Below are 57,671 nucleotides of genomic sequence, written 5' to 3' on the forward strand. Positions count from 1 at the left end.
TTTCCTCCAGCAGTCGTCCCTGCGTTTCGACCGCACCGCACCAGAGCTGGACAATCAAACCTTGTCCAACCTCATGAGCCATGATTGGCCGGGTAACGTGCGCGAACTGCGCAACGTGGCCGAGCGCTTTGCCCTGGGCCTGCCCGCGTTTAAAAAGCCCGGCAGCAATGCCTCGCAAGGGTTGGGCTTTTCAGAGGCCGTCGAAGCCTTCGAACGGACCTTGCTCAGCGATGCCTTGCAACGCAGCGGTGGCAACTTGACGCAAGCCAGCCAGGAACTGGGCATGGCCAAAACCACGTTATTCGACAAAGTTAAAAAATACGGGCTCGCACACTGATGGATTTGATTCTAAAAGCGGCGTTGGGGGCAGCGGTCGTCATCATCCTGGCGATCCTGGCCAAAACCAAAAACTACTACATTGCAGGGCTGGTGCCGCTGTTCCCGACCTTCGCCTTGATCGCCCACTACATCGTCGGTAAAGGGCGCTCGGTAGACGACCTGAAGACCACCATTGTGTTCGGCATGTGGTCGATCATCCCCTACTTCGTTTACCTGGCCGCGTTGTACGTGCTGGTCGACCGATTGCGTCTTGAAGCTTCGCTGGCGCTGGCAGCAGTGGCCTGGCTGATGGCTGCCACTGTGCTGGTGAGCGTTTGGGTACGGTTGCACTGACACCCTCTCTCGCGATTTTTAAAAGATCAAAAGATCGCGAGACAAGCTCGCTCCTACAGATGGCAGATTTGTAAAGCAGGCACGCACCTTGCATTTACCCTGAAAAGCCCGCCCGGCCTGGTTCGGCGGCGATTGAATGGGGTAAATATCACATTGAACATTCTCGATCTCGATCACAGCCTGACCGCTCAAGCGCCTATTGCGCAGCGATTGGCCGATGGCCGCGCAACCCGCCTCGATTTATTGGCCTTGGGCCCGAAATTACGTCTCTGGTCAACCGAGCGCAATTACCAGCGTTTCGTCAAACAGCTGCAGCAACGCCCAAAACCCCGTGCCAACACGCCGGAAATCTTCTTTGTCGGCTCCGGTGACTATCACCATCTCACCCCGGCCCTGCTGGCTGATCTGAGCGAGCCGGTGACGCTGATCCACTTCGATAACCACCCCGACTGGGTTCGCTTTGCGCCCCGCCGTCATTGCGGGTCGTGGGTCAATCGCGCACTGAAACTGCCGAATATCAAACGCATCGTCACCCTCGGCCCGTGCAGCGATGACCTGGAGAATCCGCAGTTCAAGGGCGGAAACCTCGGGGCCGTACAACGGGGCGACTTGCAGCTCTTCCCCTGGCAACACGCGCCCACCAAAGTCTGGGGGCGGATCGGTGATGCCGCAGGCCATGAACAACGGGAAAACCTCCTGCACTGGCGCAACCTGGCCGATCAGGACTGGCCAACTTTTATCGAACAACTGATTGAGGGCCTGCCGACAGACGCCATTTGGATCACCATCGACAAAGACGTGCTGGCCAGTGAAGACGCGGCCACCAATTGGGACCAGGGCGGCATGCGTTTGAGCCACTTGTTGCACGCCATCCGCGCCCTGGCCGCGAGCAAGCGTGTGCTGGGCATTGATGTGTGCGGCGAGTTTGCCAAAGCCCCGCACAGCAACGTGCTCAAACGCTGGGAGGCCAAGTCCGATCAACCGCCGCCAGAGCGCTGGAGTGACACTGACCTCTTGCGCAACTCAACCACTAACGACGCGCTGATTGCGCTGTTTGAGGAGTTGTTCCCGTGACGCTGATTGTGATTTTGCTGGTGGCGTTTTCAATCGTCCTCGATGTCATCGGCCAATTGTGTTTCAAGGTCGGCCTCGACCGTTTGCCTGAACTCGAAGGCGGTTTTCGCCTCAATGCGTTCTGGGGCCAGGTGTTTAACGCGCCCCTCCTGTGGGCCGGGATCGGCGCCTATGTCATCGAGTTTTTTGTCTGGCTCGAAGCGCTGTCACGAGCACCGCTGAGCCTGTTGTTCCCCGCCGCTGCGCTGGCGTATTGCGGCGTGGTGTTCGCCGGCAAAGTGTTTTTGGGTGAACACGTCAGCCGTCGGCGCTGGATGGGAACCCTGGTGATCACCCTTGGCGTGATGCTGGTCTGCATCGCCGGAGCGTAAGGAGCTAATGCGTGGAAAAGACTGAACCGATGAACACAACAACCGACGGCTGGCTGCATGGCCGCTTGGGCACCGTGGTGCTGTGGGCGCTGCTGATCATTCTCGAAAGCGGCGGGCAAATCGCTACCAAAGTCGGCGGCGACCAACTAGGCCAGATGGATTTCACCCTGCAATGGTTGCAGGCGGTCATGACCAACCCGGGGGTTTGGGTGGCGATAGCCTGCTATATCGGGGCCTTTTTTGTGTGGATGCTGATTCTGCGGCGCAGCAGCCTGTCGCTGGCCTTCCCGCTGAGTTCGCTGGTGTTTGTGGGGGTTTTACTGGGGTCGTGGCTGGGGCTGGGAGAACACATCAGCCTGCTGCACTGGGCGGGCGTGGCGGTGATTATTGTCGGCATTGCCTTACTTGCCGATGGTGAACCAGAACACTGACTGTAGTCGCTGCCGAGGCACGAAGGCTGCGATGGGCTGCGACAGGTTGCGAAGCGACCTCCAGACGGCGGTCCTGCGGCCCGCATCGCAGCCTTCGTGCCTAGTCAGCGACTACAGGTGTTTAAAACTTGTAGCTCACCGCTGTTTGTACCGTGCCCTGGTTCACATCGCCTATTTCTTTGACGATGCTGCTGTCGGCCGCCGAGCCGACCAGGCGTATCCAGCTCGCGCTGGCCACCAGCGACCAATGCTGCGCCAGCGGGAACTCAAAGTTCTGGGTCAGGGTGACATTCTGAAAACCGCCACTGGCGTTGTACCGCGCAATGCCCGACGCCTGGGCCTCACTGGCGTTGACCCCAAAGAAGGTCGACATTTGCCGGCCATCGGCAAAATGCGCTGACAATTGGCTGCTGCCAATAATCCCGAAGCCCAACGGATAACCCAACTCGCCACCCACCTGGCCCAATACGCCGCCCTGCCCGCCAGCGGCGCCTACCGCCTGGCCCACTTGCACATATAGACGCCAAAAGTCAGCCGGGCTGTATTGCACAAAGCCGCCCAGTTGCGCCATGTCGGACACATCGCGCAAGCCGCGCAGCGAACCGTTGGCATTACGCCCCGGCAAATAGTTGATGAATGGCCCCGCCGTCCAGCCATTGGCGTTGAGCGCGTTCCAGGTCAGGCCGTCGTCGGTATCCAGGCTGAAATCACCCCAATCCACGTCGAAATACGGCAACGGCACTGTCTGGTAGCGGCTGCCGCTCGGGTCGTAGGGCTGATAGCCCACCCCTACGCCTGCTTCACCACTCGGGCCATCGGCCGCGTGCGCACCGGCGCTTAGCAGAGTGAACAGCACAAAAGCAGACAAAGGCGTTTTCATAAAACGGGTTCCATAGAAATTCATGCGCGCATCAATCGCTTTTTTGGCCAATCGACGCAAGCACTGATGTTGTTTGTAGCGAGCTACAAAAATTGTAGCTCCACAACGTCAATTTGCTCGCACCCGCCTCCAAGGCCCGCGCCAGCTGGGCTTTGGCAAGTTGGCACAGTCGATGCAATTGCCTGTTCATGCGCAAACAGCGCCTCTCCTCAACAGGACAATGCAGATGATGCAATGGCATATCGTGTGTGATTTCGACGGGACCATTACCCGCACCGACGTCATCGACAACATTCTTCAACGCTTCGCTGACCCTAGCTGGGAGACGATCGAAGAACAATGGGTGCAAGGTGAAATCGGTTCGCGTGAATGCCTGAGCCGCCAGCTGTCGCTGGTCAAAGCCTCGCCAGCCGAATTGCTGGCTTACTTCGATACGGTGGAGATTGACCCGGACTTCCCGGACTTCGTCGATCACGTCATCGGCCTCGGCGCCACCCTGGAAGTGGTCAGCGACGGCATCGAGCAAGGCATCGCGCGCATCCTGGCACGCAATTACGTGACCCTGCTGCCGATCCTCGCCAATCGCTTGCGTCAGGTTGACCAGAACAGCTGGCGCATTGACTTCCCTTACTCCAGCGACGCCTGCCGCGCCGCCTCGGGCAACTGCAAATGCAAGTCCACGCCCAGCGGCAAGCGCGTGCTGGTGATTGGCGATGGCCGTTCCGACATGTGCGTGGCCTCGTCCGCCGACTTCGTGTTTGCCAAAGACAGCCTGGCCGAGCACTGCGAGCGCAACGGCATCCCGTACGCACGCTTCGACTCTTTCTCTGAACTCCCGGCCTTGCTCGCCAAATTGCCAAGCAACGCCGCTAACGCCCCTCATTATTCTCGTGACCAGCAGGAACTCTTCAATCATGTCTGATATTCGAATCGCTACCGCTGAAGACCAGATTCTTCTGGAAAAAGAAGCCAAGTACTGCTCGTATGGCGATACCGTTCACTACATCGAGCCACCACGTATTTTCAGCCGCTGCGAAGGCTCCTACGTTTGGGACACCGAAGACCAGGCTTACCTCGACCTGCAAATGTGGTACTCGGCGGTTAACTTCGGTTACGCCAACCCACGCCTGAACAACGCGCTGAAACAACAGATCGACACCCTGCCGCAGATCGCCAGCCAATACCTGCACAAAGGCAAGATCGAGCTGTCGGAACGCATCGCAGTCGACGCCAAAAACAAGTTCGGCCTCGACGGTCGCGTGCACTTCAACGTCGGCGGTTCGCAGTCCATCGAAGACTCCCTCAAAGTGGTGCGTAACGCCAGCAACGGCAAAAGCCTGATGTTCGCCTTCGAAGGCGGCTACCACGGCCGTACCCTGGGCGCGTCCTCGATCACCTCGAGCTACCGCTACCGTCGCCGCTACGGCCACTTCGGTGAGCGTGCCAACTTCATCCCGTTCCCGTACCACTTCCGCGGCCCTAAAGGCATGACCAAAGAAGAATACGGCAGCCACTGCGTACAGCAATTCGCCCGTCTGTTCGAAACTGAATACAACGGCGTGTGGGACCCGAAAGTCGGTCAAAGCGAATACGCAGCGTTCTACGTCGAGCCGATCCAGGGCACCGGCGGCTACGTGATTCCGCCGATGAACTTCTACCGCGAACTCAAGCAAGTGCTGGATCAGCACGGCATTTTGATGGTGGTCGACGAAATCCAGATGGGCTTCTGGCGTACCGGCAAGCTGTGGTCGATCGAACACTTTGACGTCAAACCAGACGTGATCGTCTTCGGCAAGGCGCTGACCAACGGCCTCAACCCGCTGGGCGGCATCTGGGCCCGTGAAGAGCTGATCAACCCGAAGGTATTCCCGCCAGGTTCGACTCACTCTACCTTCGCGTCCAACCCGCTGGGCACCGCCGTAGGCCTGGAAATGTTCAAAATGACCAGCGAAGTCGATTACGGCGCGATGGTCATGGCCAAGGGCAAATACTTCCTGGAAGGCCTGCAAGAGCTGCAAAAACGCTACCCGATCATCGGCGATGTCGACGGTCTGGGCCTGGCCCTGCGCTGCGAAATCTGCGGTCCGGACGGCTTCACGCCAGACAAGGCAACCCTGGACTACATGGTTGAAGAAGGCATGAAGGGCGACATCGAAATCGACGGCAAGCGTCTGGGTCTGATTCTGGACGTGGGCGGCTACTACAAAAACGTCATCACCCTGGCACCGTCGCTGGAAATCAGCTACGAAGAAATCGACCTGGGCCTGGCCCTGCTCGACCGCCTGCTGCACCGGGCGATGAAACGGTGAACGCGTCAGAGATCGATCTGGGCGAAGGCGACGCCGGTTTCGTTCTCGGCACAGGTGAGGTCGGGATCCTGTTGATCCACGGCCTCACCGGCACCCCGACGGAACTTCGTCGGGTGGCCCAGGGCCTGGCCAAAGACGGTACGTGCACGGTGTACGTTCCGACCCTGGCCGGGCACTGCGGTGACAACAGCGACCTGCAAGCCACCGGCTGGCAAGACTGGTACGAAGGCGTGCGCAAAACCTTCGCCGGCATTCGCCAACGTCACCAGCAGGTGTTCGTCGGCGGCTTGTCGATGGGCGCCGTAATGTCGATGTACGTGGCCTCCGAGCACCCCGGCCAGGTCGCCGGTTTGCTGATGTATTCCACCACCTTGCGTTACGACGGCTGGAGCATCAACAAGCTGGCATTCCTGACCCCGCTGCTGATGGCGATTCCGGGCGGTGTGCACCTGTGCAGCTTTGAAGAAAAGCCGCCTTACGGCATCAAGAACGAGCGCTTGCGGGCGATTGTCGAGCGCCAGATGAAAGCCGGCGAAAGCAGCAATGCCGGGTTGTTGACGATGGAAGGCGTGACCGTACGCGAACTGCACCGGATGAACGCTGTGGTGAAAAAACGCATGCCGTCGATCACCACGCCTGCACTGGTGCTGCACTCCATCGAAGACGACATCACCAGCCGCTGGAACGCCGATTACGTGGAGCGCCACTTGGGCGGCCAGGTGACCAAAGTGTTGCTCGACAACTGCTACCACATGATCACCGTCGACCTGCAATACCGCCGCGTGATCGAGTTGAGTGCCGCCTTCGTAAAAAAGAACAGCAACGTGACAACGCAACCGATTGAGTATTTGCAACAAGCCTGACCCCAAGGACGCCTCATGATTACTGCCCACGCCTTTTCATCACTCCAGGCCATCGAGCGCGAGGCCTGGAATGACTGTTTTCCAGGTGCTCTGGAGGATTGGGACTACATCATGGCGGTCGAAAAAGCCGGCATCGAGGGCTTCGAATGGCGTTACCTGACGCTGTTCGAAGGCTCGACCTTGATTGCAGCGGCCACCGCATTCACCACCAGCTATCGGCTTGACACCACGGTTCAAGGCATCGGTAAACGCTTTACCGAGCAATTGAATCGCGTGATGCCCGGGTTGATGCACTTACACCTGTACGCCATCGGTTCGCCGGTGACAGAACAATGCAGCGCGGGCACGGCCAGCCACATTGCCGCCTCAGAACGCCCCGCCCTGCTCGCCCGACTCCTTAAGCTGGCCCACAGCGACGCCGCCCAACTGGGCATCGGCCTGATTGCCGTCAAAGACGTGCCCAGCCACGATAATGACTGGGCGCACAGCTGCAAGGCCGCGGGTTTTCAATCCATGCCCAGCCTCCCCAGCGCCATGCTCCCGGTGCCCTATGGCTCGGTCGACAGCTACCTCGGCTCTCTGGGTAAATCGACGCGCAAAGACATGCGCCGCAAGCTGCGGGCGCCAGAACCACGAGTGGAATGGCGCAACAATATCGACGACGTATTGCCCGAGGTCATGCGCCTGTACGAAGCCACCCTCGAACGCAGTGATTTGCAATTTGAACGCTTACCGCCTGCCTATTTCACCGGTATTCTCGAGCAACTGGGTGACCGGGCGCTGTGCGTGCTGTATTGGGTCGACGAACATCTGGTCGCCTTCAACCTGGTGCTGATTGACGAGCATCGGTTGATCGACAAGTTTTTTGGTCATGACCTCACGCTTAGCCGCGAGTACAACTTGTATTTCAGGAGTTGGGTGGTGAATGTCGACTACTGTATTCGCAACAACATTGCCTTATACGAATGTGGTCAGGCAGGCTATGCCAGCAAGATTCGCCTGGGTTGCACATTTCAGAACAACACGCTGTTCTTTCGCCATCGCAACCGCTTGATCAATGGCGTGCTCAAACTGGTCAAACTGTTCATCCGCCCTGACCGCCACGACCCTGCTCTGGCTGCCGCGATAAGCGAGACATAATGCCCATCACGCCTGAATCTTCGCGCAAACCCCAGCCATTCAAAGTGTCGCGCTGGACGGTGCAGCGCAAATTGGTACTGGCTTTTTGGCTGGTCAGCGTTGTGCCGACCATGATCGCCGCAGAATTGGCCGCCACCACCCTGTCGCAGATTTTCGACAGTAACGTGCGGGTCTGGCTGCAGGAATCGACCAAAATCGTCAAAGACGAAATCAGCGAGATCCTTCAGGACAACGCCCGCGTCGCCAAGTTGTTCCAGCAATACACCCACCCGCCGTCTTCCAACAAAGCCATTCGCCACGACAAACTCACCGCCGACATTGCCGACGCGATGGGCATTGATGTGGTGGCACTGATTCGCACCAGCGACCATAAAGTGGTGTTCAGCACCGCCAGCGACAACATCGTCGACCAGATCAGCCTGGCCCCCAACGCCGTCTTGCAGACCATCAATGTCGGCGGCGTGCCGACCGGCACCGTGGTGTCGACGTTTCCTACCGCTCAAGACGGCGAGGACTTCCAACTGCTGGTGGCGACCTTCATGGACAGCAGCTTCCTGACCAGCGTGGCCGATGTGCATTCCCTCGACCTGCGCCTGTACCTGTCCAATGCCAATGGCTTTGCCGAGATTTTCTCCAGCCAGCACTTTGATGAACACAAGCCCACGCTCTCCCACAGCATCGAGAAAACCCTGCGCGAGACCAAGCTGCCCAGCGAGCAATTCACCAGCCGCTACAGCGGTCTGTACTGGCCCATCCTTAACGACAACGGCGAGTTGCAAGGGGTGATCTACAGCGGCCTGCTGCGCCATTCCAGCCTCGTCGGGCTGGTCAATCAGACCAACCTGTTTGCGCTGATTTTTCTGCTCGGTTCTTTGCTGTCACTGACCGTCGGCTGGCTGGTGTCAGAGCGCCTGACACGGCCACTGCGCGCCTTGTCCGAAGGCGTACGCGCAGTGACGGCGGGGGATTACAACCAGCGCGTCGCAGTGTCAGGGCACGATGAACTGGCCGAGTTGAGCAGCACCTTCAACCACATGACTGCGCGCCTGGGCGAGTTACAACACCTCGAAGGCCAACTGCGTCGGCGTGACCGTCTGCATGCCCTGGGCGAAGTGGCCATGGGCCTGGCACACGAAATCCGCAATCCGCTGGGCATCATTAAAACCGCCACCCAGTTGCTGCACCGCCGGGCCGACCTGGGCGAGACGGACAAACGCCACCTGGAATACGTGGTCAGTGAAGTCACGCGCATCAACGAACTGATCACCGAGTTCCTCGACTTCGCCAAACCCAGCGCCCCTGTGCGCTCGCAGCAACTGGCGCGGCCATTGGTCGAAGACATCCTGGGCTTTTGCGAACCCGAGCTGAAGAGCCACAGCATCGAGGCCCAGATCGACGATCAGGCCCCCGGTGCGACCCTGTATGCCGACGCCCGGCAGTTGAAGCAGGCGTGTCTGAATTTGATCATCAATGCCATCGACGCCATGCCTGACGGTGGCTACCTGACCTTGCGCATTGCGCAGGACGACAACGGCGATACCGTCTTGAGCATTATCGATACGGGCCAAGGTATTGAAGCCGACATGATCGAACGCATTTTCACCCCATTTGTTACCACCAAAGCTTCGGGCACCGGCTTGGGCTTGCCCAAAGTGTTTTCGATCCTGGAAAACCATGACGGGCGTGTTGAATGCCTCAGCGAAAAAGACGCTGGCACCACCTTCAACTTGTATATTCCGGCCCACGGAGGGGATGAGTCATGAGCCATAACGTACTGGTAGTCGACGATGAGCCAAAACTCTGTGACCTGCTCAGCTCGGCGCTGACCCAGAACGATGTTCACGTGTTCACCGCTGGCAACGGCCTGCAAGCCCTGGCCATTCTTGAGCAGGAAGACATTGACCTGGTGATCAGCGACTGGCGCATGCCCGGCATGGACGGCCCGCAGTTACTGGCCGAGGTCAAAGTGCGTTACCCGCAATTGCCGGTGATCGTGATGACCGCCTACAGCACGGTGAAAAACGCCGTACAGTCGATGCGTAACGGTGCCTACGACTACATCGCCAAACCCTTCGACATCGACGAGCTCGACATCACCGTCAGCAAAGCCCTGCAGTTTCGCGACATCGTGCGCGACAACGCGCGCATGCGCGCCGAACTCGACGAACACCAGCACATTGATAGCCTGGTGGGTGAAAGCCCGAGTTTTCGTCGTGTCCTGCAGGCCATCGACTCGGTACGCGACAGCAGCGCCACCATCTTGCTGACCGGCGAAAGCGGCACCGGCAAAGAAATGGTCGCCCGCGCCATCCACCGGCATGGCAGCCGGGCAGACAAACCCTTTGTCGCGGTCAACTGTGCGGCCATTCCTGAAGGGCTACTGGAAAGCGAAATGTTTGGCCATCGCAAAGGCGCTTTTACGGGCGCGGTGGCCGATCGCGTCGGGCGCTTTATGCAGGCCGACAAAGGCACGTTGTTTCTCGACGAAGTAGGCGACATGCCGTTGGCCTTGCAAGCCAAGATTTTGCGCGCGTTGCAAGAACGGGTGATTGAACCCGTAGGCGACCCGCGGGAACGTAAAGTGGACGTGCGGGTGATTGCCGCGACCAACAAAAACCTGCTGGAAGCCGTGGCCAACAAAGAGTTTCGCGAAGACTTGTACTACCGCCTGAACGTCTTCCCGATCCCGCTGCCCGCCTTGCGCGAGCGCGTTGAAGACATCGGCCCGCTGGCGCGGCACTTTGCCCACAACCTGGGTGCTACCGCAGGCAAACGGATCAGCGGTTTTAGCCCGAGCGCCTTGCAAGCAATGACGCAATACAACTGGCCGGGGAACATTCGCGAACTGCAAAACTGCGTGGAACGCGCCACCATCGTGGCCCAGAGCAGCACCATCGAAGACAGCGATTTACCGCCTTACCTGTTCAGTGCCCAGCCGCTTCAGAGCAGCAGTTTGCTGACCCCTGAAGTCTGCGTCCCACCTGATCTGGAAGCCGCCCTGGCCGAGGTTGAAAAGGCCTACATCCTGGCCGCCTTGCAACAGGCCCAAGGCGTTCAGGCGGCGGCCGCACAATTGATCGGGATTTCAGAGCGCAGCTTTTGGTATCGCCTGAAAAAACTCGATATACATGTCGACAAGATTGCCAGGTGATACTCACCTGGCCTCTCGGGGCACGTTTAGCGAATGGTGTAATTGATATGCAAAATAATGTCATTCAAGCTCATTAACATGGCCTGCTGGTTGGGGGTATTGGCCTGCTCAGCAGCGTTCGGAAACATCAGAGAAAACGCCGCGTCTTTCACCGGTATGCCTTCAAACGGCAAATACTTCCCATCGTTGAAATCCAACTGGAACAGGCCGTTGTCATTCAGACCATGGGAAATCGCCATCGCCGTGCAACCGTCCGCTATCGGTTCATTGCCCGAGTAACTCAATAAAGCTTGCACGTCTTGATACGGCCCCAGAAGTGCGGGTAGCGAGACACTCAACGCCTTGAGCAAACGCCTCGCCCCCAGCCTGTCCGGATAATCGTTCGCGATATTCATGTCTTTGAGATCAAAGGTGAGGATCAGCCCCTCTTCTTTCAACGTCACAGTTACCTTGGACGGTTCTTCATGACGGCGTGCGAGCGTAGAGGCCTTTTGCGTCAATGCTGTTTGAATGTCTGTAAGCAGACTCGGGGACAGCGACAGCAACGAGACCGTTTTGCGCACCTCCAATGCCCGACGATCCCACTGCAGGTATGTGTTCTCCATCTGTTGCAAACTCAGAAGAAGACTCTCCCCGGCCAGCAACCCCTGATACAGATCGTTCCAGTTACCTGGGCGCAGATAGTTGCGTAAATCACTCGTTTCCCAGCGCAGGCTGGCTTGCGCCTGAGTACACAGTGCAGATACCGAGTCGTAAAGCTGGTAGTAAAGCGTGGCCAACCGCGCAGCCTGCCAATTAAACAGAGCTTGACCGGTGAAGCGGGTGGTCATTACTTCCAGTACCGCAGCACTGTAGGCCTGTTCCAGTTCAGTCTGCTGTTGCTGTTTAAGGGTCATGTTTTTTTGTTGGTTCAAGGCCGCGATCTGGTCCGTGAGTTGTTCCACTTCACGCCGCGCCTGATCACGCTGCAAATCCCAGTCTTGACGCCTGCGGCGGTATTGCTCGGATATATCTATTTTCCCGGCGATGCCTTCCATTATGTTGGCCGTAATTCTAAGCGCGTCGCTGGAAGCATCAACGACGCTGCCTAACTTGCCCCATCCCGCCCCGCCCATAGCAAAACCAATACCCCCCCCCGCCATGGCCATTGTTGGGAGCGTATTCAATCCTCCACCCACTAGCCGCAATACTCCTGCAGCGCTGTCGATATAGCCTGCGTCGCTGCGCAAGTCCATGGACTGCTGCTCTCGCGAGGAGATATTTTCCTGGTACAGCGCCTCGTAATGCTGCTGACGGGCCAAATGGCTGGCCTGGCTTTTCTTCATCCCCTCCAGGGTCTGGTCGAGCGAGGCCAGATTGGCACGATGTACTTCACGCAAAATGGCCAGAAGCCCGCCCTGCTGAGTTTGCTGCATAACACTTAACGCATCGGCGTCGCGGCGCTCGAGGACACTTTGCAGGTTGGCACCGAACTGGATGACCTGTTGTACGCCAGCACGAGCACGCTCCACTATCACTGGAAAGCGTTGCGGCCACAGCAGTGGTGTAACTTGCGCCTCCTGGCCTCCTGCACCGTCACCCGCCAGCCGTGCCATTTGCAGCGCGCGCGGATCAGTGGGTAACTCGAATAGTTTCAGTGACAGCGGATGCCCGTCGATGGACAGGTTATGGCGCAGGTTGTAAAGCCGCCCTTCAAAACGATCCCAGTAAGCCAGCACGGCTGCATCAACCGGGGCCCGAAACGGCCCGTTGACCACTGTAATCTGCGGCACGGATGCAGGGGCCAGATGCGGTAATTGCTGCTCGACCATTTGTTCCAACTGCAGTAATCGAAGATTGTCAGCACTGCTGGCCTCGTTCAGTGTCGGTGCGTCCCACGCCAGAGCTAACGGCAGCGTCGGGCGCGGGCCGAGCATTTGCAGGGCTTGCACGTACCACATGCGGGCCTCACTGAGGCTGTCGCGGGTTTGCTGGCGATACAAGTGGTCGCCGCGTGCGGACAGCAGTTCCAATGTGCGCAGGTAAACGGCCAACTTGTAGTGCATAGGGTCAGCGGCAGCAATGACATCAGGGTCATCGGTGTCAGCTGGGGACGAAGGGTTCCAGGCGGTGTCTTCCTGCAACGGGCGCACATTCCAGTAGCGCGGCTGCGTACCATTCATCTGCAAGTTGCCATCGGCATCGCGATAACCTGCCGGATCGAAGATGCGCTTAAACCAACGCTCGGCCTCATCGAAACGCTGTTCAGACAACAGTCGGTTGGCAATCAGCAGTGGGGCATGAAAGAACACTTCCCATGTGTAGAGCCCTACGCCCCCAATAAAAGTGAGTGGGCGGGTAATCGTGTTGCCAGCGTAATCCTCTGGATCGATCAAAAGCTGCTGCAAGTCCCATGACAACAGCGCGTCCACGCCATCGAGCATTTTTTGTTCCATTAACGGACCGGCGAGTGTTGTTAAGGTGAACTCCTTATGTTGACCGGGCATGGTGTACAACATTTGAGTACGGCCTGTGTTCAGGCGGGAAGTTGAGATCCACAGGTTCTCATTGGGGACGATGTTTTTAAACGTTGCCGGGGCACTATCATTCACTCGTGACAACTCAACATCGTACGCGTTGGTATTGAGAATCAGCTTTACGCGAAACAACCTGTCTATCGCAAAATCATCAAACACAACATTAGTGAGAACCGTAACCGTTGCGTTATGACTGTTACCATCAAAAAACACAGAATTGAAAACGCTACTACCAGAATAAAAAATCTCAACAGCAAATTTAACGTTATACGGATAATACACCACCAAGTTAATGTCAATTGACAACTTACCATCTGAAGACTTGGAAAATAGTAAATCAGAAACCTTAAACCCGACCCCTGAATTATTATGAAAATAATCACGATAAAAATCACTCTCCACTTTATATTCGGCTGCCTCCGTGGCGGCCGTATAACTAATTGGCTGCCGCACCGGGAAGATATGGCTATAGGGTTCTTGTATAAGCTCATGTATAAACCCCAAGTTATCCATTACACCTAACGACTCAACCGGTTGTAACGTTTTATTGTAGCGAGCAACATCAAGCCCCTTGGGAACATCAAAAAAAACACCCAACGACGGCGCCACACCTGGCCTGACATCACGCAATTCAACCGCAAAAACGCCGAGGGCGTTATTGGTGAGTGGGTAGTTACGCAACTTCCATTGCCCGCTGGGAAGCAAGGTCGCGACTTGCAGCTCCCGAATATTTATTAGTTGAGTTTCAAGAGCGTCGCCTGTATCGGTAAGTTCGCTCCTGCTCGCATATTCATGCACACACAGCACATGCAGGCGACTATCAAAATATACAATCGACGGTACAGTGTCCGGCAATGGTTGTAATGGCGCATCAATCTTCAGCCATTCTGTCCATGCTCCGGCATTGCGCACTCTAGAGTCTTCACCGTAATCGGTTGCATCCACACGTCGCCAGTAATACTCCCCGGTCGTACCGGGAATGCTGCCGCAAAAATACGCGGCCCCCTGCTTTCCAGCCGGTTCGACCTGATACCCACTGTCATAACGAATATCCAGCACATTGCGCAGGCCGCTCACGTATTGCGTAAACGCCTGTTCAACGCGTTCTTCGGTAACACGGCCCTGATTGATCGCTGACTCCAGCTCCACAAACAACTGGGTTTTGTTGTAGCGCAATTCAGGGTCAATATAGCTGGCGGGGTAATGTAATAACCGCTGTAATCCGGCCCAGTTGGCGTAGCGTTTGTTACAGGCGTTCCAACGGCTGAAATAGCCGTTGTGGCGTGAAGCCTCTTGCATGGCCTGCGCGTCAGTATCAGGCTCCAACTGTTCCTGGCAACGGTGTAAATACAACTGGACACTGGCCACCGCTTCGGCAATACGACTGGTCTTGATAAGACCGGACACTTGCGTATCCAGCAGCAGGTACTCATAAAGATCATCTGCGCTGACAATTTTTTCAGCCAACTCACCAAGACCACGATCAGGAATCACACGCTGGATGTAATACGCCACCAAAGCATCGCGCCGGGATTCGTTCAGGCCAGCTAACAAAGTCTCGTTCATGCTGTTTCTCCCGTGCTAACCATGCGCTGCTGCGATGATCAAGTCGGCAATGTGTTCAAGGGTTGGCTGTAATGTGCCTGAGCCAGTCAATGTCTCAATCAGGGAAAGATTGGTGGGGGATACATTGAGTTTTGTGCTCAATTGCATACGACGCAGCAAGGGCAATAACGCTGTAAAACTGCACGGAATGTGTTCGCCCATCAGCGCCCTGGTTTGTGCCAGTTGCCAACCGTGCAGGTCGCTGAGCAATTGCGCGGCGCCGTCGACCGTTAAATCCGGGTCACCCTCGGCCGCGCGCTTCAGGAATTCACGCGCTTCGGCCACCGGACGAATCAATTGCAGTTGCCAGCGACGATAGCGCGACAACAGCAGCAGAAAACTCAGCGTTAATGTGGGCATCGTGTCTTGGCCTGTCAGCACCGAAGGCCTGACCGGCTCAACGCTGGGCATCAGCAGCGCCAAGTCCTGCTCGCCCAACTGAGCCCAATAGCAGACTTGGGCGAACTGCCTCGCCAAACAGGCGTACTGAACTATTTTGTCAGTACTGAATTTACTGTCTTGGCAAAATGCCTGGATATCAGCCCAAAAATTTAATAGGTCATATTCCAACAAATTTGGGTTCATCATCCCGGCGACGGCGTCGACCCACATCAGCAGGGTCGCTGTGACATTGGGCTTCAAGCCAAACTCTGCTGCGAAATGGCGCGCCAGTTGAGCCTTTATTGACGCGTCCTCTGTAAACCGTCGCTCAGGCGTGACCACTTCACGACCAGTCAGCGTGCTGTAAATATTATCGATAAAGGATTTCAGTTCATGAGTGAGCTGCACCGGATAGCGATTACTTGTCATCGCGACCAATGACGCGGGCTCCAATTGCTCGGCACTCATCCAGTCGACCAGATAACCCGTGCGGATCAAGACACCGAGAGCAACGGCGCCAGGCCTTGGTTGAGCCAGCGCTTTAGCAATAGCATTGGGGCTGCCCATTAAGTCCCAAAGATACAAAGCCTCGAGCACACTCAGACCAAATAATCGTGGAATCGCAACCAGCCGATACAGCGCTGAGATGTGCTCTAACTGCAGCACTGGTAATACCGCCCCGGTAATACCTGGCAAGTAACCCGCCAGCAAAACAAGCGCACCGTCATCAATCTGCAGGCCTTGGCACAGCGCTGCGCGCACCTTCATAGAGGTGGCGTCTGGCGTTTCAGACGTACCACTGAAGGAAATATTGATTTTCCCGATCAAGTCAGCCTGACCAAACAGGGAACGATAAAACGATAACGTGCCCGTGGCATGGAAGGTGTTGATCACACCCAGGCAGGCGGCAAAACCATTCACCGTCATGCCATACCGCTTGCGCAGTGGCATATAGACTGCGAGTGCCTGCAGCGTCTGCGTCAATGGGTGAGCCGTTATATCTTCGTTGGCCTGACTGATCAGCCAGTCCAGTTCTGCGAACGACAATACCTTCAGATGTCGCTGCAGCCGAACCAGGCGATTGAGACGTTCGAAAGCACGGCCATTACGGTTGTACAAACCACTGTTTGAGGGGCTGTTTATTGGCGCAGGCACTTCCTGACCGAGCGCTGCGCCGACGTACCAATAGAAGGGTTTGGCTGCGGCCGGATCACCGTCGTCCCAGCCATTGATATAGCGTGCACCGTAGGTTTGAGGTGGGACAATAATGACCTGCTTACTCACCATGATCGTAATCGGTTCACGTCGTTGTTCAGGGTCACTTTCCAAGAGCAGCGTGGTCTCATCCTCATAATAAGGCCCCGCCCCTAATCCCTCTAAAATAGTGTCTTCAGGCAGTTTAAGGGCCTTTTGAAAATCCGATGCGAAACGCATGCTAGTAATACTAGGGCGACCAAAGTATCTGGCCACACTTGCGTCAGATGTATTGCGCTGTTCAGTCAGTATGTTGACTAACTCCGGGGACATTCCCAACGCATCACGCGCATAAGCAACAGGCATTCTCGTTGCCCAGCTCAACAGTTCAAGATCCCGGTTTAACGCCGCGCCCTCGAAATCCCCCAATACCGACCAAATATCCACGGGGCTATTTTTACGGGCTGCCAGCCCCTGAAAAATTCTTTCGCTGGCATGGTTATAAGGCAGATTCATCGGATAAACCGTCGTACGCAGTAATTCGTCAGCATCACCTTCTACACCGGCATCGAGCACTTCCAGGGTCAGAGCCAGCGTCGAGATTTCTTCATGCAAATTGGCGTCGTTCAGGGTCAGCGAGCCCAGATCAGGGCGCCGATTATCTAACTGCAGGCCATGCGCAACAGGGTGCAGCGGCTTGGCGGCACGATACAGATCAGTCAGATAACTGGCCGGGGAAAACAACGAACCTACCGAGTCAGGGTGAGCAAACTCAGTGCCACTGGCCGGCTCGAACCAATCTTCATAGTTGCCGCCACCACCGAGTGAACGCTGCATCAAGGTACGGTTGTAATGCACACCCAACTTGCTCAAGCCTCGCATGGCAGGCTCGCTCCGCGCGCACAATTGAGCATAGAGCCGCGTCAGAGAGGCCGCCCGGCTTTGCGCTTGCTCATAAAAATCTACTGCTTGGTGATGTTGCAACCCCAGCGCGGGCTGTTGCAGCAAGTGAGCAACAACCTGGGTACGACCACGACGAACCACCTCAAACACGGAGGTAAAACCTAGCCGGGTGAGCTGTTGGTTGAACGCTTGCAACGCGTCACGAGCCACAGCACTGCGTTCCGGAATGGGCGCCGCTTGGACAGTGTCGTTTGTCTTGATTTTTTTAGACTTTTGCGGCGTGCTTGTGGCCTTCTTTCCTTTGTTAGCTGACTTTTTGTCTGTGTCTTTTTTTGTAGTGGGCTTTTCGGACGACTTTTTCCCAACCATCACTAACATTCCCAATTGGCGGCTTAATTAACCCCCGTAGGCTTTACCTCTGCTATTTGTAGAGGTGGCAGCACATAAATCGGAGGCAGGCTCTGCTGAGAGTGATTAAGCAATGCACAAAGGGGCTTGCCTACTGTAAGAAATGACAGTCCGGCCTACCACTTATCAGAAACCATGGGGACGATGTACAGGCGCTAGCGGGGGACCCGATCGGCGTACCGCTCCACCCCGTCAGTGATGCGTCTTATCGACACCCACGGCAACATGAGACAAACTCAACGCTTTCGTGTTGATCATCAAGTTTACTCATGGAGTCACCGTGCTGGAAATTCGTCACCTCAAAACCCTGCACGCTTTACGCGAGTCCGACAGCCTGGTTGAAGCGGCCGAGCGCTTGCACCTGACTCAATCTGCGCTGTCTCATCAATTCAAAGAATTGGAAGAGCGCATGGGCATGCCGCTCTTTGTGCGCAAGACCAAACCCGTGCGTTTCACCAGCGGCGGGTTGCGCCTGCTGCAACTGGCTGACGCCATGCTGCCATTGCTGCGTGCGGCTGAACGCGATATCACGCGGCTGGTGGGCGGCACCGCCGGGCGCTTGCACATGGCGATTGAATGCCACAGTTGCTTCCAGTGGCTGATGCCCACCATCGACCAGTTCCGCGATGCCTGGCCTGAAGTTGAACTCGACCTGGCGTCGGGCTTTGCTTTCGCGCCTCTGCCAGCGTTGGCACGGGGTGATCTGGACCTGGTGGTGACGTCAGACCCGCAAGAAATCGCCGGGCTGACTTACGTGCCGCTGTTTACCTACGAAGCCATGCTGGCGGTGGCCAACCAACATCCGCTGGCCAGCAAACCGTTTATCGTGCCTGAAGACCTGAGCACAGAAATCCTCATCACCTACCCGGTGGAGCGTGACCGCCTCGACATCTTCACCCGCTTCCTGGAGCCTGCGGATATTGAACCGGCACACGTGCGGACTTCTGAACTGACGGTGATGATGATGCAACTGGTGGCCAGTGGCCGAGGTGTGTGCGGGATGCCGCATTGGGCGCTGCATGAATACAGCTCACGTGGCTATGTGCAGGCCAAGCGCCTGGGTGAGAAAGGCTTGTTCGCCACGCTGTATGCCGCCGTGCGCACCGACATGCTGGATGCGCCCTACATGCGCGACTTCTTGCTGACCGCAAAAGACACGTCGTTCTCGACGCTGGATGGCGTGAGCGCGGTGAAATAAAGCACCGCCACCGCCTGTAGGAGCGAGCTTGCCTCGCGATCTTTTGATCTTGATCTAAGAGCCCCCTCACCACGCCTCTCCCGAAGGAGAGGGAACCGATTGGGGGATGCTGAAGATACTCGCTGTCCTGTTTGATGCGCGACAGCGCGGCGTCGAAGACGCGGCGGCCCCCTCGCTCCTGCCGTTATTCCTCCGGCGTCGTCAGACGCCGCATATGCACGCGGTCGTAATAGTCTTCGCCAACCCGAATCGCGCTGTCTTCCAGCCCCGATTGCTCAAACCCACAACGCCGATACAGTGCCAGCGCCGCCGTGCTGTTGGCACTCACGGTCAATTCAACCACTTTGATATCAGGTTCTTGTTCGGCCAGCGACAGCACGGCCTGCACCAGTTGCTCGCCCACTCCCTGGCCGCGAAAGGCGTGGGGTACGTACAGGCCAAACAACGTGGCCTTGTGCTGCGCGTCTTCCCAGGGCTCAAATGCCAACCCGACAATGCCCACCAGTTGCGCGTCAATAAAAGCACCAAACAGGGCGCTTAACTCGTCATCCAATTGCCCTTCCCACCAGCTCAGCGGCAATTTCTCACGGTCAGCAATACCAGACACAAAGGCCTCAGGGTGCAGCGAGTACGCCTCCAGCATCAACTGGCGATAAGCCTTGGCGTAGGAGGGATCAAGCAGTTCAATAGCCATTACGGTGGGTCCCAATCAAACGGTTTTACGTTGTTCCAACAGCAGCCTGATCGCCAGCCCCGCCAATACAAAACCCATCACAAAACGTTGCGCGATCAGCCACGTGGGGTTGCGCGCAAACCACACGGCGATACCAGAAGCAAACAAAGCGATCAGCAGGTTAACGCTGAAGCTGACCGTGATTTGAGTAAAGCCCAGCACCAAGCTCTGGATAAACACCGAGCCATGCTCAGGGGTGATGAATTGCGGGAATATCGAGAGGTAAAACATCGCCACCTTGGGGTTCAGCACACTGGTCATAAACCCCATCAGCATCAGCTTTGGTGTTGAGTCCGGCGCCAGGTCACGCGCTTCGAACGGCGAGCGCGCACCAGGTTTCAAAGCTTGCCAGGCCATCCACAACAGGTACAGCGCGCCTGCCCACTTCAACGCTTCATAAGCCATCGGCACGGCCAGAAAAACGGCTGTCAGCCCCGCGGCCGCAGCAAACATATGCACGAAGAAACCGGCCACTACCCCGACCAGAGAAGTGATCCCGGCTTTACGCCCCTGACAGATCGAACGTGAAATCAGGTAAATCATGTTCGGCCCTGGCGTCAGCACCATCAGCAAACAGGCCGCAGCAAAAATCAGCAGGTCATGAGCAGGAATCATGGGCAGTCCTTGGGTGTGATATCAGGCCAGCGATTGGCGATAAAACGGCAGGATCAAGTCACGTGTCAAGGGCGCCAGAATCAGGTCGCCATCGGTTGCCGGATCAATCCAGCGCACCTCTTCAATCTCGGCGGCCGGGCTGACCGGCTCGTCGATGGTGACCTGGAACAAATCGGCCTCCACGGTATATCCCGGCTCGTTGACCGCAGGCGCCGAAAAGTTACCCAGGTACACGGCGTCCGAGGGCTCAATGTTCAGGCCAAGCTCCTCGTGCAGCTCACGAGCCAAGGCCTCGGCAGGCTTCTCGCCTGCATCAATCTTGCCGCCAGGTTGCATGAAAGCCTGAGTGCCGCGCTTGCGTACGAGCAGGGTCTGGCCATTGGGCTCGATCAACAAAGCAGCAGCAATACGGATGGTTTTGGACATAAAAAAGACGCCTTGAACACAAAGGCGGCAAGGATCACACGAGTCTCAAGTCGACCACAACCAGTGCATTGTCGAGCGCTGTAGTCAACACACTGGACCGCTCACTGAATGATTGCAGTGTTGTTTTCGTCAGGCGCAATGGACTACTTTCTCGACCTCTCTTTCAATCTGCGCCCCTTTTGCAATTTCAGCGGTGCGCAGGTCGTAAGCTGTTTGCAGATTCAGCCAAAATTGCGCCGACGTGTCCAAGGCGATAGCCAAGCGCAACGCCACATCCGCGCTAATGCCACGACGCATCAATACAATTTCATTCACTGTCGGTGCAGAAACCCGTAAGGCTCGCGCCAGTGCAGCGGCTGTCAGGCCAAGCGGATCCAGATACTCCTCCTTGAGAATCTCTCCGGGATGTATGGGCCGCATGCTGTTTTTAAACATGATTCACCTCAGTGGTAGTCCACAATTTCGACATTTTCCGCGCCGTTGGGGCTCCAAAAAAAACAGATCCGATACTGACCGTTGATTCGAATACTGTATTGGCCTTCTCTATCCCCATACAGTGGCTCTAACCTGTTTCCAGGTGGCGAGCGCAAATCGGCGAGTTCAAGGGCAGCGTCCAGCATGGTCAGTTTTCGCTCAACCACCGAAGCTATTGCGACCCACCGTCGGGTTCGGCCGGTCTCAAAAAAGATTCTGGTGTCTGCGCATCTGAAGCTTTTTATCATAATTTAACGCTTAACGTTATTCGTTAATGATCACTGTACTCTTAATCCCCCAACACCCGATGTACGAAAAGTCGACCAGCGACAGACGGCCCGCATAAATAGCAGCCATAAAAAAAGGGCCGCCTCATTATCTGAAGCGGCCCTGAGGTAAATCAGCTGGCCTGATTACGCTTCGGCTTTTTTGCCTGAGCCAAAGGTGGCGAAGCGTTTGTTGAACCCGGCGATCCGGCCTTCGGACTGGGTCTTGCGCTGCTGGCCGGTGTATACCGGGTGGGAAGCGCTGGACACGTCAAGGGCCACGTAAGGGTAGGTGTTGCCGTCGCTGTGGGCGTGGCTGCGATCGGTGTCGACCGTGGAGCCAATCAGAAAGAAAACGTCAGCGGCGGTGTCGTGAAACAGTACGGTGCGGTAGTCGGGATGGATACCAGGTCTCATAAAGCCTCCGGGGCGTCTGGGTGTTTTTGATGTGTTATACAGTAACACAACAAATGCACCCAAACGAGAACCGATTGCAATAAGGTTAGACCCAAGGCTTATCAGGACGCTTCCTGAAAATCCATTTCCGGCGGTTGTTTGGTGAAGCCACGGGTCAGGAAGCCCAGGTAGATACAGCCAATCACCAGCCAGGTCAGGCCCAGGTAGATAGCCAGATGGTCAAGGCTGATCATCAGCCACAGGTCTGCCAGCAGGCCGATGGTCGGGAACACCAGGAACAGCACAACTTCACGCAGGCCACGGTTTTTGCCGCCGATCCAGTAGTGGAAGATCACCGACAGGTTCACCAGGGTGAACGCCAGGAACGCGCCGAAGTTGATGAACGACGTCGAGGTGGTCACGTCCAGTTTCAGCGCCAGCAAGGCAACCACAGCGCACAGCAGAATGCTGTTCACCGGCGTGCCGTATTTGGCGTGCAGGGTGCCGAAGAACGACTTGGGCAATACACCGTCACGGCCCATCGCAAACAGCAGGCGCGAGCCACTGGCCTGAGCCGACAGGCCCGAAGCAAATTGGCCGACGATCAAACCAATCATGAAGATCGACACAAACAGGTCGCCACCAATGTTGCGGGCGATCTCGTAGGCCGCCGAGTCGACGTCCGCGAACTGGAACGACGGGTGAGCGATCTGCACGAAGTACGACACACCAACAAAGATCAGCCCGCCGATCAAGGTGATCAGCATGATTGCCCGTGGAATGGTGCGACGTGCGTCGCGGGTTTCTTCAGTGAGGGTACTCACCGCATCAAAGCCCAGGAACGAATAGCAGGCGATGGCCGCACCGCTCATGATCAACGGCATTTGCATCTGGCCATTGAAGAACGGTTCGATGGTCCACAACGGCTTGCTGGCGTCACCGCCGATGTAATGCACACACAGCGCCACAAACGCGATCAGCACCAGCGCTTGCACCAGCATCAGCAAGGCGTTGACGCCGTTGGCCAACTTAAGGCCGACGATGTTGATCAGGCTGGTAATGCCAATAAAGACCAAGACCCAAATCCACTGCGGCACCGCAGGGAACGCCGAGTGCAGGTACGCAGCGCCGATCAGCCAGATGGCCATGGGCAAGAACAGGTAGTCGAGCAGCACCGCCCAACCGGCGATAAAGCCAAGCTTGGGGCTGATGGCCTTGCGCACATAGGTGTAAGCGGAACCGGCCACCGGGAAGGCCGAAGCCATACGCCCGTAACTCATGGCGGTGAAGAACATCGCCACCAGGGCGGCCAGGTACGCGGCCGGCACCATGCCGCCGGTGGATTGCGCCAGAATGCCGAACGTGCCGAGCACGATGATCGGTGTCATATAGGCGATGCCAAACAGCACCACCGACCCTAGCGACAGGGTGCGTTGCAAACGAGCCATGGGTGAATCTCCGCGCGATTATTGGTTTTATGGCAGAACTGAAAGTCGGTGAAGCTGATTTTTTTTATGGTCGAGCATTCCCGCACACCGCGCAGGAATGTCGCCTTGGACGCTCCGCGTCCCAATTACGCAGGGATCAACAGCTCCCGTGTCCCGTCAGCGCGCTCGATTACCTCACCCGGTAATTTCAAGCGCTGGTCGTCCAGGTAGCGGTAGTCCTTGCGAGCCGCTTTCAATTGCGCCAGATCCAGCTCTACGCGGAATTGGCCTTCTTCACGCCCTGCTTCAAACAGCAGCGTGCCGAATGGGTCCACCAGGGCGCTGCCGCCCGCAAACAGCAGCCCGCCATCGCCCTCTTCCACCCGGTTGACCATCAGCGCGAACGCCTGGTTTTCCTGGGCGCGGGCCATGATTGAGGTGCGGTGCGTCGGACCGTACGGGTCCATGTTGCCGTTGGTGACGATGAGCAGTTCGGTGCCCAGTTGCGCCAGGGCACGGGCGCTCTCCGGGAACTCGATGTCGTAGCAGATCAGCAGGCCGACGCGCACGCCGTTCCACACGCAGGTGCTGTAGCGGTCGCCAGCGTTGAATACGCCACGGTCCGAAGCCCACAGGTGGGTCTTGCGATAACGCAAGGCCACGCCTTCGGGGGTGATCATCAGCGTGGTGTTGTAGAATTTGCCGTCGTCGTTTTCGGCCATGCCGATGACCACGGCAATATTGCGCGCTTTGGCGGCCTGAATAATGGCCTGCACAGTCGGGCCGTCGATCGATTCGGCAACCGCTGCTACTGTTTCGGCAGAGGGGAAACCCATCAGGTGCGTTTCCGGGAACACGATCAACTGTGTGTCAGCCGCGCACGCTGCAATGGACGCAAGGGCCCGTTCAAGGTTGTAGGCGGTGCCGTTGTCACGGCCTGCCAATTGAGCAAATTCGACCTTCATGGGTATTCCCGTTCTTTTGTAAGTGTTCTCGTTGGCGCAGTATGCTTAGCCACAACCTGCCAGGGAATCACGCGGCGGGGGTAACCCGATAGGGGTAGATTGATGACCATGTCGCTTGAAGACATCGCCTGGCACCGTTCAGTTGGGCAAATGATAGACGCTCTGGACCAGACCAACTTTTGGACTCAACTCGTACGTCTGCTGGAGCACTATGTGCCGTTTGACAGTTGGGTGGTGCTGCTGTTCAGCAGTGAGCACAAACCGCTGGTGTTCGCCGAGTGCCCGGGGCAGGACGGCAGCCCGGACCAGTTGTTTCAGGACTACCTCAACGGTCTGTACCTGCTTGACCCGTTCTATATTGCCAGCCGCGAACACTCGCGCACCGGCCTGCTGCGCCTGGCCGAAGTGGCGCCGGAGCATTTCGAACTCACCGAATACTACCAGCGCTACTTTCGCCTGAACGTGGTGGCCGATGAGATCCAGTTCAACAGCCACCAGCCGGACGGCCGTACCTTGTGCCTGTCACTGGGCTCGCGCCAGCGCTTTGACCGCGAACAGATCGCCCTGCTGTCGCTGATCCAGCCTTGGGTGCTGAGCCTGTTGCGCCAGCGTCTGCCCTACGAACTCAAGCAAGTGAGTACGCCCGAGCCGCCAGAACTCAACGACGAATGGGGCACGCACCTGACCGCCCGCGAACTGGATGTGGGCCGCTTGATGCTCAGCGGCTGCTCCAGCAAAGAGATCGCCCGCAAGCTGGATATCTCGGTAGAAACCGTCAAAGTTCACAAGAAGCACATCTACCGAAAGCTGGGCATCAAGTCGCAATCAGAGCTGTTCTCGATCTTTTTGCAGGCTCAAAAGGACCAGGGCGCTCCCCATCCCGTCTCTTGAATGACCGGATAGACCAATCAAGTAGTTCAGAGCATGTGCCCTGCCCACATGTTGCGGCTTACAAGGTCGGCGGCAATCTCGATAAACGTATCGCCTACCCATTTTGCAGCCGGGCTGACACGCCTGTCCGCAGGGAAGACCTGGACCAATTTACGCATGGGGACAGGGTCGACCAAAGGTGCGGCACTGAGCACGCCAGACTCGATCTGTGCGTGAATCGACGCTAATGGCAAAGCGGTCAAACCAAAGCCATGGCGGACCAGATCGATCATCGCGCCAAAAGAGTCAGCTTCAACGCTCGTTTTTAGCTTGATGCCGACTTCACGCGCACAGGTGTCCAGAATGACGCGAAGACTGTGCCGGGCGCTGGGCAACACCAATGGTTGCCCTCCCAGAGACTCGAATGACACAGGCGTATCCATGCGCAGATTGGCGCTGGCGGGGCCCACCAATAGCAGGTTTTCCATCATCACCGGCATGATCCGCAGCGTGTGCAGGGGTTGCGGGTCATAAGAAATCGCCAGTTCCAACTCCCCACGTTGCACCCAATCGAGCAGGTGACCGCTGTAGGCAGAGGAAAACCTGATACCGAGATCTGGATGTTGTTCTTTGACTTTTCGAACCAGCGGGACCGTGGCAATTTCCGCGACCGTCGGCGTAGTGCCGATGATGACGGTGCCCCGAAAAGAAGACTTCCCACCGGCAACCGAACTTCGTATGGACTCCATTTCCTCCATGATTCGAGTGGCATGCGCCAACACTTCGCGGCCAGCATCGGTGATTTCCATTCCCCGCCCGTGCCGATCAAACAAATAAGTGCCGAGTTCTTTTTCCAGCAATCGAATTTGGCGGCTGAGGGCCGGCTGTGCGATGTGAAGCCGGTCAGAGGCCTTACTAAGGCTCCCCAGTTCGGCAACATGAATCAGGGTCTTGAGTTGAACGACATCCATTACCAGGCCAGTCAAATTCAGGCTCGGCGCGACATGCGGCGAAGACGCCTCAGTGTACCCGCAATGCTGCCTGGGGGAAGGCGCCAGGCCGCCGGTGCATTGGCCATGAAGACGTGCGGGCAGGCTCTGCACCCAGGCTCTCAGGGGGCTGAGGGCAAGCTATAGCATTTCGGTCTATCAGTTAGACCTTGCGCCTGTGGAGACTACCGTGTGGGCCCTGCAAACCACACTGACGGCGACCAACGATACAAAACGGGCATATCTCAAAGACAAAAACGGTAGTCGCCGTTGGGTTCCAGCACTCCCAGAATGGCTGAAAACACAAAAACAGCACTGCTCGGGAGATGGGTATGTCAACAGAAGCAGAACACACCGTGGGGCAAGAGTGGCAGGCAGAAGTCTTTCGCGTGCTCAAGGCCCACAACGTCAAACACGTGGTCTTCGTCCCGGATGCGGGGCATTCAGCCGCCATCCGCATGGCTTATGCAGACCCCGACATCAAGGCCGTCGTGCTTACTACTGAAGAAGAAGGCATCGGCTACCTCGCTGGCGCCTGGCTGGGAGGGGAGCGCGGCGCGCTCTTGATGCAGTCCAGTGGCGTCGGAAACTGCATCAATACACTGGCGCTTCAAGTGTGCGCCGGTTTCCCGCTGTTGATGGTCGTCACCCTGCGCGGCGACTGGGCTGAATTCAACGCGTGGCAGAACCCTATGGGCCAGGCCACCGAAGCTTCACTGAAGCTGATGAACGTCATGACCTGGCGCGCGGACGTCCCGCAAGACGTCGCGCCACTGCTTCACGGTGCCGCAACCATGGCATTCAACGGTGATAGAGCGACGGCTCTGCTGCTTGGTCAACGCCTGATTGGAGAAAAGAAATGGGTCAAGTAAGCGCAAACCACACGCTGTGCCGCCGCGAAGTCGTTAAAAACCTGTTGGCCGACCGCAAGGACCTTTTGGTCGTCACCGGCCTGGGCTCAGCGGCTTATGACGTCATGGCCGCAGGCGACCATGATCTGAATTATTACCTGTGGGCGGCGATGGGCAGTGCCATCACCGTTGGCCTGGGCCTGGCCAATGCTCAGCCTGACAAGTCGGTGGTGGTCGTCACGGGTGATGGTGAGTTGCTGATGGGCTTCGGCGCCCTGGCCACCGCCGCCCTTCAGAAACCCGCCAACCTGACCATTGCGGTGCTCGATAATGGCCACTTTGGCGAGACCGGCATGCAGGTCAGTCATGCCGGGTTTGGTATTGCCCTGGACCAGGTCGCGAAGACCTGCGGCTTCAGCTGGACCAATGAAATCCGTGATATGCAAGGCGTGCACAACCTGCGCGAGCGTGTCGCCACGCGCGACGGCATCAAGCTGGCGACCATCAAGATCAAAGCTGAAAACCCGCCACGCGTGCTGCCACCGCGTGATGGTCACTACATCAAAAATCGCTTTCGTGCGGCGCTAGGCTTCAAGCCGATCTGACCCTTGCATGCCGCAACCCGGACGCGCAGGGCAGTCGTCATGGCTGACACGTTGAGGCAATTTAGAGGCTGTTTACGATTTTTTCGCAGGCACAACAGGCGCATGGCACACCCCGGACAGACTAAGCTCAGGGCTCTTCAGCCCGGCCGCAGAGCCCTTAGTCCTTGTCCGGGCTTTACCGACAGGCGCAGAATGCCTGACCGACCTGAGCGTCAAATCCAAGGAAAACCGTATGAGCCTGTCGTTACTAAGCCGTTACGCCTTCTTTGCCTTCTGTGTCATTTTCACCCTCGCCAGCCTTCCTTTTATGCATCACGAGTGGCTGTGGCCCTTCACTGCGGTGACGTTGGCCCTGAGCCTGCTGGGCATTTTCGATTTGCTCCAGGGCCCCCACGCGGTGCGTCGCAACTACCCGATTCTGGGCAATATTCGTTATCTGGTTGAAGCCATTCGCCCGGAAATCCGTCAGTACCTGTTGGAGTCCGACAGTGACGCGCTGCCCTTTTCACGGGCGCAACGCTCGTTGGTGTATTCGCGGGCCAAGAATGAAACGGCTGACAAACCGTTCGGCACGCTGATTGATGTGTACGAACCGGGCTTTGAATTTATCGGCCACTCCATGCGCCCCGCGCCATTGACCGACCCCAGTAGCTTTCGCATCACCATCGGCGGCCCGCAGTGCACCCAGCCGTATTCAGCCTCGATTTTTAATATCTCGGCCATGAGCTTTGGCTCGTTGAGCGCCAATGCGATTCGCGCCCTGAACAAAGGCGCCAAACTCGGCAACTTTGCCCATGACACCGGCGAAGGCAGCATCAGCGCTTACCACCGCGAAAACGGCGGCGACCTGACCTGGGAACTGGGCAGCGGCTACTTTGGCTGCCGCACTTCGGATGGCCGCTTCGACCCGGAGCGCTTTGCCGCCCAGGCGCAAACCCCGCAAGTGCGCATGATCGAAATCAAAATGAGCCAAGGCGCCAAGCCAGGCCACGGCGGCATTTTGCCCAAGCACAAGGTCACCCCGGAAATTGCCGAAACCCGTGGCGTGCCAATGGGCGAAGACTGCATCTCGCCGTCACGCCACAGCGCCTTTTCAACGCCCATCGAAATGATGCACTTCATCGCGCAACTGCGTGAGTTGTCGGGCGGCAAACCGGTGGGCTTCAAGTTCTGCCTGGGCCACCCGTGGGAGTTCATGGGGATCTGCAAGGCCATGCTCGAAACCGGCATCTTGCCTGACTTCATCGTGATTGACGGCAAGGAAGGCGGTACCGGCGCCGCCCCCGTAGAGTTCACCGACCACATCGGCGCACCGATGCGCGAAGGCTTGCTGTTTGTGCACAACACCCTGGTCGGCCTCAACTTGCGCGACAAGATCAAGCTCGGGGCCAGCGGCAAAATCGTCAGCGCCTACGATATTGCCAGCGTGCTGGCCATTGGCGCGGACTGGGCCAACTCGGCACGCGGCTTTATGTTCGCGATTGGCTGCATTCAGTCGCAGAGCTGCCACACCAACAAATGCCCGACCGGCGTTGCCACCCAAGACCCGCTTCGCCAGCGCGCCCTGGTGGTGCCCGACAAAGCTCAGCGGGTGTTCCAGTTCCACACCAACACCCTCAAGGCGCTGGCCGAAATGCTTGCGGCGGCGGGCCTTGAGCACCCCGCACAACTGAATGCCAAGCATTTGGTACGACGCATCTCGCGCACAGAAATCAAGCTGTTCTCACAGTTGCACGTATTCCTCAAACCCGGCGAGTTGCTGACCGGAGAGGCCAATGGCGAGTTCTACTCGCGCATGTGGCAAATGGCCCGGGCGGACAGTTTTGAACCTGACGTGATCGCCGCTGCGTGATCATAAGCCTCTTCCCGAACATCATCAGTTTTGATGTTCGGGAAAAGCCCCAACACAACGGCAAAGCAATAAGGCATTACATAGTTAACAACAACACTTGAATACTTGTTTAACTGACCGCCCTCACCATCAGTTATTTAACCTATTAATAGCCACAACATTGTTTCTAGACTGGCATGACTTTCCCTACTGCGGATATTACTCATGTCGACTGTTCCGTTAACCAACACTTCATTAAAACCGCCTGATTTAAAAGACTTGGGCATTCATCACGACCTGATCAAAGCCAAGGCCCAATCAGCAATCAATAACTTTCATGCTTCATTGCTTCCAGCCCTGCACAATCAAGCCTATCCACCCGTGCCCGGTTACAACCTCCTGAGTGCTGAACAGCAACAAGGTCTTCGCGAACATCAGGCACTGTCTCGTACTAACCTGATCAATCTTCGCCAGTACCTGGACGACATCAGCAGTGTCGAGGCCTTTGCCGAACCCCTGTTGCAGGACGCCTTGCTGAAAGCGTTCGGGATTGCCTGTGATGTCAGAAAAAACGTAATCCCTCTCACGACGCTCAATACCTACACAAAGGAGATTGAGAGCCGGGCCACGCAGACGCTCTTGCAGGCCGCCCTGCACAACTTTTTGCCTGAGCAGGCCGAAGCAGGCGGCATTCCGTGGGGCTCACATCTCTGGGATTACAAGTCCACGCGCTCCAGCGACCCGGCGCCAAAACTGCTTGAGATTGACCCCGTAGCCTTCGCCCATTTATGCCGGGAACTGGATATCGGCAAACGTTACCAGGAACATCTGGCCGCCATTGTCAGCCCGCCGCAGGCCCGGGACAAACTCGCGATCGCCTCTGTCTTTAGCGCCCATGAGCGCAGCACGCTGTTATTGCAGGCCGATGTGGCCTTGATGAATAAACATATCAAGCCCGAGACCCACGCCACTTTAATGCGCTTTGGTGCGGGAGATGAACGGGCCTTGTATGGCAGCCTGCCCATTACTTGCAACTATATGAAACTGGATGAGGTGCAGTTCTCATCCATGATTCTTTTTCACGGCGACCCGCTTGAACAAGAACAACGCTGTATTGTTTATATCCCCGGCGACCCGATCAGTTGCTTGAAAGAGTACGACAACTTAAGAGCCGCCCACGCCGACTTGATGATTAAATTGCAGGATGCCACTTACCGTGAGTTCTTTATTCACCTGGCCCCTCAATCACAGAAACTTGCACTGACCAAACGTTTTAATAACCGTTTTGCAAAAGGCGGCAGAGACCCGTTGGGCATGACCCAACAGCCTGTCTCCGGCAATCTTTTTGAGCATTTATATACCCGCAAGACCCTGCAAATGATGGCGGATGCGCGGTTCCTCGCGGTGCCGACCGATGACATCAATCGCATCGCCTTACTGGAGCGCCTGGAGCACTACCTGGACGTCAGCCTGAATGTGCTGAACGTTGCCGCATTCTTTGTGCCGGGGCTGGGCGAGGTCATGGCCGTGGTATTTGCAGCGCAGATCATGAACGACGTTTACCACGGCATTGAGGCCTGGGAGCAAGATGACAAGGACCTCGCCTGGGCCTACACCAAAGGCGTGCTGATCAATCTGGCCACTGCCGCGGCAATCGGCAAATTAGCCTCGGATTTCGCCCGCCCGTTGCCGGTAAAACCTGTCCCGCTGATTGAGGAACTGGCGGTCTTTAGCCAAGAAGAGGGCCAAACCAAGCTTTGGAAACCCGATATCACCCCCTTCGAACATGACATCAGCCTGCCCCCGGCGCTTAAACCCGATGCGAAGGGCCTGTATTACCACATGAGCCGCTATTACCTGAAACTGGAAGACAAGCACTACAGCGTCGAAAAAACCGGCAAACAGACGTATCGACTGCTTCATCCAACGGAGCCAACAACCTACGGGCCCGAACTGTCGCATAACAACTATGGTGCCTGGAAACACGCGGCAGAAGAGCTTGCCGACTGGGATGAAAACACCTTGTTCAGGCGCTTGCACCCCACCTTGAGCACCGTTGACAGTGAAACGGTTGAACAGATGCTGCATGCCTGCGCTGTTGACGACGCTGAACTGCGTCAGGTGCACGTCGACCAAAGTCCGCCTCCGGCACTGCTCAATGACAGCATCACACGCTTGGCCATCGACCAGGACTTGCAACGTTTTATCCAGCGGATGCAGGCGGGAGATCGAACGGCCGACCCACAGATTCAGCTCCAACTACTCGTTGAGGAGGATATGTGGCCTCCCACCAAAGCCCTGCGTTTTATTGATATCCAGGGTAAAACCATCAGCGAGTACGGCAATAACCTGACCAAAAAACTGCCCATCATCCAAGTCCTCGACAGCCAGTTGCGCCGAGGTGAGATGTTGAAAGTCGTGCTCGAATCCTTGGCTCCCGAAGAAGTAACCGCGCTGGTGGGGCTCAGTACTGAGCAGGGTGAGATTGGCAGCAGCTTGACGGAAAAGGCCGAAGCCTTGCACAAACGCCTGACCCGGCGAGCCAGGCAACGGACGGACAAACTCTTTGCGTCGCGCTACACGTCGCCGCCCATGCCCGACTCCCCTGCTGCGCGGCAATTGCTCAAGCGCTTCCCCACCCTCCCCGGCCCGGTGATCGATGAGCTGCTGGCCTCTGCCACGCAAGCCGAGTTTGAAGTACTCGACAAGCAAATACGGGTGCCCGTGCGCATTGCCCAGGAAGCCAACCTTTACGCTCAGGAGCTGCGCCTGACACGTGCCTTTGAAGGCCTTTACCTTGAATACCTGAACAATGCCGACACGCAAAAGCTGCTTTTGCACAGCCTTGCGGACATGCCGGGCTGGTCGAAAGACGTGCGCATCGAAGTGCGTGACGGCGAGTTTTCAGGCCCGTTGCTCGACCATGTGGGCGCAGCCGATGCGCCGATCCGTAAAGTGCTGGTCAAGGAAGGCAGCCAGTATCAAACCTACGACGCCAACCACCTTAACCTGCATGGCCTGGATGACCTCTATGCCAGCGTGTTGCATGCCCTGCCCGATGCACAACGCCAAGCACTGGGGTTTCCCCATCCGGCCCAGGGCCCGGCCCTCAAGGCAGCGCTGGCGCAACGCGCACCCATGAGCCGCAGCGCCCTGCGGGACGTATTGCAAATACCCCGCACACGAGAACCCTCACCGATGCGACTGGCAAAAGGACGCCCCGTCGATTCATTCCCTCAGCCGGCCGCCGCGCGCTGCGCCCGCACACCGTTCGCCTGCTTCAGATCAACCCCGCGGCGAGTCAGAAGCCTGATAACCGAGTTGTACCCAACCCATACAGCCGAGGCAGTTGAAGAGTTTTTGGGGCTTGAAGACCTCTACAGTCGCGAAGGCTTGCAGCGCCTTGAGGCCTTGAAGACAGAGTTTCGAACGCTGGTCAAAGACCTCGAAAACTGGAAAGCCAAACCGCCGGAACTGGCTCAGGTCAGCCGCCACCATGTACGCCTGGTAAACCCCGTAGATAAACAGCGGGTCATCAACAAGTTGATCAAATGCTGGCAACGAAGAATCACTCAGCCCCTGGGCGGTATTGAAACGTCACTGGGTGAAACGCTGAACATAGAAGGAATCCATCTCGGGACGTTCCCCGAACTCACCGCAGACTTCAGCCATGTCAAACAACTGCAGTTCAAGAACTTTTACCTGCAACCCGATATCAATGGACTTCTGCGGCAATTCTCCGGTTTGAGATCACTCACACTGAACTCAACGCACTTGCTGGAAATACCTTCAAGCATTTTCGATTTGGCCTCATTGACCCATCTGAACCTGGGCGGCAACAGCATTACCCTGTCCGTTGAAGAGGCCGGCAAGCTCAGCGAAATGACACAACTGAACGTGCTGGACCTTAACAACAACCCACTGGGTGAAGTGCCCGACTTCACCCACATGAATCAATTGCAGCAACTGAACCTCAGAAACACTCGCCTCAGCACATGGCCCTCGGGCATCGAAACGCTGCAGGAACTGACGAATCTTGATCTTCGCGAGAACAACCTGACCGCTTTACCGCAGAGTTATTTCCAGTTGTCTCGGGAACGTTTGCGCAGCACCTATGTTCATGGCAACCCCCTGCCCGCCGCCACGCTTGAAGCAGTGTTGGCTTACCGAGAACAACTGGGCTTGCGCTTTGAAGCGCGCGTGCATGCGCGAGGCGCTGAGCCACATCCGGCAGACGTCTGGCTGGATAACACGCAGCATTCCGAGCAACGCCTGGACCAACTCGAACTCTGGTCGGCCGTGCAGGCCGAGCCCGGCAATCGGGACTTTTTCAGGGTGATTCATGACCTGTCGGAATCGCCGGACTTCCGCTTTGCACGCGAACAACTAACCCAACGAGTGTGGCGTGTCATCGCGGCGGCCGCTGAAGACACTTCGCTCAGGCACGAATTTTTTGGCGGCGCGGTTGAGCATCAAACCTGCATTGACCGCGTCCAGACGGTATTCAGCCGATTTGGCTACAAGGTGCTGCTGCATGAAATCGGTCTACTGCAAGGCGTCGCCAAAGAGACCGAACTGCTGAAGTTGATCAAGGGCCGTACACGCCTGCTGCAACTGGATGACATTGCCCAAACCCAAATCGACCTCCAGACCAGCGCCTACAACACAGCCCGCGAGGAAGCACGGCTTTCACCGGGACAGATCGCAGAACTCAAACCTGACCCGCTCGAAGTGCAATTGATCTATCAGGTCGACCTCGGCGACCGCCTGGAACTGCCTTGGCAGCCTTCGCATATGAAGTTTCGCACCCTGGCGAAAATCACTCCCGCGCAAATTGAAGAGGCTTTTAACCTGGTTATTAACCAGGAAAAAATCACCGGCTACCTGCCGAAAAAAATGCTCGAGGAAGAGCCCTGGGTGGATTACCTGACTGAGCACTACGGCGCAGAGATTGAGGCTGAGCGTGAGCCGCACTTACAGCGCATCAAAGACATCGATCAGTTGCAGGATCTGCAGGAACAGTGGGCCGAAAAGCAGGCCGAAGGCGACAGCGATGCCCTTCAAACGCTGACTCATGACTTGAAAGCCCTGGCGCAAAAGCTGGGGGTGGATGAGCAAAAGGTGTTTACCAAAGCGCCAATGCTCGACGAGGATTACTACGCGTTACAACTCAAAGCCCGCGCTGAACTCGACGAAGTGCTGGTCAAACTCACGCAAACCCTCCTGGATAAAAAACAACCATCGATCATCCTCGACGAATAAAACTGAGCGGTCGTGACAATCAGTAATACCCGCACTTTGCATTTATCGCCCAATAGCCTCACCCTGCGCGCCGCCGATGTGCGGCGTGCAATTTCTGTTACGCGCGTCAGTCTTTATTAACTTCTGTTTGAGAATTTGCCGTGATGATTAACGGACGCGACCACCGCATCGACTTTTTTCGCGGGCTGGCGCTGATCTTTATTTTTTGGGACCACATCCCGCACAACCCGCTGGCTGAAATGACCGTGCGTAATTTCGGTTTCAGTGATGCCGCGGAGATTTTTGTCTTTCTGGCCGGTTATGCCGCCGTGCTGGCCTACGGCAAGATTGCCCGGCGTGATGGCTTGTTGATCGCCAGCGTAAAGATCTGGCGCCGCGCCTGGGTGCTGTATGTGGTGCATATCTTCTTGCTTGCCGTGTTGATGGGCATCGTCTTTTTTGCCAACAGCCACGTTGAAACCCGTGATCTGGTGCAAGAAATGGGCTTGCAGTACTTCTTGAGCAACCCGCAGCAGGCGCTCACCGATGAGTTGCTGCTGCGCTTTAAACCCAACCTGATGGACCCGCTGCCGCTGTACATCGTGCTGCTGATTGGCTTGCCGCTGGTCCTGCCGATGCTGCTGCGCAAGGCGCGCTACGTGGTGGGTGTTTCGCTGGCGCTGTACTTGATAGCGCCGTACTGGAACTTCGCCTCACAAGAAGGCGGCGTGTGGTTTTTCAACCCGATTGCCTGGCAGTTCCTGTTTATTCTCGGCGGCGCGCTGGCGCTGTATGGCCAGGACAACCCTGCGGTGGATCATCGGCCGCTAAGCCAACAACCGTTGTTTCTGGGGGCGGTGGTTTACCTGCTGGTCACCGGGCTGGTGGCGGTGTCATGGAAATGGCCGCACCTGCACGACGCAGTCATGCCCGTAGCGTTGGGCGAGTGGGTGTACCCCATCAGCAAGACCAACTTGTCCCCCCTGCGCTTACTGCACTTTCTGGCCTTGGTGTATGTGGTGGCCAAAATCGTGCCCCACGGCGAATGGCTGAAACAGTGGCTCGTCCGGCAAGTCTGCCGCATGGGTCGTTATTCGCTGGAGGTGTTCTGCCTGGGCGTGATCCTCGCCCCGCTGGCAGACATGTTCAATGCGCTGGGCGGCGACGGCTGGGCAGTGCAAGTGTTCAGCGCCCTGATGGGCGTAGGCCTGATGGCCGTGCTGGCCCAGTGGCTGGACTGGAACAAGCGGCTGGGGATGCCGCCTAAGGCATGACGTGTGCCTCGCGATCTTTTGGTCTTTAAAAGATCGCGAGGCGTGCTCGCTTTTACAGGCAGCGTTTTAAGCAGACCTTAATGAGCAGAAGAAGCCACTGCGGTCTGATCTTTTGGCGACAGTTTGAACACGTAGAACAACACCGTCAGCAAGATCAGGAACGCCGGGCCTACAAACAGGGCCACGCGGGTTTCTTCGAAGTAAGCCATCAGCCCGACCACCATCAGCAGGAACGCCAGTGCCGCAAACGAGCTGTAAGGGTACAGCCACATGCGGTACTTGAGGGCGGCCGCCTCTTCACGGCTGAGGTTTTTGCGGAAACGCAGTTGCGCCAGCAAGATCATCAACCAGGTCCAGATCGCACCGAAGGTCGCAATCGCCGTCACCCACACAAACACCTTCTCTGGCGCCAGGTAGTTGAGCACCACGCCCAGCAGCAACATGGCAATCGACAGCAGCAGTGCGTTGCGCGGTACGCCGTTTTGCGAGGTGGTGGCGAAGTTGGCCGGGGCCTGACCGTTTTGCGCCAGGCTGTAAAGCATGCGGCCTGTGCTGAAAATGCCGCCATTGCAAGAAGACAACGCCGCAGTGATCACCACAAAGTTAATGATGCCGGCTGCGGTTTTAATGCCCAGGCGCTCGAACGTCATGACGAACGGGCTGCCTTGGGTGCCGATTTCGTTCCACGGGTAGATCGACAGGATGACGAACAGTGCGCCCACGTAGAACAGCAGAATGCGCCAGAACACCGAGCCAATCGCGCTCGGGATGGTCTTTTGCGGGTTGCGAGCTTCACCGGCGGTCAGGCCGATCATTTCGACGCCCAGGTAGGCAAACATCACCATTTGCAGCGACATCAGCACGCCCTGAATCCCGTTCGGCATAAAGCCGCCCTGGGTCCAGAGGTTGGAGATGCCCAGCGCTACGCCGTCATTGCCGAAACCGAAGGCAATGATGCCGATGCCGCCGATCACCATCGCGATGATGGTGACGATCTTGATCAAGGCAAACCAGAACTCGAACTCACCGAACGCCTTAACCGCGATCAGGTTGATCGAACCCATGCTCAGCAGTGCCGCGAGGGCCCAGATCCAGCGCGGTACATCCGGAAACCAGATGCCCATGTACACCGCCACGGCGGTGATTTCGGCAACGCACGTCACCAGCCACAGGAACCAGTAGTTCCAGCCGGTCAAAAAGCCCGCCAATGGGCCGAGGTAGTCTTGCGCATAGCGGCTGAAAGAGCCGGCTACCGGGTTGTGCACGGCCATTTCGCCCAGTGCACGCATGATCACCAGAATGGCCAGGCCACCCAGGATGTAAGACAGCATGATGGCCGGACCGGCCATTTCGATCGCTTTGGCCGAGCCCAGGAACAGGCCTACGCCGATACAGGCGCCAAGCGCCATCAAGCGGATATGGCGTTCGCCCAGTTCGCGTTTGAGCGGGCCGCCCTGCGCGGTTTCACCGTGGGGCTGGTGGTTGCCGACTGGCATAAAAGTACAACCTCATAATTGTTATTGGATGTGCATCACTAGAGCGTTCCAAGAGCCCGGCCGGTTGCCTGACTCCCCTTACAAAGGCCTCTAACCTCGTGGGTCGGACGTTCAAAAGGGAAATGCCCTACTGAGATCGGCGGCGAGTATTGCACAGGGTTGGTGCACAGTCATTCCCCTACCTAGGGCGTATTTACCCTGAGCAAGGGCTCTATCCCGTCACTTTGCGCGCCTGTAAAAACCTGTAGCCGCTGCCGAAGGTTGCGATGGGCAGCGTAGCGGCCCCATTTTCATCTGTCCTACTCCCCACCAAGATGAGAACAATTACCGTTCGTCAATTCTATTTGCACAATCTTAAGATATATCTTAAGTTGCTTCGCACACAGAGGACGAAGACAATGAGAGAGCACCACCACCCCCATCACCGTGAACACAATGTCGGTCAAGACGGTTTTGAAAAACGTGCCGGTCAACGCGGCGGCCGAGGCCCGCGGGTATTTGCCCCCGGCGATCTGAAATTACTGCTGCTGGCCCTGGTGGCCGAGCAGCCTTGCCATGGCTACGACCTGATCCGCCAGATCGAAGGCATGTTCGATGGCGCCTACAGCCCGAGCCCGGGCGTGATCTACCCGACCCTGACCTTTCTGGAAGAGAGCGAGCTGATTGAAGGCGACGCCGAAGGCGGGAAAAAACGCTACAGCGTGACCGACGCCGGTCGCCAGTCCCTGCTCGATCAAGCCATTGCGCTGGACGGTGTGCGCATGCGCATCGACGTCAGCAAGCGCTCGCTGCGCGGCCATGACCGGCCTGCCGAAATTCACGAGGCGGTGCACAACCTGCGCCATGCCTTGCAGATGCACCACGGCCGCTGGAACCCGGCAGAAATTGCCCGGGTACGCGACCTGCTTAACAACACCGCCAAAGCCATCGTCGATGGCCCTGTTACTGCCCAGCCTGCGCAGGAGAACGCTGAATGAATACCGCTAACCCCCAAACCATTCACCGCGTCATGCATGAAATCAAACGTCGCAAGTTGGAGGTGCTGCGCGTGGTCGACCTGACCCCGCGCATGCGCCGCATCACGGTGGGCGGCCCCGAGTTGGCCGGTTTTATCAGCCTGGGCAGCGACGACCACGTAAAGCTGTTTTTCCCGCAGACCGCCGAAGAACAAAGCGCTCTGGAGAACGTGGAACTGAGCGGCGGGATCAAAAACAAAGTCATGCCGCCCATGCGCGACTACACCCCGCGCCGCTACGACCTGGACGCGCTTGAGCTGGATCTGGATTTTGTCTTGCACGGCGACGGCCCTGCCTCCACCTGGGCCGCGCAAGCCCAACCGGGCCAGTTCCTGCACATCGGCGGCCCACGCGGCTCGATGATCGTGCCGGATATCTTCGACAGCTACCTGCTGATCGGCGATGAAACCGCTCTGCCGGCCATTGCCCGCCGTCTCGAAGAGCTACCGGCCAATCGCCGTGCGCTGGTGGTGGTTGAAATTGAAAACGCGCAGGAACAACAGCCGCTGAACAGCGCTGCATCGGTTGAAGTGATTTGGGTGCACCGCGATGCGCCAGCAGAAGACCTGCTGAGCACCGTCAAAAACTTGCAGGTTCCAGCAGGCGACCTGTACACCTGGGTCGCGACTGAAAGCGCGCTGTCACGCAAAGTGCGTCGCATCTTGCTCGACACCCACGGCCTCAACGATGAATTCGTTAAAGCCGTGGGTTACTGGCGCCTGGACGACAGCCCGGAAGAGTAATCCCTTACATTCCCTGTGTAGGAGCGAGCTTGCCTCGCGATCTTTTAAGCGATCAAAAGATCGCGAGACAAGCTCGCTCCTACAGAGGTTTGGCGGTTGATCGGCCGCGCCAGCGGTCAATCGCCACCATCAGCAACGCCACCGCCACAAACCCCGCCAGAATCCCCAACGCGTTCACAAACGTCTGCGCATACCCCAGTTTGTTGACATCAATAAACGGGTACGGGTACATGCCCAGCGTATGCCCGCGCCACAGCAAATAGGCAAAGTACACAATCGGGTACAACGCCCACACCGCGATGTGGCTCAGGCGCAACATGCCTTTGGGCACGCAAAACCACCAGTACAAGGTGAACAGCACGGGCATGACATCGTGCAACAGTTCATTGGCCAGCCAGTGCAGCCCCTGCGGTTGCCAAAGGTTGCGCAGCAACAAGCTGTAGGCGGCGCCCACCACGATGATGCTTACAGCAATCCCGCTGCTGACCCACGGCTGCAAGAAAAACCTCCGGCCCTTGGAGTCCTGCGTAAGAGCGGCGTAAGTCAGCACAGTGGCGGTCAGGGTATTGGTCAGCACCGTGAAAAAGCTGAAGTAATTGACCAGCCCGCCCAGCAGGCTAGCGCCGGATGTCCAGCGGGCAATCAGCACCAGGTCGAGCTGAATCGCCAACCCGCTCCAGCCCAGAATGGCCATTAATGCTAACCAGCGGTGAGTGTGCGCTGCACGCATACGCCGATCAGAGCTCGCGCTTGGTGCGGGCGTATTTCACATAGAGCTTCTCGACCTTCTCACGGGCCCACGGCGTTTTGCGCAAAAACGTCAGGCTCGACTTGATGCTCGGATCGCTTTTGAAGCAGCGAATATCAATGCGCTCGGCCAGCCCTTCCCACTCGTAATGCGCCACCAGCGCAATCAGGATCTGTTCCAGCGTCACGCCGTGCAGGGGGTTGTTGTTGGGTTCAGTCATGCCGAGCCTTTTTTAAGCAGAAGTAGGAAAGCCGCGCACCTTAGCTCAGGGGCCAGTCATTTGGAACACGGTGAGTTTAGCCGGGCCTGCGCCCTTGCAGAAAAAGTTCCGCTTGGCGCGACCAAATGCGATGTTATATTGTAACGATACAGTCGTTATCCAGAGCGCTCAGCGCCACGCGTTTCATCACCCTTGCCAAGGAATCTGCAATGTCCTCCCCTGCTTTGCCACGCTCACTGCGCCGTCTGCGTTTGACGCCGCTCGCCACGGCCCTGCTTATCGCCTCCCCCGCCTATGCACTGGAGCTGCAACCCCAAGTCATCACTGGTAACCCGCTGGGCAGCAGCCAATTGGCTTCTCCCACCACGGTATTAGAAGGTGATGACCTGACGCTCCAGCAACAAGGCAGCCTGGGTGAAACCCTGAACAAGCAACCGGGTGTGTCGTCGTCTTACTTCGGACCGGGCGCCAGCCGACCGATCATTCGCGGCCTGGACGGCGACCGGATCCGCATTTTGCGCAATGGCGTGGGCGCACTGGACGCCTCGTCGCTGTCCTACGACCACGCCGTGCCACTGGACCCGGTCAACGTTGAGCGCATTGAAATCGTCCGTGGCCCGGCCGCCCTGCTCTACGGCGGCAACGCCATCGGTGGCGTGGTCAATACCTTCGACAACCGCATCCCCACCGAAGCCATCAACGGCATTCAGGGTGCAGGCGAATTGCGCTATGGCGGCGCCGACACCACGCGCAGCAGCGCAGGCAAGCTGGAAGCCGGTAACGGCACGTTTGCCCTGCACCTGGACGCCAACGCACGTCAGTTCAATGACCTGAAAATCCCCGGTTACGCCCGCGATCGCCACGCCCCGGAAGGCGAAGATGACAGCGATCAAAAGAAAGGCCGCCTGAGCAATAGCAGTGGCCGACAGGACGGCGGCGCGGTTGGCGGTTCCTACACATGGGATGACGGCTACGCGGGCATCTCTTACAGCAACTACGACTCCAATTACGGTTCCCCTGCCGAAGACGACGTGCGCATCCGCATGAAGCAGGATCACTACGCCTTCGCCTCGGAGATCCGCAACCTGCAAGGCCCGTTCAGCTCGCTCAAACTGAACGCTGGCTACACCGATTACGAACACCGTGAAATCGAAGGCGGCGAAGTCGGCACCACCTTCAAGAACAAAGGCTACGAAGCGCGTGTTGAAGCGCGTCATGTGCCGATCGGCCCACTGAACGGGGTGATTGGCGCGCAGGTCAACCGCAACGAATTCTCGGCCCTCGGCGAAGAGGCTTTCGTACCGCAGACCGACACCACCACCGGCGCGCTGTTTATTCTTGAAGAGCTGCAAGCCACCGAGCGACTTAAACTCAGCCTCGGCGGGCGCCTGGAACACACCGTGGTTGACCCGAATGCCAAGGGCAATGAGCGCTTCGAAGCGGCCGACAACTCCAAGCGCTTCACCGCGGGCAGCCTGTCTTCAGGCGCGGTGTTCACCCTGACACCGATCTGGTCGCTGGCCGCAACGCTGGGCTACACCGAGCGCGCGCCGACTTTCTACGAGCTGTATGCCAACGGCGCCCACGTTGCCACCGGCACTTACGAGTTGGGCAACCCGAACCTGTCAAAAGAAAAAGCCGTGTCCAGCGATCTGGCCCTGCGCTTTGACAATGGCACCCACAACGGCAGCGTTGGCGTGTTCTACAGCCACTTCTCCAACTACATCGGCCTGCTCGGCACGGGCCACACCCTGAACGACGAAGGCGAGCCAGACGCCAGCGGTATTCCGGAATACACCTACTCCGGCGTGCGCGCACGTTTCGTAGGGTTTGAGGCCAAGGATCACTGGAAGCTGGGCGAAAGCGCCTACGGCAAATTTGCACTGGAACTGTCGGGCGACTACACCCGCGCCACCAACCTCGACACCGGCGAAGCGCTGCCCCGTATTGCGCCGTTGCGCCTGAGCAGTGGTTTGCTGTGGGAACTCAATCGCTGGCAGGCACGGGTCGATGTTGAACACGCCAGCAACCAGGGCCGCGTACCGGACAACGAGTCGGGCACCAATGGCTACACCACCCTGGGCGCCAGCGCCGGTTACAACTTTACGGTGGGCGGCAGCCAGTGGCTGGCCTTCGTCAAAGGCGACAACCTGACCGACCAGACCGTGCGTTATGCCAGCTCGATCCTGCGTGATATCGCCCCGGCACCGGGCCGCAGTGTTGAAGTAGGCCTGCGCACGACGTTCTAAGTCATAACCCTGCCGTTGTAGGAGCGAGCTTGCCTCGCGATCTTTTGATCTTCAAAAGCAAAAGCTCGCGAGGCAAGCTCGCTCCTACAGTTTTTTTCAAATGCCCTTCCCTACCTCATTTCCCTCAAACACCGTCGAACGTGAGGCAAAAAGCCCCTGAGACGAACGGTCGCAGGTGACTGTTACAGAATCCGAAATGATCCATGTCAATTAAAGTGCTGTTTCTAAACGTTTCGTCGCTTTATCATTTCCGCATCAAGGGCTGAAACGTTTCACGCCAGCCCTTACATTCTGAAAGTGTGAGTCCTGCCTGCAAAGACAGCGCTACCCACCTCACCGCCCGACCAAAAAGACCTTCATCTCGACCTATGTCCACATTTCTGACTTTGCGCAAAAACAGCGCGCTATTCCCTATGGCCGGGCAAAAAGCCCTGACCCTGATCGGCGGCATTACTGCCCTGGGTTTCGCCAGCTTCGTACAGGCCGCACCGGCGTTCGACAGCGATTCAAAATGGATGTTCGGCGATTGGGACGGCTCTCGTACCGCACTGGAAAAGCAAGGCTACAGCTTCTCGCTCGACTACGTGGGCGAAGTCGGCTCCAACCTGCACGGCGGCTACGACCATGACCGCACCGCGCGTTACAGCGATCAGTTTGGCCTGGGCACGCACCTGGATTTGCAAAAAATCCTGGGCTGGCACGACGCTGAATTCCAGCTGACGATTACCCAGCGCGATGGCAACAATATCAGCAATGACCGCATCAACGACCCGCGGGTCGGCGGCTTCACCTCGGCCCAGGAAGTCTGGGGCCGTGGCCAGACCACGCGCCTGACGCAGATGTGGTACCAGCAGAAATTCTTCGACCAGAAGCTCGACATCAAGGCCGGTCGCTTCGGTCAGGGCGAAGACTTCAACAGCTTCCCTTGCGACTTCCAGAACCTCGCGTTCTGCGGCTCGCAGGTGGGTAACTGGGCCGGCAGCATCTGGTACAACTGGCCGGTTAGCCAATGGGCGCTGCGCATCAAATACCACCTTACGCCCGAGCTGTATGCACAGGTCGGTGCCTATGAGCAAAACCCGTCCAACCTGGATCGCGGTAACGGCTTCAAGCTCAGCGGCAGCGGTACGCAAGGTGCGGTGTTGCCGGTTGAACTGGTGTGGACACCGACACTTAATGGCCTGCCGGGCGAATACCGCGCGGGTTATTACTACAGCAGCGCCAAAGCCACCGACGTCTACAAAGATGCCAACGGCCAACCAGCAGTCTTGAGCGGCGAAGCCTATCGCAGCAGTTCGAGCAAGCACGGCCTGTGGTTGGGCGTGCAACAGCAACTCACCAGCCGCGCCAGTGATCAATCCCGTGGCTTGAAGGTGTTTGCCAACGCCACCCTGCATGACAAAAAAACCAACGCCATCGACAACTATGTCCAGGCAGGCGTTGTGTACAAAGGCGTGTTCGATGCACGCCCCAAAGACGACATCGGCTTTGCCATGGCCCGCGTTCACGTCAACCCGGCCTACCGCAAAAACGCCGAAGCGACCAACCAGGCTCGCGGCGTTTACGACGCCAGCAATCTGGACTACTTGCCACCTCAGCACACTGAGTACAGCGCCGAGTTGTATTACGGCGTGCACGTTACCGACTGGCTGACGGTGCGACCGAATCTGCAATACATCCGCCATCCGGGCGGTGTTTACACCGTGGATAACGCCCTGATCGGCGGTTTGAAAATTCAAAGTTCGTTCTGACGAACGGGCTGCAAGACAGCAGCGGCACACTTGAGGTGTGCCGCTTGCCGCTAAATCCTACCTTCAACGGAGAACCTCACTATGAGCACTGATGGTGCTTTGAGTAGAAGCCGCTTGCTGCCGACATTGCTCGGTATCCTGCTGGTGTTAATGGGCCTGGCCATGTTGGTCGGGGGTATCAAGCTGGTGACACTCGGCGGATCGACGTACTACCTGCTGGCCGGTATCGGCTTCGGGCTGTCGGGCGCCCTGCTGATCGCCGGGCGCCGTGCGGCGCTGGCGTTGTACGCACTGGTTCTGTTCGCCAGCACCGTCTGGGCGCTGATCGAAGTCGGTCTGGACTGGTGGCAACTGGTGCCGCGTCTGGCCCTGTGGTTCGCCATCGGCATCGTTCTGCTGCTGCCATGGTTGCGTCGCCCGCTGTTGCGCGGCCAGTCGGCACCGGTAGCAACCGGCGCGCTGAGCATCGCCGTGGTCCTGGCAGGTGTGGCTGCACTGGCAAGCCAGTTCACCAACCCTGGCGAGATCAAGGGCGAGCTGGGTCGTGACGCCGTTCCGGGCATGGCCAACACCGCACCCGACATGCCTGAAGGTGACTGGCAGTCCTATGGCCGTAGCGGCTATGGCGATCGTTACTCGCCACTGAAACAAATCACCCCGCAAAACGCCCACAGCCTGGTGCCTGCCTGGACCATGCGTACTGGCGACATGCCAGGGCCGAATGACCCGGGTGAAACCACCGCTGAAAACACCCCGCTGAAAGTTAACGGCATGCTCTATGTGTGCACGCCGCACAGCCAGGTGATTGCGCTTGATCCGGACAGCGGCAAGGAAATCTGGCGCTACGATCCGAAGATCAGCACGCAAAATGCTGCCAACTTCAAAGGCTGGGCACACATGACGTGCCGTGGCGTGAGCTATCACGACGAAAATGCCTACGCCAAAGCCAGCACTGAACAAAGCGCTGCCGAGCCGGCTGCAGCCACGTCGAGCAACTCTTGCCCGCGTCGTCTGTTCTTGCCAACCGCCGACACCCGCCTGATCGCCCTCAATGCCGACACCGGTAAAGTCTGCGAAGACTTCGGTGACCACGGCTCGGTCGACCTGCGCCACAACATCGGCAGCTTTGCACCCGGTGGTTACTACTCCACATCGCCACCTGCGGTCACCAAAGACCTGGTAGTGATTGGCGGCCACGTGACCGACAACGTCTCCACTGACGAGCCATCCGGCGTGATCCGTGCGTACGACGTACGCACCGGCAAGCTGGTCTGGAACTGGGACAGCGGCAACCCGGACGACACCACGCCGATTGCTGAAGGCAAAACCTACACCCGCAACTCGCCTAACATGTGGTCGATGTTCGCGGTCGATGAAAACCTCGGCATGCTCTACCTGCCGATGGGCAACCAGATGCCTGACCAATATGGTGGCGACCGTACCGAAGACTCCGAGCGTTACAGCGCTGGGGTGACGGCACTGGACATCACCACCGGTAAGGTTCGCTGGTACCGTCAGTTCACTCACCATGACCTGTGGGACATGGACGTGGGCGGTCAACCGACCCTTATGGACCTGAAGACTGCTGACGGCGTGAAACCGGCGCTGCTGGCATCGACCAAGCAAGGCAGCATCTACGTTGTTGACCGTCGTAATGGCGAAGACATCGTGCCGATCCGCGAAATCCCGGCGCCGGGCGGTGCTGTCGCAGGTGACCACACCGCGCCGACCCAACCGCGTTCGGACCTGAACATGATCCCGCCGCAACTGACCGAGCGTGACATGTGGGGCGTGACCCCGTTTGACCAAATGCTCTGCCGGATCAACTTCAAATCCCTGCGTTACGACGGCATGTACACCCCGCCATCGCTGCAAGGTTCGATCGTTTACCCGGGCAACTTCGGCGTGTTTGACTGGGGCGGCATTTCGGTCGACCCGGTGCGTCAGATCGCGTTCCTGAACCCGAGCTACATGGCGTTCACCTCCAAGCTGGTACCCCAGGCTGACGTAGCAGCCATGGGCCCACGCAAAGGCGAAACCTCGGGCGTGCAACCGAACAAGGGCGCTCCATACGGTGTGATCCTTGAGCCGCTGCTGTCGCCGGTTGGCCTGCCTTGCCAGGCGCCGTCGTGGGGTTACGTTGCAGCGGTCGACCTGACCAACAACAACGTGATCTGGAAACACAAGAACGGCACCGTGCGTGACAGCTCGCCGGTACCGATCCCGCTGCCAATGGGCGTTCCAAGCCTGGGCGGGACCGTGACCACGGCCGGTGGCGTTGCTTTCCTGAGCGGCACCCTGGACCAATACCTGCGTGCTTACGACGTGAACAACGGTAAAGTCCTGTGGGAAGGTCGCCTGCCAGCAGGCGGTCAAGCCACGCCAATGACCTACGCAGGCAAGGACGGCACCCAATACGTGCTCGTCATGGCCGGTGGTCATGGTGGTCTGGGCACCCAAAAGGGTGACTACATCATGGCGTTCAAACTGGCTAAATAAGCGTTACAGCCAGGTATGAAAAAGGCGGCTATCTCTCGATAGCCGCCTTTTTATGTCTGCATATTTAAGATCAAAAGATCGCAGCCTTCGGCAGCTCCTACGCGAGCCACCTCTACCGTAGGAGCTGCCGCAGGCTGCGATCTCTTAAGAAATCAGTGCCGTAGCCCGCAACTCATTCAACCAGCTTTCAAACGCCGCAGCGTCCAGCGGGCGGCTGATCAGGTAGCCTTGCGCCGTGTCGCACTGCCAGCGCTTGAGCAAGTCCAGGCTGTGAGGGTATTCAACGCCTTCGGCCACCACTTTTAGCCCCAGGTTATGGCTCATTTCAATGGTCGAGCGCACGATCACCGCATCTTCACTGGCTTCGTCCAGGTTACGCACAAAGGACTGGTCAATTTTCAGTTCCTGTACCGGCAGCCGCTTGAGGTGGGCCAGCGAGGAATAGCCCGTGCCAAAGTCGTCCACCGACAAACTGATCCCGCAATCGCGTAGCCCTCTGAGCACCGCCAGCGAATGCTCGGGATCGTGCATCACCGCGCTTTCGGTGATCTCGAAAGTCAGTTGCTGCGCTGCCACCTGATACTGCGCCAGTAAGGCCTGCACTTGCGGGGCCAGGCAATCACCGCGCAAATCGTCAGCCGAAATGTTGATCGACAGTTGCAGGTGCAGCCCGCGGCGGTTCCACTCGGCCAGTTGCCGAATACTCGCGTCAATCACCCAGTCAGTCAGCAGTTTCATGCTCCCCGAGCGTTCTGCCAGCGGGATGAACTCTGCCGGTGAGACCACGCCAAACACCGGATGCTGCCAACGCAGCAAAGCTTCGGCCTGGCTCACATACCCGCTGCGCAGGTCGAGCTTGGGCTGATACTGAATAAACAGTTCGCCGTCACTGGCGGCATGGCGCAAGTCCCGAATCAACTGAATTTGCCGCTGATGCGCGAGGTCGCGGTCCTGTTGATAGACCTGCAGATAGCCGGTCAAGGCCGCTGCGTCACTGCGCGCAATGGCGGCGCGGGCCATCAGTTCTTCGGCGGTTTGGCCATGGGTCGGATACACCGAGATGCCCATGCGAACATCCAGTTGCACATCATGCCCGTCGATATTCAAAGGTTGGCTCAACACCCCATACAAGTGATCTGCCATCGCCACCCCGGCATCGACCTGGGTGTTTTCCAGCAGCAACAAGAACTCGTTACCGGTGATGCGTGCGGCCGTGCTGCTTTCAGGCAGCGCCTCGATCAGGGCATGGGTGGTTTTGAGCATGATCAACTCCAGCCCTTGCGGGCCCGAGCTTTCGCTGATCAAGCGGTAGTTTTCAATCCCCAGATAGATCAACACCACGCTGCGTCGGGCGGTAATGGCGCTGCCCAGTCGCTCCATGGCCAACGCCCGGTTGGGCAGGCCGGTCAATGGATCGTGCAATGCGTTGTGCGCCAATTGTTGTTCACGCACGGCAATCCCGGTTTGCATGGCGTTGAATGCCCGGGCCAGAAAGCCCAGTTCGTCGCGGCGTTTTAGTACTACCGGCGTTGAGTAATCACCCCGCCCGATACGCTGCGCCGCTGCGGCCAGCAGGCTGACCGGGCGCGACACTTCACGCGCCAGCCACAATGCGCCCAGCAATGAGGCCAGCAAGGCCGCGAGGGAGATCCACAAAAACTTGCGGTCCAGCGAGGTGAACGCCTGTAACGTCTGGTCCAGCGGGCTTTGCAGCAAGGCCATGACCTGGCCGTTGGCAGGGTCGCCCGAGTTGGCCATTTGCAGCAACTGCCCCAAAAAACGCTTACCGGCGAACTCACTGAAGTGCGTCAAGGGCCCCGGCGGGTTGTCGCGCAAAAACCGCACAAGGCTCTCTTCCATGGCCTCTGGCTGGGTGCTGGCCAACGGCCCAGAACGCCCGTCTTTCACCCCCAAAAATGACACTTCAAGGTTGCTCAAGGTGCGTAACTCTTGGGCAAATACTTCATCCATCGGCATCGCCGACACCACCCGCATCACGGGCAAAGGCGCCAGCACCACACCTTGCACCATCATGTAGGGGCGCTCGTCGAGTACCCCGATCAGCTTGATCTGTGAGCCGCGCCGCGCCTGGCTCAAGGCTTGAGCGTACGGAAAAGTCTGGCCTGGCGGCAGGCTCGCCAGGGTACTGATGATGATCTTGCCCTGCAGGTCGAGCACGAACAGGTCACTGTCGCGCAGGCTGGCCTCGAAGGTTTCCAGGGCATTTTCAATTTCTTGCGGGCGACCATCGATGACGGCTTCACGAAAATCCTGGTCATTGGTCAGCCAGTTAAGGCCGTACTGAATACGCCGCGCACGAAAATCGACAAACCGCTCGAACACCAGGGTGCCGTTTTTCAACTGATTTTCAGCTTGATCGCTGGCCGCCGTTACGGTCGCCGCCTTTACCGCGAAATACACGGCACCGATTACGACCAGCAACAGCAGCGCGAGTACGAAGCTGATATGAGCCTGAAAGCTATTGCGCAATTTCATCGGCGGGCCTCAATCCATTGACGATGTACTGCCTGTGTAACGAATCCCTGAGGCATGCGGGCACTCTCTCGCCAACTTAAAAGTCAAATAACTGACTTTTAGCCCAGCTTTGATAATTTTCCAGCCTCGTCGTCACAAACAAGAAGATCGCCTAATAAATACGGGCCGTCTACCGTCAAGTTGTTGGCGACAAAGGCTTAGCTTTTTTACTGGCACGCAACAACGCAACACGCGCACGGAAAGAAACGGCGCCTTGGCCTATGGTTGGGTGTTGGCTGATTTACGCGGTGAACAAAACTTCACCATTGAAACCTCTGGCTCCGTGCCCCATCTAAAGCACATACCCCATTGCGCAGGTGCCCCATGAGCGACCAGCAAAATTTTAAAGAGAACACCGTCGAGCACGCTGATATAGAACACAACGAAGCTGAATCAACCGCTCACAAGGGCGGGACCGAGCTGGCCCTGCCGGGTCAGAACCTGCCGGACAAGGTGTACATCATCCCGATTCACAATCGGCCGTTCTTCCCGGCACAAGTGCTGCCGGTCATCGTCAATGAAGAACCCTGGGCCGAAACCCTCGACTTGGTCAGCAAGTCGCCTCATCACTCGCTGGCGTTGTTTTTTGTCGACACGCCCACTGATGACCCGCGCCATTTTGATACCACCAGCCTGCCCGAGTACGGCACGCTGGTGAAAGTGCACCACGCCAGCCGCGAAAACGGCAAATTGCAATTTGTGGCTCAAGGCCTGAGCCGTGTGCGCATCAGCATGTGGCTCAAACACCACCGCCCGCCGTACCTGGTGGAAGTCGAATACCCGCAGGAAGCCAATCAGCCCACCGACGAAGTCCGGGCTTACGGCATGGCGCTGATCAATGCGATCAAAGAGCTGCTGCCGCTTAACCCGCTGTACAGCGAAGAGCTGAAAAACTACCTCAACCGCTTCAGCCCTAACGACCCTTCGCCCCTCACCGACTTTGCCGCCGCCTTGACCTCGGCCACAGGCAACGAGCTGCAAGAAGTGCTCGATTGCGTGCCCGTCCTCAAGCGCATGGAAAAAGTCTTGCCGATGCTGCGCAAGGAAGTCGAAGTCGCACGCCTGCAAAATGAAATTTCCGCCGAAGTTAACCTCAAAATCGGCGAACATCAGCGTGAATTTTTCCTTAAAGAGCAACTTAAGGTCATTCAGCAAGAGCTGGGGCTGACCAAAGATGATCGCAGTGCCGACATCGAGCAATTCAAGCAACGCCTTGAAAGCAAGACCCTGCCCGCCCAGGCCCGCAAGCGCATTGACGAAGAAATCAACAAACTGTCGATTCTTGAGACTGGCTCGCCCGAGTACGCGGTCACCCGCAATTACCTGGATTGGGCCAGCTCAGTGCCGTGGGGCGTGTTCGGCAAGGACAAACTGGACCTCAAGCACGCGCGCAAGGTGCTCGACGCGCACCACGCCGGGCTGGATGACATCAAAGACCGCATCCTAGAGTTCCTCGCCGTGGGCGCTTACAAAGGCTCGGTCAGTGGCTCGATCGTGTTGCTGGTCGGCCCGCCGGGCGTGGGTAAAACCAGTGTCGGCAAATCGATTGCCGAATCGTTGGGCCGTCCGTTCTACCGCTTCAGCGTTGGCGGCATGCGCGACGAAGCCGAGATCAAGGGCCATCGTCGAACCTACATCGGTGCCCAGCCGGGCAAGCTGGTGCAGGCGCTCAAAGACGTTGAAGTGATGAACCCGGTGATCATGCTCGACGAGATCGACAAGATGGGCCAAAGCTTCCAGGGCGACCCGGCATCAGCGCTGCTGGAAACCCTCGACCCGGAGCAAAACGTCGACTTCCTCGACCATTACCTGGACTTGCGCCTGGACCTGTCGAAGGTGCTGTTTGTGTGCACCGCCAACACGCTGGACTCGATCCCCGGCCCTCTGCTCGACCGCATGGAAGTCATCCGCCTTTCGGGGTACATCACCGAAGAGAAAGTCGCGATTGCCAAGCGTCACCTGTGGCCTAAACAGCTGGAAAAAGCCGGTGTCGATAAAGCGCGCCTGAACATCACTGACAGTGCGCTGCGCTTGCTGATTGATGGTTATGCCCGTGAAGCCGGTGTGCGCCAGTTGGAAAAACAACTGGGCAAGCTGGTGCGCAAGGCCGTGGTCAAGTTGCTCGACAACCCTGACGCGGTGATCAAGATCGGCCCCAAAGACCTCGAAGCGTCGCTGGGCGCCGCGGTGTTCCGCAACGAGCAGGTCATCAGTGGCGTCGGCGTGATCACCGGCCTGGCTTGGACCAGCATGGGCGGCGCGACACTGCCAATCGAGGCCACCCGCATCCACACGCTCAACCGCGGCTTCAAGCTGACAGGGCAATTGGGCGAGGTGATGAAAGAGTCCGCTGAAATCGCTTACAGCTACATCAGCTCCCACCTGAAGCAGTTTGGTGGGGATCCGCGATTCTTTGACGAGGCCTTTGTGCACTTGCACGTGCCGGAGGGCGCCACACCTAAAGACGGCCCAAGTGCAGGCGTCACCATGGCCAGCGCCTTGCTGTCTCTGGCGCGCAATCAGGCGCCGAAAAAAGGTATCGCCATGACCGGCGAACTGACCCTCACCGGCTATGTCCTGCCGATTGGCGGGGTTCGGGAAAAGGTCATTGCGGCCCGTCGGCAGAAAATCCACGAACTGATCTTGCCCGAGGCGAATCGCGGCAAGTACGAGGAACTGCCGGACTACTTGAAAGAAGGCATGACCGTGCACTTCGCCAAGCGCTTCACCGACGTGGCCAAAGTGCTGTTTTAAACGCCACGTGTACTGCCCTCTGAGTCAAAAAGGCGCAAACCCTTGCGCCAGAGGGGCTCGTATAAACAGGTTTGGCCACTGGCCAAACCTGTTTAGCTAAACACCTGTTATTTCTGACAGTAGACACATCTGTATTTCCCAACGTTAATAGCATCTCAGCCGACAGGTATTAACGTTGGGAACTGCTATGCCACTTCACCATCCTGCGTATCAAAATCCCGATGCCCTTTGGCGCAACGTTACGAGCCCAAGCGCTTTCAACCCCAGAACCCGCGGTGAACTCAAGGCCGAGTTACTTGACAGGTCCCCCTTTGCGGCGCAAGAAATGACCTTCGCCAGCAGCCACAAAAAAATCATCGTGACCGCAGAGTTCGACGAGTTCGGTTCCAAGGCGTATCGCGCCATTGCCCTGACCCTGGACATCAATATTCAATCGGGTATCTACCTGTTTAAACAGGGCGAACCTGGCCCGGTGCAAGGGATGTCCTACATCGAATACGTTGAAGTCGATGGGCGCGAGATGTACCACTTGAACCAGGCCAATGTCGGCACCTTGCACCTCAGCGTGATCGAGAGTTGCTACAGCGCCCGCCTGTTCACCTTTGAAGGCTCAGACCATAAAGGCGAAGCCCTTGAGATGTGCGGTGATTTCACCATCACTCCACCCCACGCCAGCTTCTGACTTTCCGGCTTGTGGCCGACGACAAATGGCGCAGCCGCCAGCATGGGGTATGCTGCGCACTTGTCTTTGTCCGACCGGAGCCTGCAATGTCCCTCGCACGTTTAGTCCCGCTGCTCAGCCTCGGTTTGCTGGCCGCCTGTGCGCACCCGCCTGCGCAAAACGTTACTGTTGAAGAACAAAGCGACTGTCCGATTCAACTGCATGTGGGCCAAAACCTCATGCTGTCGCTGCCCAGCAACCCCACCACCGGCTACCGCTGGGCCATCCAGGACTCGGCAGGCGGCGTGCTGCGCAGCCTTGGTCCTGAGGTCTACAACAGCAGCGATGACGGCCAACTGCTCGGCAGTGGCGGGCATTCGACCTGGCGCTTTGAGGCCTTTGCTGCGGGCAACGGCCGCCTGCGCCTGACCTCTCAGCAACCCTGGGAGCCCGAAGCAGAACCGGCGCAAACCTTCGATTGCCCCATCACCGTTAACTGAGCCTGCACGGCTTATCAGACAGACCGCGCATCCCGGCGCCAACTTGGCTAAAATGCGCCCCCGTTTTAACTATCCAGCGCCGGAACTGTCGTGAGCAAAGAAGTCGTGAGTAAAGAACCTGACCGTATTTTCGCCCAGCCCCTGGCCCAGGTCCCGGACTTCGCCTTTAACGAAGACGTGGTGCGGGTGTTCCCGGACATGATCAAGCGCTCGGTGCCGGGTTACCCGACGATTGTCGAAAACCTGGGCGTGCTCGCGGCTCAATTCGCCCAGCCCGACAGCGTGCTGTACGACTTGGGCAGTTCCTTGGGCGCGGTGACCCAGGCTTTGCGCCGCCATGTGCGCACCGATGGCTGCAAAGTCATTGCCGTGGACAACTCCACCGCCATGGTCGAGCGCTGCCGTGAATACCTCAACGCCCAGAACTCGATGTTTCAGGAGTTGCTGCCGGTCGAGGTAATCGAAGGCGACATTCTGGCCCTGGAATTTCAGCCTGCCTCGGTAGTGGCGCTGAACTTCACCCTGCAATTTATCGCCCCTGACCAGCGCCTGGCCTTGCTCAGCCGGATTCGCCAGTCGTTGCTGCCGGGTGGCGCGATGATCCTCTCCGAGAAGCTGCGCTTCAGTGATCCCGAAGAGCATGCGCTGCTGACCGATCTGCACATCGCCTTCAAGCGGGCCAACGGTTACAGCGACCTTGAAATTGCACAAAAGCGCAGCGCCATCGAAAACGTCATGAAGCCCGACAGCCTCGAAGAACACCGCGAACGCCTGCTGGCGGCCGGGTTCTCGAAAGTCGTGCCGTGGTTCCAGTGTCTTAACTTTGCCTCGTTGATTGCCTTGCCATGATTGATCTTTCCCCCCTCGCCCGCCGTTTGGCCGGGACGCCTTTGGCTGAATGGGCCACCACCCTGCAAGCGCAGCTCGACGTCAAAATGGAGAAAGGTCACGGCGACCTGGAACGCTGGCAAAGCGCGCTGGACGCCTTGCCCAACGTGCTGCCGACCGAGATCGATCTGCTTAACGGCCTGACCCTGGACACCGACTGCGACGACGCCACCCGCGCGCAAATGCGCCAGGCGCTGCTCGGCCTGTCACCGTGGCGCAAAGGCCCGTTTGACTTGTTCGGCGTGCATGTCGACACTGAGTGGCATTCAGACTGGAAATGGTCACGCGTGGCGCCGCACATCGACCTTAAGGGCAAGCGCATTCTCGATGTTGGCTGCGGCAATGGTTATTACATGTGGCGCATGCTCGGCGCAGGCGCCCACAGCGTGATCGGCGTCGACCCCAACTGGCTGTTCTTCTGCCAGTTCCAGGCCGTTCAACGCTTTTTGCAGCAAGAGGCCGCCTGGCACCTGCCCTTCCCGTTCGAAGACCTGCCGGCCAATCTGGAAGGCTTCGACACGGTGTTTTCCATGGGCGTGTTCTACCACCGCCGCTCCCCCATCGAGCATTTGCTGGCGTTGAAAGACTGCCTGGTCAAAGGGGGCGAACTGGTGCTGGAAACCCTGGTGATTGAAGGCGATGTGAACCAGGTGCTGGTGCCCGAAGACCGCTACGCGCAGATGCGCAACGTGTGGTTCCTGCCCTCGATCCCCGCCCTGGAACGCTGGCTGCGCCGTGCCGGTTTCAGCGATGTGCGTTGCGTCGACGTAAGCATCACCACCGTTGAAGAACAACGTGCGACTGAATGGATGAAATACCAGTCGCTGAGCGACTACCTGGACCCGAACGACCACAGCAAAACCATCGAAGGCCTGCCCGCGCCAATGCGCGCCGTGATCGTCGCTAAAAAATAAAACCATTCACCCCCCTGTGGGAGCGGGCTTGCTCGCGATATGAACACCTCGGTACATCATGTATATCGAGGTGATCTCATCGCGAGCAAGCCCGCTCCCACAGCAAGCTCGCTCCTACAAGGGTCTGCGGGTTATTTCGCCCGGCGGGCCTTGAAGAATTCGCTGAGGATGGCGCCGCATTCGTCGGCCAGCACTCCGCCTTCAAACAGCACCCGGTGGTTCAAAAAGCCCTGGGTAAAAAATTGCCCCTGGCTTTGCACAATCCCCGCCTTGGGCTCCAGCGCACCGAACACCACTCGCGATACCCGTGAATGCACGATCAAGCCTGCGCACATGCTGCACGGCTCCAGGGTCACGTACAGCGTGCTGCCGGGCAGCCGGTAGTTGCTGGCCGCCGTGGCCGCGGCGCGGATGGCGACCATTTCAGCATGGGCGCTGGGGTCGCTGCCGCTGATGGGGCAGTTGAAACCACGGCCGATGATTTCACCGTTTTGCACCAGCACCGCGCCCACCGGCACTTCACCCAAGGCCGCGCCTTGCGCCGCCAGCGCCAGCGCTTCACGCATAAAGTCTTGATCGCGGCTGCGGTCGATAATCTGGGGTTGACGCCCTTGTCGCATCAGGAAACCTCAATTGCGGCCATGAGGCCGGTTTCCATGTGGTCAATCACATGGCAGTGGAACATCCACACGCCGGGATTATCGGCCACCAGGGCCACGCGGGCACGCTCGTTTTTGCCCAACAGGTACGTGTCGGTGAAATACGGCGTGATTTTTTTGCGATTGGACGCCAGCACCTTGAAGCTCATGCCGTGCAGGTGGATCGGATGCTGGTACTGGGTCATGTTCTTGAATTCAAACACGTAGCTCTGGCCCAGCTTGAGCTTGGCAATCGGCCGGTCAGCGCAGGTTTTGTCCTTGATGTCCCAGGCCACGCCGTTGATCTGCCACAGGCTCGGCGGCTGATCCGTGCCCAGGTTCTCGGACACGGAACCGACCCATTCAAAGTTGAAATTGAGCTTCTCGGCCTTGTCGACATCAGGCTCGGCAATCGGATTGGCCGGCAAGGCGGGCGGCCATTGTGCAGGTGCATCGTTATTGGCCACCGACAACAGCGTGCCCAGACGCACCGGACCATCGCGCAACGACAGTTCTTCCCCCGCAGCCGGGGCCTTGATCGCCAGGCAAATACGCATGCCGGGGCCCAACCAATATTCCTTGCCCAGCGGGCGCGGCTCGATGGGGTTGCCATCCAGCGCATAGATCTGCGCCTCGACGCCGGGAATATTCAGGCGATAGGTCAGGGTATTGTCGAGGTTGAGAATTCGCACGCGGGTGATTTGCCCGGCAGGCAATTCAATGGTCGGCACATGGCTGCCATTAATCGTCGACAAGCGCCCCGCCGTGCCGCCACGCGCCGCCTCACGGGTGATGCTGAAGGGCAGGAAGTTGCCTTCTTCATCGACGTGCCAGTTTTTAATGCTCAGCGTGCGCTCGTGCTTGAAGCCCGTTGGCTCGCGCTCTTCGACAATCAGCGGGCCGACCAGGCCACGGCCCAGTTCTTCGCTGCTGTTGACGTGGGGGTGATACCAGTAGCTGCCCGCATCGGGCACCCGGAACTTGTAATCGAAGTATTCGCCAGGCAGCACCGGCAATTGCGAGACGTACGGCACGCCGTCCATTTCCAGAGGCAGGCGGATGCCGTGCCAATGGATCGTGGTCGCAACCGGCAGATGGTTGATAAACCGCACCCGCAGCCATTCACCCTGGCGCACCCGCAACTCAGTGCCCGGCGCCGAAGGGCCAAAAGCCCAGGCCTCGGTCTGATGACCCGGCACCAGCTCGACGTCCAGCGGCGCGGCAATCAGTTCGTAATCGTGACCGGCCTGCTCATCGGCCATCTTGCCCAACCAGTAACGCGAAGCGCCCCCTGCGCCAACACCCACCACGACCAGGCCGGCTAAACCACCGAGTATTTGTCGACGGGTAAAGGACATGGACTTAACTACCTCTCGTATCCGGCGCGGGCTCAGCGCCCGCAAAAGGCGAATACGATACACCTGCAACTGCGAAACGGTAAGGGTGGGGTGACGACGGACTGCAAAAGCCCCTCACCCTGGCCCTCTCCCAAGGGAGAGGGAACCGACCGAGTTGTTCCACAAGATCCATTGACCTGAAAAAATTGAGTCGATTATGGATTCATCTAATACATCTCAGGTCGCTGCACATCGCTAATATCCCCCAATAGGTCCCCTCTCCCTCCGGGAGTGTATGGACCGGGGACATAGCGAACACTTTGTTCGGAGACATAGCGAACAGTTAACGAAGCTTTTTCCCTGATATTACAACCCCGGTCACTCTGTCAATTTGCGCAATACGATGGCTTCCCCAGAAGACATCGTATTGCCCATCCTCAACACCCTCTCGTACACCTACGCGCTCGCCCTTAAAACCTTTACCGAGCCTCCAGGGCTGACCCTGCCAGTAGATCTCACCTTTAGCCTGCACCTTTCGTACATGAAGCTCAGCACCGTACTCGATGGCAGGTAGCACCTCCTGATACTCCCGTGCGCTGGGCGTATAGCGAGACGCTGGTATCTGCATGCCTATGCCGCCGTGCGGGCGCTCGAAGTTGTAGA

47 protein-coding genes (2 of these 47 running past the window's edge) are annotated in these 57,671 nt (G+C 57.8%); 28 read left to right on the forward strand and 19 right to left on the reverse strand.

What is annotated here, in order from left to right; translation table 11 throughout:
- The 5 genes from GHO25_RS03460 to GHO25_RS03480 all read left to right on the forward strand — a co-directional run.
- On the forward strand, positions 1-337 hold the 3' end of the coding sequence (locus GHO25_RS03460) for a sigma-54 dependent transcriptional regulator (protein ID WP_048369406.1). The gene continues 989 nt to the left of window position 1, outside the view; 337 of the gene's 1,326 nt are visible here — the last part of the coding sequence; the start codon falls outside the window, past its left edge; its stop codon occupies positions 335-337.
- Between the two features lie 8 nt (positions 338-345).
- The gene (locus GHO25_RS03465; RefSeq protein ID WP_174479326.1) at positions 346-672 is read left to right on the forward strand and encodes a GlpM family protein; all 327 of its coding nucleotides are present in this window, start codon (positions 346-348) and stop codon (positions 670-672) included.
- 153 nt (positions 673-825) lie between these two features.
- Positions 826-1,746 carry an arginase gene (locus tag GHO25_RS03470; RefSeq protein WP_153389896.1) on the forward strand — a complete coding sequence of 307 codons (921 nt, stop codon included), beginning with the start codon at positions 826-828 and terminating at the stop codon, positions 1,744-1,746.
- On the forward strand, positions 1,743-2,117 hold the full coding sequence (locus tag GHO25_RS03475) for an EamA family transporter (RefSeq protein WP_048366986.1): 375 nt from the start codon (positions 1,743-1,745) through the stop codon (positions 2,115-2,117). The genes GHO25_RS03470 and GHO25_RS03475 overlap by 4 nt, the downstream gene beginning before the upstream one ends.
- A gap of 29 nt (positions 2,118-2,146) precedes the next feature.
- Positions 2,147-2,548 carry an EamA family transporter gene (locus GHO25_RS03480; RefSeq protein ID WP_153327264.1) on the forward strand — a complete coding sequence of 134 codons (402 nt, stop codon included), beginning with the start codon at positions 2,147-2,149 and terminating at the stop codon, positions 2,546-2,548.
- 121 nt (positions 2,549-2,669) lie between these two features.
- Here GHO25_RS03480 and GHO25_RS03485 read toward each other — a convergent pair whose 3' ends face one another.
- Positions 2,670-3,428, reverse strand: coding sequence for a MipA/OmpV family protein (locus GHO25_RS03485; protein WP_048366987.1), 759 nt, complete (start codon positions 3,426-3,428; stop codon positions 2,670-2,672).
- Positions 3,429-3,654: 226 nt separating this feature from the next.
- On the opposite strand from GHO25_RS03485, the gene GHO25_RS03490 reads away from it, so the two are divergent.
- From GHO25_RS03490 to GHO25_RS03515, 6 genes are read left to right on the forward strand one after another with little or no spacing between them, the layout of a single operon-like run.
- On the forward strand, positions 3,655-4,350 hold the full coding sequence (locus GHO25_RS03490) for an MtnX-like HAD-IB family phosphatase (RefSeq protein WP_048366988.1): 696 nt from the start codon (positions 3,655-3,657) through the stop codon (positions 4,348-4,350).
- Positions 4,343-5,737: an aspartate aminotransferase family protein gene (locus tag GHO25_RS03495; RefSeq protein ID WP_153327219.1), complete on the forward strand. Its 1,395-nt coding sequence runs from the start codon at positions 4,343-4,345 to the stop codon at positions 5,735-5,737. The genes GHO25_RS03490 and GHO25_RS03495 overlap by 8 nt, the downstream gene beginning before the upstream one ends.
- Positions 5,734-6,600 (forward strand): carboxylesterase, encoded by an 867-nt coding sequence (locus GHO25_RS03500; protein ID WP_048366990.1) that lies wholly within the window; start codon positions 5,734-5,736, stop codon positions 6,598-6,600. The genes GHO25_RS03495 and GHO25_RS03500 overlap by 4 nt, the downstream gene beginning before the upstream one ends.
- A 15-nt stretch (positions 6,601-6,615) precedes the next feature.
- Positions 6,616-7,740: a GNAT family N-acetyltransferase gene (locus GHO25_RS03505; protein ID WP_048366991.1), complete on the forward strand. Its 1,125-nt coding sequence runs from the start codon at positions 6,616-6,618 to the stop codon at positions 7,738-7,740.
- Positions 7,740-9,503: a HAMP domain-containing sensor histidine kinase gene (locus tag GHO25_RS03510; protein WP_153337852.1), complete on the forward strand. Its 1,764-nt coding sequence runs from the start codon at positions 7,740-7,742 to the stop codon at positions 9,501-9,503. Before GHO25_RS03505 ends, GHO25_RS03510 begins: the two co-directional genes overlap by 1 nt.
- Entirely contained in the window at positions 9,500-10,891 is a 1,392-nt protein-coding gene (locus GHO25_RS03515) for a sigma-54 dependent transcriptional regulator (protein ID WP_153327225.1), read from the forward strand. Before GHO25_RS03510 ends, GHO25_RS03515 begins: the two co-directional genes overlap by 4 nt.
- Before the next feature lie 26 nt (positions 10,892-10,917).
- On the opposite strand, the gene GHO25_RS03520 is transcribed toward GHO25_RS03515, so the two are convergent.
- Positions 10,918-14,973: a neuraminidase-like domain-containing protein gene (locus GHO25_RS03520; protein ID WP_153389897.1), complete on the reverse strand. Its 4,056-nt coding sequence runs from the start codon at positions 14,971-14,973 to the stop codon at positions 10,918-10,920.
- Positions 14,974-14,988: 15 nt separating this feature from the next.
- Positions 14,989-17,859, reverse strand: a complete 2,871-nt coding sequence (locus tag GHO25_RS03525) for a Tc toxin subunit A (RefSeq protein ID WP_048366994.1) — start codon at positions 17,857-17,859, stop codon at positions 14,989-14,991.
- A gap of 319 nt (positions 17,860-18,178) precedes the next feature.
- On the opposite strand from GHO25_RS03525, the gene metR reads away from it, so the two are divergent.
- Positions 18,179-19,096, forward strand: coding sequence for a transcriptional regulator MetR (metR, locus tag GHO25_RS03530; protein WP_048385979.1), 918 nt, complete (start codon positions 18,179-18,181; stop codon positions 19,094-19,096).
- A 184-nt stretch (positions 19,097-19,280) separates the two neighbouring features.
- On the opposite strand, the gene GHO25_RS03535 is transcribed toward metR, so the two are convergent.
- From GHO25_RS03535 to GHO25_RS03570, 8 genes are all read right to left on the reverse strand, one after another.
- The gene (locus tag GHO25_RS03535) at positions 19,281-19,790 is read right to left on the reverse strand and encodes a GNAT family N-acetyltransferase (protein ID WP_153327234.1); all 510 of its coding nucleotides are present in this window, start codon (positions 19,788-19,790) and stop codon (positions 19,281-19,283) included.
- Positions 19,791-19,805: 15 nt separating this feature from the next.
- Positions 19,806-20,444, reverse strand: coding sequence for a LysE family translocator (locus tag GHO25_RS03540; protein WP_048367000.1), 639 nt, complete (start codon positions 20,442-20,444; stop codon positions 19,806-19,808).
- Positions 20,445-20,465: 21 nt separating this feature from the next.
- On the reverse strand, positions 20,466-20,870 hold the full coding sequence (locus GHO25_RS03545) for an NUDIX domain-containing protein (RefSeq protein ID WP_153389898.1): 405 nt from the start codon (positions 20,868-20,870) through the stop codon (positions 20,466-20,468).
- Between the two features lie 129 nt (positions 20,871-20,999).
- Entirely contained in the window at positions 21,000-21,305 is a 306-nt protein-coding gene (locus tag GHO25_RS03550; protein WP_153389899.1) for a HigA family addiction module antitoxin, read from the reverse strand.
- A gap of 8 nt (positions 21,306-21,313) precedes the next feature.
- A complete protein-coding gene (locus GHO25_RS03555; protein WP_153327241.1) occupies positions 21,314-21,592 on the reverse strand; it encodes a type II toxin-antitoxin system RelE/ParE family toxin in 279 nt (92 codons plus the stop codon).
- Between the two features lie 165 nt (positions 21,593-21,757).
- Positions 21,758-22,027, reverse strand: coding sequence for a type B 50S ribosomal protein L31 (locus GHO25_RS03560; RefSeq protein WP_153389900.1), 270 nt, complete (start codon positions 22,025-22,027; stop codon positions 21,758-21,760).
- A 101-nt stretch (positions 22,028-22,128) separates the two neighbouring features.
- A complete protein-coding gene (locus GHO25_RS03565; protein ID WP_153389901.1) occupies positions 22,129-23,454 on the reverse strand; it encodes an APC family permease in 1,326 nt (441 codons plus the stop codon).
- 125 nt (positions 23,455-23,579) lie between these two features.
- Positions 23,580-24,398 carry a carbon-nitrogen hydrolase family protein gene (locus GHO25_RS03570; protein WP_048367006.1) on the reverse strand — a complete coding sequence of 273 codons (819 nt, stop codon included), beginning with the start codon at positions 24,396-24,398 and terminating at the stop codon, positions 23,580-23,582.
- 102 nt (positions 24,399-24,500) lie between these two features.
- Here GHO25_RS03570 and GHO25_RS03575 point away from each other — a divergent pair, with 102 nt between their 5' ends.
- The gene (locus GHO25_RS03575) at positions 24,501-25,289 is read left to right on the forward strand and encodes a LuxR C-terminal-related transcriptional regulator (protein ID WP_048385972.1); all 789 of its coding nucleotides are present in this window, start codon (positions 24,501-24,503) and stop codon (positions 25,287-25,289) included.
- A gap of 26 nt (positions 25,290-25,315) precedes the next feature.
- Here the strand turns inward: GHO25_RS03575 and GHO25_RS03580 are convergent, their stop codons facing one another.
- On the reverse strand, positions 25,316-26,239 hold the full coding sequence (locus GHO25_RS03580; RefSeq protein ID WP_153389902.1) for a LysR substrate-binding domain-containing protein: 924 nt from the start codon (positions 26,237-26,239) through the stop codon (positions 25,316-25,318).
- Positions 26,240-26,589: 350 nt separating this feature from the next.
- Here GHO25_RS03580 and GHO25_RS03585 point away from each other — a divergent pair, with 350 nt between their 5' ends.
- From GHO25_RS03585 to GHO25_RS03605, 5 genes are all read left to right on the forward strand, one after another.
- Positions 26,590-27,129: a thiamine pyrophosphate-binding protein gene (locus GHO25_RS03585; protein WP_153389903.1), complete on the forward strand. Its 540-nt coding sequence runs from the start codon at positions 26,590-26,592 to the stop codon at positions 27,127-27,129.
- Entirely contained in the window at positions 27,117-27,713 is a 597-nt protein-coding gene (locus GHO25_RS03590) for a thiamine pyrophosphate-dependent enzyme (protein ID WP_153327246.1), read from the forward strand. Before GHO25_RS03585 ends, GHO25_RS03590 begins: the two co-directional genes overlap by 13 nt.
- A gap of 232 nt (positions 27,714-27,945) precedes the next feature.
- Positions 27,946-29,565 (forward strand): FMN-binding glutamate synthase family protein, encoded by a 1,620-nt coding sequence (locus GHO25_RS03595; protein WP_048367010.1) that lies wholly within the window; start codon positions 27,946-27,948, stop codon positions 29,563-29,565.
- A 204-nt stretch (positions 29,566-29,769) separates the two neighbouring features.
- Positions 29,770-34,806, forward strand: coding sequence for a dermonecrotic toxin domain-containing protein (locus tag GHO25_RS03600; protein ID WP_153389904.1), 5,037 nt, complete (start codon positions 29,770-29,772; stop codon positions 34,804-34,806).
- Between the two features lie 143 nt (positions 34,807-34,949).
- Positions 34,950-36,059: an OpgC family protein gene (locus GHO25_RS03605; RefSeq protein ID WP_153389905.1), complete on the forward strand. Its 1,110-nt coding sequence runs from the start codon at positions 34,950-34,952 to the stop codon at positions 36,057-36,059.
- Between the two features lie 77 nt (positions 36,060-36,136).
- On the opposite strand, the gene GHO25_RS03610 is transcribed toward GHO25_RS03605, so the two are convergent.
- Positions 36,137-37,555: an amino acid permease gene (locus tag GHO25_RS03610; RefSeq protein WP_048367014.1), complete on the reverse strand. Its 1,419-nt coding sequence runs from the start codon at positions 37,553-37,555 to the stop codon at positions 36,137-36,139.
- 398 nt (positions 37,556-37,953) lie between these two features.
- Here GHO25_RS03610 and GHO25_RS03615 point away from each other — a divergent pair, with 398 nt between their 5' ends.
- A complete protein-coding gene (locus GHO25_RS03615) occupies positions 37,954-38,532 on the forward strand; it encodes a PadR family transcriptional regulator (RefSeq protein ID WP_048367015.1) in 579 nt (192 codons plus the stop codon).
- Positions 38,529-39,314 carry a siderophore-interacting protein gene (locus GHO25_RS03620; protein WP_153389906.1) on the forward strand — a complete coding sequence of 262 codons (786 nt, stop codon included), beginning with the start codon at positions 38,529-38,531 and terminating at the stop codon, positions 39,312-39,314. Before GHO25_RS03615 ends, GHO25_RS03620 begins: the two co-directional genes overlap by 4 nt.
- A 79-nt stretch (positions 39,315-39,393) precedes the next feature.
- Here the strand turns inward: GHO25_RS03620 and GHO25_RS03625 are convergent, their stop codons facing one another.
- Together GHO25_RS03625 and GHO25_RS03630 are read right to left on the reverse strand one after the other, a co-directional pair.
- A complete protein-coding gene (locus GHO25_RS03625; RefSeq protein WP_153389907.1) occupies positions 39,394-40,044 on the reverse strand; it encodes a Pr6Pr family membrane protein in 651 nt (216 codons plus the stop codon).
- Positions 40,045-40,051: 7 nt separating this feature from the next.
- On the reverse strand, positions 40,052-40,282 hold the full coding sequence (locus GHO25_RS03630) for a VF530 family DNA-binding protein (protein ID WP_048367018.1): 231 nt from the start codon (positions 40,280-40,282) through the stop codon (positions 40,052-40,054).
- A 209-nt stretch (positions 40,283-40,491) separates the two neighbouring features.
- Between GHO25_RS03630 and GHO25_RS03635 the strand changes: the two genes are divergently transcribed.
- From GHO25_RS03635 to GHO25_RS03645, 3 genes are all read left to right on the forward strand, one after another.
- The gene (locus GHO25_RS03635) at positions 40,492-42,531 is read left to right on the forward strand and encodes a TonB-dependent receptor (RefSeq protein WP_153389908.1); all 2,040 of its coding nucleotides are present in this window, start codon (positions 40,492-40,494) and stop codon (positions 42,529-42,531) included.
- A 368-nt stretch (positions 42,532-42,899) separates the two neighbouring features.
- A complete protein-coding gene (locus GHO25_RS03640) occupies positions 42,900-44,282 on the forward strand; it encodes a carbohydrate porin (RefSeq protein ID WP_153389909.1) in 1,383 nt (460 codons plus the stop codon).
- A gap of 81 nt (positions 44,283-44,363) precedes the next feature.
- Entirely contained in the window at positions 44,364-46,781 is a 2,418-nt protein-coding gene (locus GHO25_RS03645; protein WP_153389910.1) for a glucose/quinate/shikimate family membrane-bound PQQ-dependent dehydrogenase, read from the forward strand.
- Positions 46,782-46,925: 144 nt separating this feature from the next.
- Here the strand turns inward: GHO25_RS03645 and GHO25_RS03650 are convergent, their stop codons facing one another.
- Positions 46,926-49,277, reverse strand: a complete 2,352-nt coding sequence (locus GHO25_RS03650; protein WP_153389911.1) for a bifunctional diguanylate cyclase/phosphodiesterase — start codon at positions 49,275-49,277, stop codon at positions 46,926-46,928.
- 363 nt (positions 49,278-49,640) lie between these two features.
- Here GHO25_RS03650 and lon point away from each other — a divergent pair, with 363 nt between their 5' ends.
- From lon to cmoB, 5 genes are all read left to right on the forward strand, one after another.
- Complete coding sequence (lon, locus tag GHO25_RS03655) at positions 49,641-52,070, forward strand: endopeptidase La (protein ID WP_153389912.1); 2,430 nt, start codon at positions 49,641-49,643, stop codon at positions 52,068-52,070.
- Positions 52,071-52,395: 325 nt separating this feature from the next.
- Positions 52,396-52,752 carry a hypothetical protein gene (locus tag GHO25_RS03660; protein ID WP_256677153.1) on the forward strand — a complete coding sequence of 119 codons (357 nt, stop codon included), beginning with the start codon at positions 52,396-52,398 and terminating at the stop codon, positions 52,750-52,752.
- An 86-nt stretch (positions 52,753-52,838) separates the two neighbouring features.
- Positions 52,839-53,231, forward strand: coding sequence for a protease inhibitor I42 family protein (locus GHO25_RS03665; protein ID WP_048367025.1), 393 nt, complete (start codon positions 52,839-52,841; stop codon positions 53,229-53,231).
- Positions 53,232-53,336: 105 nt separating this feature from the next.
- A complete protein-coding gene (cmoA, locus tag GHO25_RS03670) occupies positions 53,337-54,080 on the forward strand; it encodes a carboxy-S-adenosyl-L-methionine synthase CmoA (RefSeq protein WP_048367780.1) in 744 nt (247 codons plus the stop codon).
- Positions 54,077-55,033, forward strand: coding sequence for a tRNA 5-methoxyuridine(34)/uridine 5-oxyacetic acid(34) synthase CmoB (cmoB, locus tag GHO25_RS03675; RefSeq protein WP_153389914.1), 957 nt, complete (start codon positions 54,077-54,079; stop codon positions 55,031-55,033). The genes cmoA and cmoB overlap by 4 nt, the downstream gene beginning before the upstream one ends.
- 131 nt (positions 55,034-55,164) lie before the next feature.
- Here the strand turns inward: cmoB and tadA are convergent, their stop codons facing one another.
- The 3 genes from tadA to GHO25_RS03690 all read right to left on the reverse strand — a co-directional run.
- A complete protein-coding gene (tadA, locus tag GHO25_RS03680; protein WP_048367027.1) occupies positions 55,165-55,653 on the reverse strand; it encodes a tRNA adenosine(34) deaminase TadA in 489 nt (162 codons plus the stop codon).
- A complete protein-coding gene (locus GHO25_RS03685) occupies positions 55,653-57,029 on the reverse strand; it encodes a multicopper oxidase family protein (protein WP_048385943.1) in 1,377 nt (458 codons plus the stop codon). The genes tadA and GHO25_RS03685 overlap by 1 nt, the downstream gene beginning before the upstream one ends.
- 322 nt (positions 57,030-57,351) lie before the next feature.
- Positions 57,352-57,671, reverse strand: part of the annotated coding region (locus GHO25_RS03690) for an integrase core domain-containing protein (protein ID WP_218581061.1) (this coding region is incomplete at its 5' end). Its footprint extends 187 nt past the window's final position; 320 of its 507 annotated nt are in view.

The sequence above is a fragment of the Pseudomonas sp. FSL R10-1350 genome (assembly GCF_009600525.1).
Lineage (GTDB): Bacteria > Pseudomonadota > Gammaproteobacteria > Pseudomonadales > Pseudomonadaceae > Aquipseudomonas > Aquipseudomonas helleri.

Coding starts and splice junctions, on each gene's coding strand:
- GHO25_RS03480 (WP_153327264.1), top strand. CDS start 2,147: ATGAACACAACAACCGACGGCTGGCTGCATGGCCGCTTGGGCACCGTG.
- GHO25_RS03485 (WP_048366987.1), bottom strand. CDS start 3,428: ATGAAAACGCCTTTGTCTGCTTTTGTGCTGTTCACTCTGCTAAGCGCC.
- GHO25_RS03490 (WP_048366988.1), top strand. CDS start 3,655: ATGATGCAATGGCATATCGTGTGTGATTTCGACGGGACCATTACCCGC.
- GHO25_RS03495 (WP_153327219.1), top strand. CDS start 4,343: ATGTCTGATATTCGAATCGCTACCGCTGAAGACCAGATTCTTCTGGAA.
- GHO25_RS03505 (WP_048366991.1), top strand. CDS start 6,616: ATGATTACTGCCCACGCCTTTTCATCACTCCAGGCCATCGAGCGCGAG.
- GHO25_RS03510 (WP_153337852.1), top strand. CDS start 7,740: ATGCCCATCACGCCTGAATCTTCGCGCAAACCCCAGCCATTCAAAGTG.
- GHO25_RS03515 (WP_153327225.1), top strand. CDS start 9,500: ATGAGCCATAACGTACTGGTAGTCGACGATGAGCCAAAACTCTGTGAC.
- GHO25_RS03520 (WP_153389897.1), bottom strand. CDS start 14,973: ATGAACGAGACTTTGTTAGCTGGCCTGAACGAATCCCGGCGCGATGCT.
- GHO25_RS03525 (WP_048366994.1), bottom strand. CDS start 17,859: ATGGTTGGGAAAAAGTCGTCCGAAAAGCCCACTACAAAAAAAGACACA.
- GHO25_RS03535 (WP_153327234.1), bottom strand. CDS start 19,790: ATGGCTATTGAACTGCTTGATCCCTCCTACGCCAAGGCTTATCGCCAG.
- GHO25_RS03540 (WP_048367000.1), bottom strand. CDS start 20,444: ATGATTCCTGCTCATGACCTGCTGATTTTTGCTGCGGCCTGTTTGCTG.
- GHO25_RS03545 (WP_153389898.1), bottom strand. CDS start 20,870: ATGTCCAAAACCATCCGTATTGCTGCTGCTTTGTTGATCGAGCCCAAT.
- GHO25_RS03550 (WP_153389899.1), bottom strand. CDS start 21,305: ATGTTTAAAAACAGCATGCGGCCCATACATCCCGGAGAGATTCTCAAG.
- GHO25_RS03555 (WP_153327241.1), bottom strand. CDS start 21,592: ATGATAAAAAGCTTCAGATGCGCAGACACCAGAATCTTTTTTGAGACC.
- GHO25_RS03560 (WP_153389900.1), bottom strand. CDS start 22,027: ATGAGACCTGGTATCCATCCCGACTACCGCACCGTACTGTTTCACGAC.
- GHO25_RS03565 (WP_153389901.1), bottom strand. CDS start 23,454: ATGGCTCGTTTGCAACGCACCCTGTCGCTAGGGTCGGTGGTGCTGTTT.
- GHO25_RS03570 (WP_048367006.1), bottom strand. CDS start 24,398: ATGAAGGTCGAATTTGCTCAATTGGCAGGCCGTGACAACGGCACCGCC.
- GHO25_RS03575 (WP_048385972.1), top strand. CDS start 24,501: ATGACCATGTCGCTTGAAGACATCGCCTGGCACCGTTCAGTTGGGCAA.
- GHO25_RS03580 (WP_153389902.1), bottom strand. CDS start 26,239: ATGGATGTCGTTCAACTCAAGACCCTGATTCATGTTGCCGAACTGGGG.
- GHO25_RS03585 (WP_153389903.1), top strand. CDS start 26,590: ATGTCAACAGAAGCAGAACACACCGTGGGGCAAGAGTGGCAGGCAGAA.
- GHO25_RS03590 (WP_153327246.1), top strand. CDS start 27,117: ATGGGTCAAGTAAGCGCAAACCACACGCTGTGCCGCCGCGAAGTCGTT.
- GHO25_RS03595 (WP_048367010.1), top strand. CDS start 27,946: ATGAGCCTGTCGTTACTAAGCCGTTACGCCTTCTTTGCCTTCTGTGTC.
- GHO25_RS03600 (WP_153389904.1), top strand. CDS start 29,770: ATGTCGACTGTTCCGTTAACCAACACTTCATTAAAACCGCCTGATTTA.
- GHO25_RS03605 (WP_153389905.1), top strand. CDS start 34,950: ATGATTAACGGACGCGACCACCGCATCGACTTTTTTCGCGGGCTGGCG.
- GHO25_RS03610 (WP_048367014.1), bottom strand. CDS start 37,555: ATGCCAGTCGGCAACCACCAGCCCCACGGTGAAACCGCGCAGGGCGGC.
- GHO25_RS03615 (WP_048367015.1), top strand. CDS start 37,954: ATGAGAGAGCACCACCACCCCCATCACCGTGAACACAATGTCGGTCAA.
- GHO25_RS03620 (WP_153389906.1), top strand. CDS start 38,529: ATGAATACCGCTAACCCCCAAACCATTCACCGCGTCATGCATGAAATC.
- GHO25_RS03625 (WP_153389907.1), bottom strand. CDS start 40,044: ATGCGTGCAGCGCACACTCACCGCTGGTTAGCATTAATGGCCATTCTG.
- GHO25_RS03630 (WP_048367018.1), bottom strand. CDS start 40,282: ATGACTGAACCCAACAACAACCCCCTGCACGGCGTGACGCTGGAACAG.
- GHO25_RS03635 (WP_153389908.1), top strand. CDS start 40,492: ATGTCCTCCCCTGCTTTGCCACGCTCACTGCGCCGTCTGCGTTTGACG.
- GHO25_RS03640 (WP_153389909.1), top strand. CDS start 42,900: ATGTCCACATTTCTGACTTTGCGCAAAAACAGCGCGCTATTCCCTATG.
- GHO25_RS03645 (WP_153389910.1), top strand. CDS start 44,364: ATGAGCACTGATGGTGCTTTGAGTAGAAGCCGCTTGCTGCCGACATTG.
- GHO25_RS03650 (WP_153389911.1), bottom strand. CDS start 49,277: ATGAAATTGCGCAATAGCTTTCAGGCTCATATCAGCTTCGTACTCGCG.
- lon (WP_153389912.1), top strand. CDS start 49,641: ATGAGCGACCAGCAAAATTTTAAAGAGAACACCGTCGAGCACGCTGAT.
- GHO25_RS03660 (WP_256677153.1), top strand. CDS start 52,396: ATGACCTTCGCCAGCAGCCACAAAAAAATCATCGTGACCGCAGAGTTC.
- GHO25_RS03665 (WP_048367025.1), top strand. CDS start 52,839: ATGTCCCTCGCACGTTTAGTCCCGCTGCTCAGCCTCGGTTTGCTGGCC.
- cmoB (WP_153389914.1), top strand. CDS start 54,077: ATGATTGATCTTTCCCCCCTCGCCCGCCGTTTGGCCGGGACGCCTTTG.
- tadA (WP_048367027.1), bottom strand. CDS start 55,653: ATGCGACAAGGGCGTCAACCCCAGATTATCGACCGCAGCCGCGATCAA.
- GHO25_RS03685 (WP_048385943.1), bottom strand. CDS start 57,029: ATGTCCTTTACCCGTCGACAAATACTCGGTGGTTTAGCCGGCCTGGTC.